Raw genomic sequence first — 45368 nt, forward strand, 5'->3', positions numbered from 1 at the left:
CCGGACCTGATCCGGGACCGCCGGCGGTGATCAACCCACCTGACGCCGAGGCGCCCGGCGCAATGGCGCAATGGCGCTTGCCTGAAGACGGCCACCGGTCCCGGATCAAGTCCGGGACGACGAAAAGCAGGTACGATTTTCTATAGACTAAATCGTCGGACGATTTAAACAGATCAGCGGGACAGGAACAGAAAGGCGAAGCGCGATGATTCGCATTCTCGCGGTCTATCCGAACGACGCTGGCAGCCGTTTCGACGGTGACTATTACCGGCACCATCACACGCCTTTCGCGCGCCGCCTGCTGGCGCCGTTCGGGCTGGAAAGCGTGCGCACCGTGCTGGGCGAAGCCGCACTCGACGGCACGTCTCCGGCTTACTGGGCCGTCTCGGAAATGCTGTTCGCCACACGCGCCGCCTTCGACGAGGCCATGGCGCAATGCGGCGCGGCGCTGTTCGCCGACCTTCCCAACTACACCACCGTCACCCCCGTCCTGCAGGTCGGCACGCTGGCGGAAGAAGACATCAAAGAGGGAGCCTGAAATGAATTCGACACTGCTGAACACGCCGGTGCGCTACGTGCGCAGTGCGATGGAAGACATCGGCATGATCACGGCGCTTGACGAGCATCTCAACCACCAGATCGTCGATACGTTCGCCTCCGTCAGCACCTCAGAACAGAGCTGGACCGAGAAGATCTGGACCGCGATCGTGCGCAAGGACGGCGCCATGGGCGTCGATTTCGGGCTCGGCCGCTACCACAACCGCGGCGTTCTCGACGGCTGGGCCGCGATCTCGCGCGGGAGCGAGCAGTGGACCGTGCGCGCCAACCGCGAGTTGCGCGACGACCCGCTCGTCACCGAGGCCGGGCCGCTTTCCTACGAGATCATCGAGCCGCTGCGCCAGGTCCGCTTTGCCTGCGCCGCCAACGACCAGCAGCCGATCGCCTACGACATCACCTTCACCTCGGAAATGCCCCCGTTCTTCGAGGACCGCCACAAGCAGCGCGAGAAGGACGGCTTCCGCATCGGCTCCGATGTGATCCGCTACCACCAGATCGGCACCCCCTCCGGCTGGATCGAGGTCGAGGGCGAGCGCATCGAGATCAACCCCGAGGAATGGACCCAGTACCGCGACCACTCCTGGGGCACCCGCCTCGACGTGGGCGCGCACAATGCCGACGTGCGCCCCACCTCCGACTTCGGCGACGTGAAGTTCGGCCAGGGCGAGTTCGTGCTGATCTGGAGCCCGTTCATGCTCGTCTCGCCCAGCGGCGAGAAAGTCGCCTATCACATGTACTTCCAGTCGAAGCAGGGGCGGATCTTCTACTCCTCGGGCTACCGCAACAACCCGGACGGCACGCAGGAGAAGATCGCCCGCGTGCGCCCCGAACTGCGTTTCGACGACCGCACCCGGCGCCTGCTCGGCGGCCGCCTCCACTTCGACATGCTGCAGGGCGGATCGCACACCATCGAGGTGGAAGTGGTGGGCACCTCGGGCGTCCACCTCGGCCCGGGCCTCTACCTCGGCTTCGACGGGCGCAAGCACGGTTCGTGGCACGGTCCGCTGACGGTCGAGGGCGAGAAGTTCGACGACACGCTGGACCGCAAGACGCTAGAGCGCATCCGTCAGTTGCGCGACTGCCCGATCAAGGTGACCGAGGGCGACTGGACCGGCTACGGCATCATGGAGACCATCATCCACGGCGCGCATCCCGAACTCGGGCTGACCGCCGAAAACTCGCTGGTCTGAGCCGCCATGGCGCGCGATACCGAAAAGCTGGCAGCCGGGCTTCGCGCCTGGCTGCCGCGCGGAAACCGGGTGACGGGGGTGAAGACCCTCTCCGCCGGCCACTCCAACGAGACTTATCTGGTCGAGGGAATCGACGAGATCCTGCGCATGCCCCCGTCCGAGGAGGGCCTGTTGCCGCCTTACGACATGGTGCGCCAGCACGCGGTGCTCAGCGCCGTGTCGAAGGCCGCGCCGGGGGTGCCCCTGCCCCCGGTGCTGGAACTGTGCGACGATCCGCAGGTGCTGGGCGACCCGTTCTTCCTGATGGGCCGCATCGAGGGCGAGGCGTTCGAATATGCCGTGCCCGACTGGCTCGCCGCCGACCCGGTCGAGGGCGCCGAAAGCGTCTGCCGCCAGTGGTTCGACGCGATCCTGGCGCTGCACCGGATGCCGGTATCGGCGATGCCGCCGGGTGGCCGCACCGTGCCGGAGGAAGCGCAGCACTGGCTGGACGTGGCGCGCGGGGCCGATTCCACGCCCGGTCTGGTCTCGGTGCTGGAGGATCTGGTGGCCCGCCCGCCGCGCACCTCCGGCACGCCCACGCCGGTCCACGGCGACCCCAAGCACGGCAACTGCATGTGGCACCGGGGGCGCATCACCGGCCTGCTCGACTGGGAGATGGCGCAAGTCTCAGAACCGCTGCTGGACCTTGGCTACGTGCTGATGTTCCACGATCAGGGCGAGGCGTCGCTGGCCAACGCCGGGTTCGAGCTGCCCGGCTGGTGGTCCGCCGGGCGCATGGTCGAGGAATGGGAGAAAGGCACCGGCCGCACCGCCGTCGACGTCGATCGTTATGCGGTGCTGGGTCAGGCCAAGGTGGCGGCGATCATCTCGGTCGGCGCGTTCCTGTTCGAGACGGGCCGCATCGCCGACCCGCGCTTCAAGGCCTTCGCGGCGCTGATCCCGTCCTACGTGGCGCTGCTGGAGAAACGGGCGATGGTTGCGGGCTGAGCCTTTTGATCAGACCTCGGCCCACTGCCGCAGCAGGTTGTGGTATACGCCGGTTAGTTGCACCAGCGCATCGGCATCGCCGCCGGTCTGGGTCAGGCGCTGGATCGCCACGTCCATGTCCAGCAGCATCTCGCGGCGCGCATCCTCGCGGACGATGCTCTGCACCCAGAAGAACGACGCCAGCCGCACCCCGCGCGTCACCGGCTCGACGCGGTGGATGCTGGTGCCGGGATAAAGCAGCAGCGAACCGGCGGGCAGCTTCACCGCATGGGTGCCGAACGCCCCGCGCACCACGAGTTCGCCGCCGTCGTAGCTGTCGGGATCGGCGAGGAAAAGCGTCGCGGACACATCGGTGCGGACCCGCTCGCGCGTTCCGTTGATCGGGCGGATGGCGTTGTCGACGTGATACCCGAAATCGTGGCCCGGCGCATAGCGGTTGAACAGTGGCGGATAGATCCGCTGCGGCAGCGCCGCCGACATGAAGACGGCGTTGCCCGCCAGCGCCTCGAGAATCCGCTGGCCGAAACGTTCGGCCAGCGGGTGGGTCTCGGATAGCTGCTCGTTGCGCTTGGCCTTGGCCGACTGGGCACCGGCGGTCACCTTGCCGTCGAGCCAGTCGGCCTGTTCCAGCGCGCGGCGCATGGTGCCGACTTCGTCCGGGGTCAGGACGTCTGGGATTTCAAGCAGCATCATGCACTCCGGCAGCAGGTATGATCAGAACGCGAAGTCCACGCTGCCCGTCACCGTGCGGCCGGCGCCGGGGATGCCGTAGAGCTGGAAGCCATCCAGCGAGGAACCGATGCGCGACCAGTAGAACCTGTTGGTCAGGTTCTGCACGTTGAGGTTGGCGGTGACGTTGTCGCTGACATGCCAGCGAACGGCCGCATTCTGGACGATGTAGGAAGGGGCACGTTCCTCGTCGAGCGTGTAGATCGCATAGACGCCCGAAGGACCCATCGCATAGCTGGCGCTGTTGTTGAGGCCGCCGACGTACTTGTTGTTGGAATAGCGCCGATGGCCGACGTACTGCGCGCCGTAGCTCAGTTCGACTGCTGAGCCCAGCTTGTAGGAGGTCCACAGGCTGCCGCTCCAGTCTGGCACGTTGGCAGCTTTCACGCCCTTGTTCACGCCCTTGGTGATCTCGCTCTTGAGGCGCGAGAAACTGGCGATGATAGACCAGCGCGGCGTGATCTCGCCATGCGCTTCCAGCTCGAAGCCGTCCACCCGCTTGGAAGGCAGCGCGCGCACCGGAGAAGTATCGTCGGCGTTGTATTCCCACGAATCCGACAGTTCAGTGCGGAACACCGCGCCGGTGAGGGACAAGGCGCCGCCCATCAGGTCCCACTTGCTGCCCGCTTCCCAGGTCCGCGACTTGGCGGGCTTGAGCGCAGAAGTGGCCGCCGCGCCATAGATGGTGTTGTTAGTGGTCAGGCCCACCGCCGAAGGCTGCGCCGCCTGGCTGTAGGACACGTAGATTGCGCCCGCCTCGACCGGCTTGTAGACGAGGCCGAGGCGGCCGCCGATCGCGGTGTCACTGCGACTGGCGGTGACCGATTGCGCCTTGAAACGGTCGGCCCGGATCGCGGCCTGGACTTCCCAGCGATCGGCCAGGGTGATCGTGTCGTTGATGTAGATTCCGGCGCTTTCCACCTTGGCGCGCGCGTTGCCCGCGCCCTTTGTCACCGTGGTGGTGGCGAAGACCGTCTGCGGGTTGGCGAGGTCGAAGAACATGTCGCCTGCCGGTGCGAGCATGGTGCGCTCGTGGTCGCCGTAGTATTCGCGGAACAGTTCGATACCCGCCGTCAGGTCATGCTTGATGCCGCCGGTGTGGAAATGGGTCTTGATGTCGGTCTGGCTGTCGTAGATCTCGTAGCGCTTGGACGTACCGAAATCGTTGCCGCGCAGGTAGCCGTAAGCGCCGGTGTCGATCGTGGTGTAATCGGTGTAGGAACTGACGCCCGCAACCGAAGTCAGCCCGCCGAGCCCCGCATAACCCAGCGTCGCGCAGCGGGTGCCGGTGCAGGTCTTGTTGCCGTTGGCATCAGCCGCGGTGAAGCGGGCGGGCGAATAGACGCCCCAGTTGTCCGAGCGTTCGTAGCGCGCCTGGGTGCGGATCGTGGTCGCATCGGAGAAATCGTGCTCGAGCTTGCCGGTCAGGCTGTCGACCTGGGTATGCTGCGCGTAGGAATTCGACGCGCCGTACCAAGCATCCTTGGGCACGCCCGGCATCCGCTGGCCGCCGGTGCCGCGCTGGATCGGCAGGCCGCCATCGGGGGTGTTGTCGTCACGCTGGTGTAGGCCGTCGAGGTACAGGCGAGTGGACGTGCCGAGGCCAGTCGCCAGCGACACGGCGGCGCCGTAGCGCTCGTAGTCCACCTCGTTGCGACGCGCGACCTGGTTGTAATGCGACATGAGGTTGACCCGCACCGCCGTCGTATCGGTCAGCTTCTGGTTCACGTCCACCGTGGCGCGGCGATAGTTCTGGCTGCCGAGGCCGAACGATCCGCGATAGAAATCCTCCGCCTGTGCTTCCTTGCTCACCAGGTTGACGCTGCCGCCGACCGCCGAGACCCCGGATTCGACCGAGCCGGTGCCCTTGAAGACTTCGGCCTGCTGCATGTTGAAGATGTCGGTACGGCTCGACATGCCCCCGTCGCGCACGCCGTCCACCGTCACGCTCTGCTCGGAGGAGAAGCCCCGGATCGTGAAGAAGTCGCCCCAGCCCAGATTGCCCTCGCCCGAGGTAAAGGTGATGCCGGCGACGTTCTTGAGCACGTCCTGCAGGCTGAGCGCGTTTTGCTCCTTCATGGTCTCGCCGGTGATGACGCTCACGCTCTGCGGCGTATCGCGCAGCGGCTGCGTCATCTTGGGAGACTGCACCTTCTCCGGCTTGCGCCCGTTGACGATCATCGGCGCTTCCACCCGCACCGAGCCCAGCGAAACCGGCTCTTCCGCAGTCTGCGCCTCGGCCGGAACACTCAACATGCCGAGCATGCCTAGCGATGCGATGTGCGTGGTGGAAATCCGGCGGACGGTGCCGGACGAAACTTTCTTCATGGCTCACCCCTGATATAATGCGATGCATTCGCAATCGACAGCGCCCCTATCAGGTGGCAACAGCAGGTATACTGGGGAACGGGTATATTTTTGTATTATTTCATAACGTTATGTCATGGAATGTAATCAATGAAGGCCTATTTCATTTCGTTACATAATTGCAGGACGTGGATATCGGCGAGCGCCGGCCCGGTGGATCGGGCAGACAGCCGATGAGCGACAGAATCCTCGTAGTCGATGACGATCCCGGCATTCGCGAGTTGCTGTGCGAGTATCTCAACGGCGCGGGCATGGTGGCCCATGCGGCGCAGGACGGTGCAGCGATGTGGCATTGGCTTGAGCACAACCGCGCCGACCTGATCGTCCTCGACCTGATGATGCCGGGCGTGGACGGGCTGGCCCTATGCAGGATGATCGGCGACCGCGCCCGCGTGCCCGTCATCATGCTGACCGCGCGCGGCGCGCTGATCGACCGGATCATCGGGCTGGAGATGGGCGCGGACGATTACATGCCCAAGCCCTTCGACCCGCGCGAACTGCTGGCGCGTATCAAGGTCGTGCTGCGCCGCACCCGCCAGTTCCCGCCGGACAACCAGGTGGACGAAGTCGGCCTACTGCAGTTCGCCGGATGGCGGCTCGATACCCGGCGCAACCGGCTGACCGCACCCGACGGCGATGCCGTGCAGCTGGGTGGAGCGGATTACCTGATGCTTCGCCTGCTGCTCAGCCACCCACATCGAACCCTGAGCCGCGATTATCTGGCGGCGCAGGTCTACGGCAAGGAGCGCGATCCGCTGGACCGCTCGGTCGACGTGTGCATCAGCCGCCTGCGCCAGATGCTGGGAGAGGACGTGCGCAGCCCCCGCATCATCCGGACCGTGCGCAACGGTGGTTATGCACTGGCGGTCGATGTGGTCGTCGAGGGGTGATGCGCTGGGCTCCATGGCGCTGGCCGCACTCGCTGTCGGGCCGCATGGCCTGCATCCTGATCGCCGGACTGTTGGCGGCGCAGGCGCTGACCAGCACGATCTGGTTCGATCGGCGGCACAGCGAACTGATCGACCTACCCTTGCGGGTCCTCGGCGTACAAGTGGCGGATACGATGAAGCTGTTCGAGGCGCAGCCCGAGGCGGAGCGCGTGAGGACGGCCGCGCGCATCGCCGGTCCCGCTTTCCAGCCCACGGTGCTGACCGCGCCGCCCGCCGACTTGCCCCCGCCGCACCAGCGTTCCCAGACCGAGCGCCTGATCCAAAACGTCGCGCAGGCCCGTTACGGTCGTCCCCTCTACGTCTGGGTGCAGGAAATGGAACTGCTCGGCGATGAGGGGCAGACCGCGGGGACATGGTCGATGCTCGATGCGCGGGCGCCATCGGTGCGCTACAGCATAGTCGTTCACGTCCCCGGCAGGCCGGTGTGGCTGCAAGTACGCGGCGTCGAAGGAGAAAACGGCGCCGACACGCATCGCCTCGGCACGATCGCGGACTATTTCCTGCGCATCTACCTGGTGCGTATCCTGATCGTCGTACTGATCGCGCTGTTCGCGGTGCGCATCGCGATGCAGCCCCTCGCCCGCATGACGCTCGCCGCCGAAGCTCTGGGCAAGAACATCAACAGCCCGCCGCTCGACACGCAGGGACCGGTCGAGGTGCGCCGCGCGGCAGAAGCGTTCAACCGGATGCAGTCCCGGCTCGTGGAGATGCTGGCGGAACGCTCGCGCTTTCTGGCGGCGGTGTCCCATGACCTGCGCTCGCCGATAACGCGCCTGCGCCTGCGCACGGAGATGCTGGCAGACGAATCTCAACGCGAGAAATTCCGCTCCGAACTGGCAGACATGGAAGCCATGATCGACGACACGCTGACGTTCATGCAAAGCGGTGAACCCGAAGGGATCAGATCGACGGTCGACGTGAACAGCCTCGTGATGGTTCTGGCCCAGAACATGCGGGAGACCGGCGCCACCGTCACCGTTACCGGCAAGGCGGCCGCGCCGCTGTCCTGCTTCCGGTTGAGCCTTCAGCGCTGCATCCAGAACATAGTCGAGAATGCGGTACGTTACGGCGGGCGGGCCGATATCGCGATTTCGGATTCCGACAAGGCCCTGGAGATCATCGTGACCGACGATGGGCCTGGCATCCCGGAAGCCGAAATTGCCCAGGTGTTCGAACCATTCTATCGGCTCGAACACTCCCGCAGTTCGGTCACCGGAGGCTTCGGGCTGGGCCTGAGCATCGCCAACGCCATCGCTGCTGCGCACGGCGGCTTCGTGCAGATTACCAACCGGAACGAGGGCGGCATCAAGGCACGCATCTTTATCCCGCGATAGCGTCGTGCACGATCGCCAGGGTATCGCGCAACTGGGCGACCTTGACCTGACCCGGCGCCGAGGGATCACCAAGCGCCCCGAAGCTGAGCGCGGAACCAAAGGCTTCGCCCGCCAGACGGGACACCGCGCCGATGCCGCCCATCGCCATCGTCACCAGCGGACGGTCGCCATGATCGCGGCGCATGATCCAGGTCGCTTCCAGCAGGCGAAGCAGGTCGCCGGTATCGTGCGGCATCACTGCGAGCTTGCAGATATCCGCGCCCAGCGCCTGCTGTTGGCGCAGGAGCCCGACCATCAACTCCACCGAGGGGGTCACCGCGAAATCGTGGTGGGAGAGGATCACTTTTCGCCCCGCCGCCTGCACGCTCGTCCTGAGCGCGGCGACGGCCGGATCGGATAGCAGCGCCGCTTCGATATCGAACAGATCGCCCGCGCCGGTCTGCAGGATCGCCTGATAGACCGCCGCGTATTGCGCGGGCGCGATGGCCTTCTGGCCGCCTTCCGCCTTGGTCCGGAACGTCACTACCAGCGGCTTGCCCTTGATAGCGTCGGCCACGGGTCGCATGGTCGCGGCGACCACCTGCGGGTCGAGCGCCCGATCCAGGAAGTCGATACGGTATTCGACGACATCGACTTCGCCCATGCTGCCCAGCAGGCGCGCGCGGGAGAGCACCGCATCCGGCGTCATCTCGATCAGCGACACGATCGTCTTCGTCCGCCCCGCGCCGATCTCGACATCGCGAATCACGATGGGACGGGTGCGAACCGGCACCTTCGTCCCGGAAGTGGAGGCGGGCGTGGCGGCCACAGCACTGGCACCGATAGTCGGCAGGATACCCGCCACGGCCCCGAGGGCGAGAGCCTGTCGGCGCTGCATCAAAGGCATATTCATTCTCCGCGAGTGTTTCGGCCCGATCTTGTGGTCGGGATAGCTGTGTACTAAATGGTACACGTTCATAATGGAAGTCTCCCGGCCATCGTTTTTTTGTGTGGCCGGGCAGGCCGCGAGGAGTGCTTTGCCCATGAACCTGACCTGCCCCGGCGCGCGGCAAGATCGCTTGTCGCCTCGTCCTGCGATCGGCTAGGCTGGCGCATGTTGACGATCCGGCAGATCGAGATATTTCACGCCGTCATGATCACCAAGACGGTGAGCGGCGCGGCGCGCATGCTGGGCACGTCGCAGCCCGGCCTCAGCCGCATGATCGGGCACATGGAAGACAAGCTGCGCTTTCGCCTGTTCGACCGCACGCGCGGCCGCCTTCTGCCGACGCCCGAGGCGCAGGCTCTGTTTCAGGAAGTGGAACACGTTTTCAAGGGCTTCAGCGATCTCGAATACGTGGTGCAGCGACTGGCCAAGGGCGTCGATCGCACGTTCCGGGTCGGCGCATCGCCGTCGCTGGGCCATTCGGTGGTGCCCCAGATGCTCTCGCGGCTGACCGGGAATTATCCCGAAGTCACCATCCAGTTCGATATCCTTTCGGTGGAGCAGGCGGTGGACTGGCTGGCCCTGCAGCGCGGCGACTATGCACTGACGGTGTTTCCGATCGATCATCCCAACGTGCTGTCGAGCCGGATCGGCACCGGCCGCATGGTCTGCGCGGTGCCCGCCGGGCACCACCTCGCGGACCGCCCCCGCATCACCCTCGCCGATATCCAGGGAGAGCGAATCCAGTCCTTCCGCAAGGAAACGCCGCACGGGCAGATCATCGCCCGCATGTACGAGGAAGCGGGCGAGGAACTGGACGTCGCGACTTACGTGCGCTTTGCGGAGACCGCGGTGGCCTTCGTCGCCAACGGCATGGGCGTCGCGCTGGTGGACAGCTTCACGGCGATGCAGGCCCATGCCGATTCCGTGCGCTTCCTGGAATTCGAGCAACCGGGCACCCTGCCCGTCTACGTCAGCCGCAACCTAGAAATCGCGCGAACGCTGGTAGGGGAGACGTTCGAGGAGATCGCGCGCAACATTCTCATAGCCCTTCCGCGATCGGCAGCGCATTCTCATCCATAACATAACGGCATGCCGAACATCATTGCGTGCACTGCGAGAATTGCGCCGTTGCCGTTACGACATGATCCGTTAAGGACCGCCAGGCCGATGCCGTTCGACAGCCGGACGTATTCCAAGACCGGGCGGGCACAGGCGCAAAGCAAGCGCCGCGAAGAGGATGGAGAAGGGCGTTACCATGGCCAGTTATTCCGCCGCAGGATCGGTGTCCGTGCGTCCCTACGTCACCGTGAACGGCCAGCCCGCCGACGCCAAGGTAACGCATGGGGAAGACAACTGGTCGGCCCGTCAGGTGCTGATCGTGGCGATCTGCTTCCTGCTGAATATGCTCGACGGGATGGACGTGCTGATCCTGTCCTACATCGCCCCGGCACTGTCGGCGGACTGGCGCATCAGCCCGGAAAACCTCGGCGTCGTCTTCAGTGCCAGCCTTGCGGGAATGGCCGCCGGCGGCCTGCTGGTCGCCCCGCTTGCCGACAGGTTCGGACGCCGCAAGCTGATCCTCGCCTCGCTGATCATGATGGCGACGGCGATGTTCGGCTCTGGCCTCGCGACATCGGTGACCGAACTGCTCGTCACCCGCTTCATCGTCGGCATCGGCATCGGCACCGTCCTTGCCAGCATGGCGGCGCTGACCGCCGAGTATGCACCCGCGCGCCATCGCACCTTCGCGGTCGGCTTCCTGCAGGCAGGCTACCCGGTCGGCGCGACCCTGACGGGGTTCCTCGTCGCGCAGCACATCGAGGCGCACGGTTGGCAGGCGATGCTGCTGGGCGCGGCGACGCTGTGCCTGATCTCGATCCCGCTGGTCTTCGCCTTCCTGCCCGAATCGGTGGACTTCCTGCTCACCCGCCAGCCGGCCAACGCGCTGCAGCGGGCCAATCGCCTGCTCGTCGCCATCGGCCGCGCCCCGCTCGAGCGCCTTCCCGAGCGAGCCGATGCCCAGGCCGAGCGTGTCGGCCTGCGCGGCCTGCTCGGCGAGGGCCGCGCCGCCAGCACGATGCTGCTGTGGCTGGCGATCACCTTCAGCTTCATGACGCTTTACTTCGTCATCAGCTGGATTCCCAAGCTCGCCGTCGAAGCCGGCCTTCCGGCCAAGGATGCCATCTATGCCGGGGCGATCTACAACATCGGCGCCTTCATCGGCATCTCCTCGCTCAGCTATGTCGCCATGCGCGTCGATCTGCGCCGCCTGATCCTGGGCTACATGGTGCTGGCGGCAGGTGCGCTGGTGGTATTCGGTTCCGTCGCCATGCCGCTGGCGGCAACGCTTCTGACCGCCTTCCTCATCGGCGTCTTCGTGCAGGGCGGCTTCAATGGCTGCTACCCGCTGGCGACCAGCCTCTACCCTGCCGAAGCGCGCAGCACCGGGCTCGGCTGGGCGATGGGCGTGGGTCGCATCGGCGCGGTGATCGGCCCGATGCTGGGCGGCTTCCTGCTGGCCGAGAAGGTTTCGCTGCCCGTCATCTTCGCGATCTTCGCGGTGCCGGTGGTGCTGGCGGGCCTGTGCGTCTCGCTGATCCGCATGCCCCGGGCAAACTGACGCCCGCGACTCAAACGAAAAAAGCAAAACCCCGGGGCAGCCTGACGCTGCCCCGGGGTTTTGCTTTGTCAGCCCGTCGGGACCGGCGGGCGAAGGCTCACTCCGCCCCGACCGTCGCCCCGCGATAGCGGTTCTGCGCGGCCAGCCGCACCCCCGCATTCGCAGCGCCGTAGCCGACATAGGCCGCTGCCCGCTCCACGAACTCGAAGAAGAACAGCTTGTCGAACGCGCGGCTGTAAAGCTGCCGGTAGGAATTGCCCTCGAAATCCTCGTCGTAAAGCATATGCGCCTCCACCATCGCCGCGACCACATCGTCCGCCAGCCCGAAGCGGGCGGCAAGATCGTCGTAGTAGTTGGCGGGCACCTCGAGCATCGCCGCGCCGCGCGCCTGCAGCGCCTGCGCCGTGGCGACCATGTCCTCGCTGGTCAGCGCGACATGCTGGAAACCGCCCCCCAGCCCCTGCGCAAGGAACCGCGAGGACAGCGTTTCGCGCGCGTCCGATGCGTTGAGCGTCAGACGGAAGGCACCGTCGGGGGACTGCAGCGCCTGACTGTGCACGAGGCCCGCCGGGTCGATCACGTCCTGCGCGTCGCGCCCCTCCAGTCCGAACAACGCGCGCCAGTAGAGCTGCCACGACAGGAACTCGTCATTGTGGACGACGGCGGCGAGATGGTCGATGCCGCGCACTCCCGCATCGCCGGACACCTCGGTGTTTTCGACCGGCTCGAACTCGCGCGCCCACAGCGCTTCAGCGCCGGCATCCTCGACGAGATAGACCAGGCTACCGCCGACGCCGCGCAGTGCGGGCATCGCCATGCGACCAGGACGACCCTCGGGCCGATAGGCGCGAATGCCGAGCGCGGCGGCGCGGTCCATCACCGCCTGCGCATCGTTCACCCGCACCCCGATCGCGCAGATCGAAGTACCGTGAACGATCCGGTACGACTGCGCGAAACCGCGCGGCTCCGCATTGACCACCAGGTTGACTTCGCCCTGCCGCCAGCGCGTCACCTTCTTGGTGCGATGCGTGGCGGTCCGCGCGAAGCCGAGCGTCTCGAGCGTATCGCCCAGCCGCGCCACGTCGTTCGTACCTGCGGTGAACTCGACGAACTCCGCACGCAGCGGCGCCTGCGGGGCGGGCATCGCGGTCGGCTCGCCCAGCACGCGCAGCGCGGCGTCGCGGACGTATTCGAGCGAGCGATGCCCGTCCTCGGCGATCAGTTTCGTGGAGATCGAACGGAAGCGGTCGTTGAAGATCTCCAGCGACAGCGGGCCGTCGTAGCCGGTGCGCAGGATCTCGGCCACGTAGCGCGCCAGATCGAAGCCGCCCTGTCCGGGCAGGTTGCGGAAATGGCGGCTCCAGTACAGCAGGTCCATATCCAGCAGCGGCGCATCGGCAAGCTGGACGTAGACGATCTTGTCGCCCGCGATCTCACGGATGCTTTCGCTGGGAATCCCGCGCGACAGCGAGTGGAAGCTGTCGAGGATGATGCCGATCGCCGGGTGGTCCACCGCCTTCACGATCGACCAGACGTCGCGGTGATCGTTGACGTGCCGCCCCCAGGCCAGCGCCTCGTAGCCGACGCGGATGCCGCGCTTCGCGGCGCGCTCGCCAAGGTCACGGAAGTCGTCGACGATGCGCTGGCGGTCGCCCAGCGATGCGGGCGAACAGTTCGAGCATACCAGGATGCGGTCCGTGCCCAGCGCTTCCATCACGTCGAACTTGCGCTCCGCCCGGTCGAGCGCGCGCTGCCGCAAGTCGCCGGGCATGCCTTCGAAATCGCGGAACGGCTGGTAGAGCGAGCAGGACAGCCCCGCGTCCTCCATCAGCCTGCGCACTTGCTGCGGTCGCAGCGCCGAACCGATCAGGTCGTTCTCGAATATCTCGACGCTCTGGAAACCGGCCTGCGCGGCGGCGGCCAGCTTTTCCTCGAGAGTGCCGCGCAGCGACACGGTGGCAATGGCGTTATGCATCGAAGGCTCCGCTGGATAGGGTCCATCCCATATCTGCGCACGGGAGGGCGACTTTAAGCGCCTGCGGAGCCGTCTTTCATAGCATTTGGTTATGGGCACAGGCTTTTCGATATATTCGAACGTTCCGTGCTATATTTTTCGTCTGAATAGAATTTCCCGATCAGGGTATCTGAAGTGGAAAGGGCAGCCCCCCGCCCCCCAAACCGCGATCAAGGACCAACCCCATGACGATTCAGACTTCACTCGGCCCGGAACTCGATATCGAAGGCGTCGAGCAAGTCATCCTGCCGCCGGTGCGCGACCTGGGTGACGGTTTCCGGGTCCGTCGTGCACTGCCAAGCGCGCAGCGCCGGATGGTCGGCCCGTTCATCTTCTTCGACCAGATGGGCGAGGCGGTGTTCCGCAGCGGTGAGGGTCTGGATGTCCGTCCGCACCCGCACATCGGTCTTTCGACCGTGACGTACCTGATCGAAGGCGAAATCCTTCATCGCGACTCGGTCGGCTCGCTGCAGGCGATCCGCCCCGGCGAGGTGAACTGGATGACCGCAGGCAGCGGTATCGTTCACTCCGAGCGCACGTCCGCCGAAAACCGCGCCAGCGGCGGCAAGCTGTTCGGCCTGCAGACCTGGGTGGCCCTGCCGAAGGAAGCGGAGGAGACGGCTCCCGCCTTCTCGCACCACAAGGCGCACGAAATCCCGTTCACGGAAGATGCGGGAACCCGCCTGACCCTGATCGCGGGCAGTTCGGACGGTATGACCTCGCCGTTGAAGACCTGGTCCGACATGGTCTATGCCGACATCGCCATGCAGGACGGAGCACGCTACCGCGTCAAGGCCGAGCATATCGAGCGCGCGATCTACGTCGTTTCAGGCGCGGTCGAAGTCGAAGGCCAGACCGGCACTTTCGCGGCGGGCCAATTGGTCGTGTTCAAGCCCGATGCCGAACTCGTGCTGCGCGCCAGCGGCCCTGCCCGACTGATGCTGCTGGGCGGCGAGCCCCTTCCCGAAAAGCGCCATATCTTCTGGAATTTCGTCTCGTCCTCCGCCGATCGCATCGAGCAGGCCAAGGAGGACTGGCGCGAACAGCGGTTTGCCCCGGTGCCCGGCGAGCACGAATTCATCCCGCTTCCGGCTTGAGGAGAACAACGATGGCACATGGAACCGCACATATCGGCGATACCCACTGGCGCACCGAGATCGTCGTCGGCGGCCACGCGATCACGGCGGACGAGCCTGAGGCTCTGGGCGGACAAGGCGCAGGCCCGGCCCCCTACGACCTGCTGCTTGCCAGTCTGGGCGCGTGCACCGCGATCACGCTAAAGATGTACGCGGCGCGCAAGGGCTGGCCACTGCAGTCGCTCGACGTCGAACTGCATCTGGGAGGCGGCAAGGACGGCATGCATATCGAGCGCCGGCTGGCGATCATCGGGCTGGACGAGGACCAGAAAGCCCGTCTCGCCGACATCGCCGAGCGTACGCCGGTAACGCTCACCCTCAAGGGCGGATCGCCGATCGAGACGACGCTCGCCTGAAACCATTGCCGTGCCTGTGGACGGGATACCGGGCCGCGCGACAAACAATTGCGAATGATTCGCAATCGTGTTAGCGACTCTCTTTCCGTCAACTTCACCCGAGACCCTGCCTGGACGACCTGATCCGCCACCGCGCTGCTCTCGTGAGCTATGCGCGGCCGATCGTGCGCGATCGGTTCGAGGCGGAGGATGTTGTGCAGGAGGCATTTCTCAGGCTTGCGGCGGCCGACGGCAATGCCGCTCGGCAGAATATCCGCAGCCCGCTGTCCTATCTCTACCGCATCGTACGCAACATCGCGCTCGACAAGGTGCGGCGCGAGAAGATCGAACGGCGCGAAGAGGAAGTTCCACAGTGGTGGATGCTGCCCACGGAAACCGCCAGTCCCGAAGACGAGGCGGCCAGAGGACAACTGATCGACAGGATCGAGAAGGTCCTTCGGGACATGGAACCGCGCATGCGCCTCGCTCTCGAGATGAACAGGTTCGAAGGATACACGCTTCAGGAGATCGCCGACAGATTATCGGTCTCGGTCGCGACCGTGCATCGCCTCGTCAGGGAGGCACTCAGCCGGATAGCCATGGCGATCGGGGAGGACGAGGCGTGAGCCATGCTCCTTCATGCCGAAAAAAATGCGGCACGCGTGAAAAATGCGTGAGCCTCGACCGTCATGCAGGTTGCCGGAGCATCGGCGCAGCAGCAAGGCAGACACCATGAACCCCGCCCCGCTTTCGAAGGAGACGATGGACGCTGCCGTCGGCTATCTCCTCGACGCGCAAGCCGCGCCGGAAGACACGGCGCTGCGCGAGCGCATCGAGGCGTGGCTGGATGAAACGCCCGAGCATCGGCAGGCATGGACGCAGGCGCGCAAGGCCTGGGCCGTGCTTGGCGATGTGGAGCGGGCGCAGCGGGCGCCGTCTTCTACGGCGACGGTACTGCCCTTTACCCCGCGGGCGCGATCGCAACCGACTTATCGCCGGGTCATGGCCTCGCTCGGCGCACTGGCGGCCTCGGTCGCACTGGCGCTTGCGATCTCGCCGTCGCTGCTGCTCAGGCTGAGCGCCGACTATGCCACCGGCACCGGCCAACTGCGCGACGTGCAATTGCCGGACGGGACGCGGGTGACGCTTGGCGCACGCAGCGCGATAGACGTGGACCTGACCGGCAATGAGCGGCGTGTCCGACTGGTCGCGGGCGAGGCATGGTTCGATGTGGCGCGCGATCCCGCCCATCCCTTCGTCGTCGCCAGCGGACGCACCGAAACACGTGTGCTGGGCACGGCATTCGAGGTCCGCTCCAGCCGGGAGCAAACGCAGGTCTGTGTCGCCAGAGGGCATGTGCGCGTCAGCGCGAGCGGCAACAGTGAGGACCTGCTTCCCGGCGACCGCGTCCTTGTCGACAATGCAAGCGGCGCGATGCGCGAGGACAAGGTGCCGGTCGCTTCGCTCGCGGGATGGCGCGATGGCTATCTCTTCGCCGAAAATGCGACGGTCGGAGAGGTCGTCGAGGAAATGCGGCGCTATGACAAAGGCTGGATCGTCCTTGCCGACAAGGCGTTGGCCGCCCGCCGCATCACGGGTCTGTATGATGCTCGCAGACCGGCAGCAGCGCTTGCCGCGATCGTCGAGCCTGCCGGTGGTTCGATCACCCGCGTCACCCCCTACCTGACGATCGTTCGGGCGCGCTGACTGCGCCTTTTCGCATGATGTGCGAGAAAATTATCGAGTTGCGTGAAAAATTCCGGAGCGCTTTCCGTCTACCTCGCGATTGCAACGCAATTGCAAGTTCGGATCAATCTGGGGGTCACAAATGACAATCAATTCGCGTGGCGGGCTGCGTCCCCGCCGTGATGGCCTGCGCCTTGCGCTGTTGGCGGCTGCGTGGACTAGCATGATCGCGCTCGCCGCGCCGGTGCAGGCACAGGACGCGTCGCAGTCGGCAGGCACGCGCTTCGATATTCCCGCGCAGCCGCTGGCGAGCGCGATCAACATGTTCGGGCGGCAATCGGGGCTGCAGGTCACGGCGGACGCCACGCTCGTAAACGGCGTGCGCAGCCAGGCGATCCAGAGCGAGATGCCCGCGCTCACGGCGCTCAGCCACATGCTGTCCGGCACCGGTATCACCTGGCGCATGGCGGGCAATGCCGTCGTGCTCATCGCGGCGCCGAGGAGCGCGGACGGCGCCGTCCAACTGGGATCGGTGCGGGTCGAGGCCGCCTCCATGGACGGCGCAGGTACTTACGCGGGATCACCTGATCTTCCCCCAGCCTATGCAGGCGGCCAAGTCGCAACGGGCGGACAGCTTGGCCTGCTGGGCAATGTCAGCGTGATGGACACGCCGTTCAACGTCACCAACTACACCAGCCAACTGATCGAGAACCAGAACAGCCGCAGCCTGCTCGACGTGCTCGACAACGATCCCTCGATCCGCGCGAGCGGCGCGCGCGACGGCGAGACCACCACCGTCATCATGCGCGGTTTCGAACTTACGGGGCGCGAAGTGCTCGTCAACGGCATGTTCGGCGCTTCCGACACGCGCGGGACGATGATCGAGGCGGTCGAGCGGGTCGAAGTCCACAAGGGGCCGAGCGCGATGCTCAACGGCGTCAGCCCCTGGGGCTCGTCCTATGGCGGCTCGATCAACTACGTACTCAAGCGGGCCGGTGATGCGCCGCTCAACCGCGTGACGGCGACATATGCCTCGGAAAGCCAATTCGGCGCCAATCTCGACGTGTCGCGTCGGTTCGGCGTGAACAAGGGCTTCGGCGTGCGCGTCAACGCGGTCTACCGCGACGGTGCCACCGACGTCGACTACACGAACAACCGCTCGGCCATGCTCGCCGCCGGGCTCGACTACCGCAGCGACGACTTGCGCGTGACGATCGACCTCGGCCATCAGGACCGCCTGCTCAAAGGCGGCTGGAGCAGCACCCGTATCGGCTCGCGCGTGGCCGTGCCCAAGGCGCCCGATGCGCGGACCAACTCCAAGCAGAAGTGGGAGTTCTGGGACGGCCAGAACGACTACGCCATCGGCCGCATCGAATACGACTTCGCGCCCGGCTGGACGGCCGCTGCTGCCTATAGCCGCAACCAGTCGGATGAACTCTACATCCAGGTGATCGACAGCATCACCAACGTGGACGGCACCAAGAGCGGCTTTCCCTACTGGATCCCGGCGCGCAGCCGAAACGAGAGCTATGAGGGCTCGATCAAGGGCAAGTTCGATACCGGGCCCGTCTCGCACAGCCTTTCGGTGATCGCCTCGGCCAACAATGCAAAGCGCGGCCAGCTGAACTACTACATCGCGAACTGCACGACCGGCTGCGCGGCCTCGAACATCTATACGCCGATCTATTACCCGGCACCCGATACCAGCGCGCTGAGCAAAGATGCCGGGCGCCTGACGTCCCAGTACGACTATGAAGGACAAGCCATCGCCGACATCATGAGCATGGCCGACGACCGCGTCGTGCTTATGGTCGGCGCGCGGCGGCAAAAGGTGGGGCAGAAGACCTTCTCCGCCACCGGTGACCTGACCCGCCGCTACAACCGCAACCGGGTGTCGCCCTCGGTCGGGCTGGTGGTGAAGCCGGTGGAGAACCTCTCGGTCTACGCCAGCTACATCGAATCGCTCAACCCGGGCGGCATCGCCAGCAGCTACTACGCCAATGCCGGGGACATCTTCATGCCCTTCGTCACCGACCAGTACGAAGCCGGTGTGAAGTATGATCTCGGCACCTTAACCGTGACGGCCGACGTGTTCCAGATCGCGGTGCCCAGCGCCGTCGAAGTGGCCAGCACCACCGGCGGTTCGCCGACGCTCGAATACGACGGCCTGCAGCGCAATCGCGGCATCGAGCTGAACCTGTTCGGCCAGCCCTTCGACCACCTGCGGCTGCTCGGCGGCGTGATGTACCTCGACGCGGAGATGACGAAGACCGAGGGCGGGCTCAACGACGGACGCCGCGCACGCGGTTCGCCGGAGTTCAACGCCAACCTCGGCGCCGAATGGGACGTGGCGATGGTGCCGGGCCTGACCGTAACCGGCCGCGTCGTCTACACCAGCCGCGAGTACATCGACCTCACGACCACCAACGCGCGCAGCATCCCGGCCTGGACCCGCGTAGATGCCGGTATCCGCTATGCCTTCGAGGCGGCAGGTCGCCCGATGCAGTTCCGCCTGACCGCCGACAACCTGTTCGACCGCAACTACTGGGCGGCGGCATCGCGCGGGGTGCTGACGATGGGTGCGCCGCGCTCGATCCGCGCGTCGCTCGCCATCGATTTCTGATCGGGGCGATGGCCTATCGCCAATCCCCGGCTGACCGCCTGCGCGGCCTGTCGATCACGCTCCTCCTGCACGTTTGTGCGGGGGGAGCGTTGCTCGTCGGCTGGTCTTTCGCGGCGGCCCCGCCGCCGCTGCGTGCTCCGCTGACGGTGATCGATCTTGCCGCGCCTGCATCCCCGCCCCAGCCCGAGCAGGAAACGCCCAAGGATGCCCCGGAGCCGGTGGAGCAGCAGGACCCGGTGCTGCCCGTGCCCCAGCGGATCGAGGTGCCGCAGGCGGCGATCGCCCTGGCGCCATCCTCGCCAGCGGCGCGCCCCGTGGATGCACCGCAACCCCGCCCCGAACAGGCGGAGGCTGCAGCGCCCAAGGCGATCGAGGCGCCGCCCGCCGTCACCGTATCCTCCAACGCACCCGACAGCTGGGAGGGCCGCGTCCTCGCCCGGCTTGCCAGCCGCAAGCGCTACCCGGCGACAGCCCGCGCGCGGCGCGAGCAGGGCGTTGCGTGGGTGCGCATCACCATGGACCGCCGGGGCCGTGTGCTTGCGGTGGCATTGGCACAAGTATCGGGCAGTTCGGCGCTCGACCGCGAGGCCCTTGCGCTGCCGCACCGTGCGGACCCGCTGCCCGAACCGCCGAAGGAGCGCGGCGGAGAGACCCTGGACCTCGTGGTCCCCGTCGAATTCATGCTGCCGCGTTGAAGCTTACAGCGCCTGCAGGAATGCGACCAGCGCCTCACGCTCCTCGCGCGTAAGATCGCGGGGTTTGAGCAGGGGGTCGGCCTGTGGCGGCGGCGCGGCCTCGCCGGGCGCCTGCACCGCGTCGTTGGGACCGCCGCCGCCGGAATAGAACATCACGACCGGCTCGAGAAACGGGAAGAAGCCGTTGTGCATGTAAGGCCGGGTATGGATCAGTCCGCGCAGCGTCGGCGTGCGGAACGCGCCGACGTCCTCGGGACGCCCTGTGACATTCCAGCGCCCCAGGTCCTGGCGCTCGGTGCCGTAGAAGCTCAGCCCCAGATTATGGAACCGGTTGTCCGTCAGCAGCGGGCCGCTGTGGCAGTTCGCGCACCCCGCCTTGGTCCGAAACAGATGGAGCCCGCGCACCTGCTGGTCGCTGAGCGCCGAAACCCCTTGCGTGAACACGCGGTCCCAGCGATTGCGCGGCGGGGTCAGGCTGCGTTCGTAGGCGGCGATCATTCCGGCAATGTCGTTGAACCCGATCCGGCGAGTCCCGATCAGTGCGGCAAAGGCGCTGCGATAGCTTGCCTCGCGATTGATCCATCGCTCGATCCGCTTGCGGCTTCCAGCCATTTCGAGAGGATCGGAGAGCGGTCCCAAGACCTGGCCTTCAAGGGTCGCCTCCCTCCCGTCCCAGAACAGTCCATGAGTCCATGCGGCGGCAATGAGCGATGGTGCGTTTCTCCGCCCGCGCTTGCGATCATGCCCGAAGGAGGTGCGCAGGCCATCGGTGAAACCCAGCTCTGCATTGTGGCAGGATGCGCAGGCGATCTGCCGCGATCCGGAAAGTCTCGGCTCTTCGAACAGTCTCTGCCCAAGCGCTATTTCTTCGGGGACCTGAGGCGTAGGCAGGGATGGGACCGGACCGAACTCGGCGAAATGCGCTCCCGGCTCAAGCCAGGGCCGCGGCCAGCTATCAGGCTGCCCGGCATAGAGCGCCCGCAATGTTGCCACTTCGCCATCGCCCGGGTCGGCCCGCGATCCGGGCGATGGCGAAGCAAGGGCCAGGGCAATCGCTGACATCGCAAGCATCAAGGAACCAATTGGGGAAGTCACGGAGCACTCTCGCGATGAACGGTTCATCGAAGACGAATGGGCGCCCCGGTTTTTTCATGTCGGCTGAGACTTCAAAAAGCGACGCGCAGTCGCTATCGAGCGCGCAGCGCAGGCAGTCGAAAGCAACAATGCAGGAATCGCCGTGACGGCGATCGCGGTCAGCAGACGTCCACCAAGCAGCAGGTCCGACAACGCGCCCGCAGCCAGGGGACCGATCGCGCAGAACACCGATACCACGAAGCTCCAGATGGCAAAGCTGCGCGCGCGTAGCGTGGCCGGGGTCAGATCCTGCAACATGGTCGGAACCAGGGCGTTCGCGGTGCAGGTGACGAAAAGGAACAACGCCACCACCCACAGCGCCGCGTCCACGCTGTCTATCACGATCAACAAAGCGGAGCACGGCACCGCGCACAAGGCACCCGCGCCCATGATCAACGGACGCGCCGCCAGACCGAAACGGCTCCGCAGCGTCCGGTCGAGCAGACCCGCCACCGGCAGGCAACCGATCGAGGTCACGAGCGTGACCACCCCCATGGCATGGCCGACCTTGCCGAGGTCCGCATCGAAGCGTCGCTCCAGCGCCAGCGCAATCAGCGGATTGAGCGCTTGCACCGCGATCATCAGGCTTCCCGCAACGCCGACGAACAAACCCACGGCCTGCCACCGCTCACGCAGAAAGGGTCCGAGCGCGGCCGACCTCCCTCCTGGGTCCGACGGCGCGATCTGGCGTGCCGGGTCGTGAGTCAGAAGGCCGAGGGCAAAGAGCGGGGCACCGGCGAAAGACAACAGCAGCAGCGCCTTGCGCCACGACTCCATCGCGAAGGGTAGCGCCTTCTGGGCCGTCTGGACGATCACCTCGCCGAAATAGAATCCCGCGCTCGCCCCAGCAGCCATCAGCGCAGCGAAGCACAGATTGGCCGTCACGCGATGCCGATCCGGCGCGATGTCGGGGATCATCGAGTACACGATCGGTATCATCGCGAACTCGGTTACGCCCGAAGCCGCGCGGCCTACGAAGAACAGCGGAAAATCGGGCGCCAGTGCGCTCAGGGCCATCAGGCAAGTCCAGCCCGCGATCAGGCCGAGCAGCACTTTCTTGCGTGACAGGCGATCCGCCAGCCTGGCCAGCGGTACGGCGATCGCGCTCCCGACAAGGACACCAGCAAGGCCCTGAAGCGCCCCGATCGTCGCATCCCCGACCCGGAAACTTTCCTGGATGGCCGAGAGCAGGATCGACTGAAGGCCCCGGTCGCTCATCTGGACACCCGCCGTCACGCCGAGAAAGGCGACGGTGAACAAGCCGCCGGAAGTCCATGTCGCCGGTCCATCGGCGCTATCGGCCTCGTACTCCGGCAGTGCCAGCGCCATTCCGTCTCGCCCCACGATATCGAGCACACGTCGCTGCGGACGCGGCGATCGGACAAGCAGTCGCATCTGGAAGGCGGTGCTGCAAGTGATTCTCACTAGCCATTTTCAGGCGATGCCCGGTCAGTACGAGGTCCTTGTCCGGATTTGCATATCCTATCGTCAATGGTGCTGTGGCCGGTCATGGCATCAGGATCGAACAAGCATTCCGCCAAATTATTGCATTTGCGAATCATTATATATAACGGTTTGCATGCGCGGTTATCCGCGCGATCTCAGCCCTTGCGAGCCTACGCGCCGGCACGCCGTCGGCCATCCCGCTCGAACCGGAAAGAAATGACCCGCCATGAGCTCTCTCGACGAAACCATGAAGCAATTCCTTGCCGTCCAGCTGCCGATCCAGTCCACGGTGAGCAAGGAAGGCCTCCCTGACATCGGCCCCAAGCGCTCGCTTCGCGTTTATGACGACAAGACGCTTATCTATAACGAAAACACCGGTGGCCAGACGCTGCAGAACATCCTCGACGGATCGAAGATGGCCGTCGCGGTGATCGATCGCGATGCGCTCGACGGCTATCGTTTCATCGGACGGCCGGAAGTCTTTTCCGAGGGCGATGCCTTCGATAACGCCGTCGCTTTCGCCGACACGGCCGGGATGAAGACGCCGAAATTCGCCGTGCTCATCCATATCGAGGACATCTTCACGCTCCGCTCCGGCCCGACCGCGGGAACCAGACTGGCGGCCTGATACGGCTGGATACCGATCCGGCGCCCAGGCATCGGATCGGTATCGGTCCATTGAAGCGACCGTGCCTTCACCCCGTTCTCAATACCGGGGAGGTGACGGGTCCATGGCGCGAAGCGCAGCGCTGCGCACCTCCATCACCTGAGCGACAACTGCATCGCTCGACCAACCGGCGCGTGGCAATACGGACGTCAGGCTCCGTACTGCGCCTTTCAGGTGAACAAGGCACTGTCGGCGGAAATCCGGCGGACTTTCCATGTCGTCGACCACTTCCACGAGTCGCCGCGACAGCCCGGCGATCGCTTTGCCCGCATCCTCGCACCGGCCCAGGACGATCCAGTTTTCGGCAGCATTGGTGGTCGCGACTACCAGCATCGGCGCCGGATCGCAGCGCATCACACCGCCCGCCTGCGCAATCTCGAACAGCCGGTTCGCTTCGTAAAGTGCAGCGCCGTACAGGCGATCCGCTTCATCCCATCGACGTTTGGCGAATGCCATGTTGGCAAAGCGGTTCAGCCGCTTCCAATGCCGGTCGTCCAGGGGCCGATCGCCGGGCTGATACACAGGGCTTCCTTTTTCACTTGCATATGCGACTGCTTCGCATTAGCTTTTATTTCGCGGCTTGCCTCTCTCGTCAAGCCTCAAGCCCGGAGGAATGCTTGTCATGGGGCATTCCTCTCATCCTGTGACCCTTGGCCGGAGCGGCTCCTTGCCTTGCTCGCTCCGGCCACCTTTTTGTCACGGACATGAAAATCCACCCGGCACCGCAGAAAACGGCGCCCGGTGGTGAATTATGCGATCTTTCGATGCAGCCCTCAGGCGGCCGCGATCTCCACCAGATCGGCGCCATATTCGACGAGGTCGTTGGCCGCCGCGTGCACCGCGCTGACCACGCCGGCGGCAGTGCTGACCACCTCGGTCTTGCGTCCCAGCACGTCGAGGCGGGCGAGCACGTCGCCGACCTGCACCGCGTCTCCGGCCGCGCAGCACGGCTCGAACAGGCCGAGGTGCGGTGCCTGCGCGACGCCCGCGATCGTGGCCGCAGTGACGGCCTCCGCCGCGCCGGCCTCCAGCGCCAGCAGCGGGTTCGCGCCGCCCTCCGGCCGGGCGAGGAACAGCGACCAGTCGGCCGAGCGGAAGTACAAGTCCTTCAGCGGCGAGCGCTCGAACTGCAGCAGCATAGCGCGGATATCGTGAATGGGCGAGGTCATCGGCTCAATCCTCCAGCGCGACCAGAAGGGCCGGCAGCACCGGCTCGGTTATCATGCGCGTAATCCCCGCCCGCCGGGCGATGCGCGCGATCTCGGCATTGGCGAGGCCGCTGCCGCGCGCCGCGGCGTGGCCCGCCAGCGCGCTCGCCAACTGTTCGTGGGTGCCTTCGGCCAGCAGCAGATCGACGTCCACCGCATCGGCGGAGGCGGCGTCCTCAGGGCGCAGCACTTCGATCGGGCAACGCTCGCGCGCCCAGCCGATCAGGCGGGAGAGGCGCTCGTCCTCGTCCTCGCGCGGCACCTGCGTTGCGAGTGCGCCTGCGAAGACCTTGCCGCTGGCGCCGTCCACGGTGACCACCTGCCCCGCCAGCACCAGGGCGCCGCTGCCGGTGCCGACCACGCAAGGGCGCCCCAGCGCCCGGCTGACGACGGCGGCGTGCGAGGTGGAGCCGCCCTGCTCGGTCACGACGGCGCGTGCGGCGATCATGCCGTGGACGTCGTCGGGACTGGTGGTGGCGCGCACCAGGATCACCGCTTCCCCAGCGGCGGCACGGCGCTCGGCTTCGTCGGAATCGGCCACCAGCACGCCGGTGGCGACGCCGGGGCAGGCGCCCTCGCCTTGCGCCACCACCTGTGCGCCCTCGGCGGCGTTGGGGGCGAGACGCGGCAGCAGTAGTGTCGAGACCTGCTCGGCGCTGACGCGGGAGAGCGCGGTGGCGGCGTCGATCCGCCCCTCGCCCACCATGTCCACCGCGATCCGCACCGCAGCCTCCGGGGCGCGCTTGGCCGAGCGGGATTGCAGCAGGTACAGCCTGCCCGACTGCACGGTGAACTCGATATCCTGCACGTCGCCGTTCTCGCGCTCCAGCATGTCGCTGGCGGCTAGGAGCGCGGCGTGCGCGTCGGGCACATGCGCCTGCATGGCCCCCAGCGAGAGCGGGGTGAATTTGCCCGAAACCACGTCCTCGCCCTGCGCGCGCGGCAGGTATTCGCCATAAGGCGCAGGGTCGCCCTGCAGCGGATTGCGGCTGAACAGGACGCCGGTGCCGCTCAGATCGTCGAGGTTGCCGAAGACCATCGCCTGCACCGTCACCGCCGTACCCATGTCGTGCGGGATGTTGTTATGTTCGCGGTAACGCCGCGCGCGGCGGGTGTTCCAGCTGTCGAACACCGCCCGCACCGCGCCGAGAAGCTGGTCGTGCACCGCGCCCGGAACCTCGCCGATCGCCGCGCGCCACTGCGCCGGGCTTTCGTCCGCTTCCAGCTCGACCGCCTGCTTGAGCACGATCGAACTGTAGAGTTCGAGGAACCGCCGATGCGTATCGCGGGCGAAGGCGGGCAGGCCCGTCTCGGCCGCCAGTGCCGCCTCGCCGTCATCGTCGATGCCGAGGTTGAGCACGGTGTCCATCATGCCGGGCATCGAGATCGCCGCGCCCGATCGGATCGAGAGCAGCAGCCGCTTGTCGCCCGCGCCGAAGCTGCGGCCGGTGCGGCGCTGCAGCCAATCGAGCCCGGCGGCGATCTCCGGCTCCAGCCCCTCGGGCATTTCGCCGCGCTCCAGATAGGCGAGGCAGGCCTTGGTGGTGATGACGAAGGCGGGCGGCACGTCGAGGCCGAGCGCGGCCATGCGCGCCACCGACCATGCCTTGCCGCCGATCAGCGCGCGGTCGGGCAGGTCGGCACCGTCCAGCAGGAGAGTCCAGTCGGCCATCGTCATTCCTCCCGCTCGCGGCCCATGGTCCGCAGCAGTTCCTCGTGCAGTTCGAACCAGACGGTATGGTAGCTGTCGCGCCGGATATCACTGACCCATTCGGGGTCGCCGTCCTCGGCCGCTTCCAGCGCGGCGAGCAGCTTGTCGGCGTAGTATTGCAGGCGCGGCAAGCGGCCCGCCAGCTTGGCAAGAATCGGCTCGGCCTGTTCGTGCAGCGCGCCGAGGCGGTCGATCACCGCGTCGTCGTGGGCCTTGTCGCTATGGTCGTTGGCCACCTTGGCGCCGCCGATATCCAACGTCTGCCAGTCGGTGATGATCTGCTTGAGGGTGCGATTGATCCGCTCGAAACCTTCGTAGGCGCCGACGAAGGCAGCATCCTCACGCACACTTGCGAAGTGGCGCGCATAGCGTGCGGTGAGCGCCACGCCCGCCAGCGGCGTCAGCGCATAGGCGCCGCGCGCCTCGATCACGCGGCCGGTGGCGACGGCCTGGTCGATCACCGCCTGTGCCGTGGCTTCGGGAAGCCCCGCAAGGTGCGCGATGGCGGGGAGCGGCGCATGGCGCTTGATCGCCGTGGCATGGAGCACAAGGTCGCGCTCGGTCATGGTCGTCGCCATCACGCCGCCTCCCCGATCACCCAGACGCGCGCGACGCGCTCGACGCCCTTTTGGTAGTCCTCGGTCGTCTTGGCCGGGGCGGAGACTTCCACCGAGATGCGATCGCCTTCGCGGATGCCGGCCACCTTGGCGTTCATCAGGCAGGGGATGTTGTACTCGCGCGTCAGGATGCCGAGGTGCGAGCGGACCGAGCCCCCGGCGCAGACCACGCCCGCGAACTGGTCGATGATCGGCGCGGTCAGGGTGCCGCCCGAATCGTCGATGATGGCGATGGCACCGGTGGGGACGCCGCTCGACAGCAGTTCCATGACCCGCTCGTTCGAACGCACGTAAAGCGCCTGGCCGACGATGTCGCTGGGATAGCGCACGACGTTGTCGCCAAGCCCCCGCAGGGCCTTGCCGTCATCGTCCGCGTCGCCGCTGGGCGCCTCTGGATGCGCGAAGCCGGTACTGGCTTCCGAAGCGGTGCCATCGGGCTTGTGCGCGTCGGGCCGCTCGGTGACGGAAACGCGCGCCGACCAGTCGAAGCGGTGGCCGCTGGCGAGGATGCGGGCCTCGACAGTCTCGATGTCCTCGCGCGTCACGAGGTCGTCGGCGGCGGTGAGCGCGAAGGCGTCCCAGTCCAGTCCCGATTCGCCGAAACGTGCGCGGATGCGTTCGCGCACAAGGTCCAGCACGGCTTCCACCAGCGGCGTCGCCGGCGGACCTGCGTGCAGCACGTCGTCGATAGGCAATTTAACGGAGCCCACGGTCCCTCCCAATCCTCTTTGTTGCGCACAGGGATGCCGCATGCCAATCACCCTGTCAACATGATTGGATGAAATCGTCGGACGATCTTGACCGCGCGTGCAGGCTGTCGTAGCCCTCGCTCGGGAATGATCGGGAGGATATGATGACTGGAACCCCACCGCGCGTATTGCTCGTCAACGACGACGGCATCGACGCGCCCGGCCTTGTACTGCTGGAAAAGATCGTGCGCCGGTTCACCGACGACGTGTGGGTCGTGGCGCCGGACGACGAACGTTCCGGCGCGGGGCACTCGTTCTCCACCACGCTGCCGATTCGCGTGAAGCAGCGCAACGAGCGGCACTTTGCAGTGAAAGGCACGCCGACCGACTGCGCGCTTCTGGCGATCTACGAACTGATCGAGGGTAAGCGGCCCGACATCCTGATCTCGGGCATCAATCGCGGCCCGAATCTGGCCGAAGACATCACTTATTCCGGCACGGCGGCGGCGGCGATGGAGGGGGCTTTGCTGGGTATCCCAGCGATCGCGCTCAGCCAGTGCTTCCGCCCGCCGAACGCGGTGCCCTGGGACAATGCCGAGCGTTTCGCCGGGGACGTGATCGAGAAGCTGCTGCGCTTCGACTGGAAGCCGGGGCTGTTCGTGAACGTCAACTTCCCGGAATGCCCGGCCGACGAAGTGACCGGCATGCGCGTGACCACGCAAGGGCAGCGGCCGCCGGGCGCGTTCATCCCGGAGCGGCGCGTCGATGCGCGGCACTTCCCGTACTACTGGGTGAAAATCGCCCTTCCGGCGGGCGGCCATGCTCCGGGCAACGACCTGCAGGCGATGCTGGACCGGGAAATCTCGATCACGCCGATGCAGCTCGACATGACGGCGCATGGGGCGAAATCGGGGCTTGAGGTGTTGTTTGGGTGATGTGTAACGCGGCGGTCCGGAGGCAGCGTTACGCCGCCCTGGATTGCCGCGGCCCTAAGGGCCTCGCAATGACGAAATGAGGGGAACGTTTAGTCCCGCGCGAGGATCGTCACCGCCGACATGCCGTCCTCGACACCGTAGAACCCGCCGGAGTTCTCCGCCACGGCCACGCGCGCACCTTCAACTTGTCGCTTGCCGGCCTGCCCGCGCAGCTGCGTGACGAGTTCGTGGATCTGCCCCAGCCCGGTCGCCGCCAGCGGATGCCCCTTCGACACCAGCCCACCCGAGACGTTCACCGGAACCCGGCCGCCCAATGCCGTCTCCCCGCGCTCGGCGGCGAGCCCGGCCTCTCCCGGTGCGCACAGGCCGAGCGCTTCGGTCTGGATCATCTCGCCGATCGAACTGGCGTCATGGACTTCGGCGAGGTCCACGTCCTGCGGGCCGACCCCAGCGCGCTCGTAAGCCAGCGCCGCGACCTTGCGGGTGACGTGGTCCGCATAGTCGTGCGGCGCGCGATCGCTGCCGGTGCGGTTTTCCGCCGCAAGAACGCGGATCGGCGTACCCGGGAAGCGCTTCGCGAAATCCGCCGAGCACACGATCGCGGCCGCCGCGCCGTCGCTGATCGGGGCGCACATCGGGTTGGTCAGCGGCCAGGCGACTTGCGGCGCGGCGAGGATTTCCTCGACGCTCATCGCCTCACGGTACTGCGCCAGCGGGTTGAACTGCGAATGCCGATGATCCTTGGCCGCCACCGCCGCGATCTGGGCCTGCGTCGAACCATAGGTGCCCATGTGCAGGCGCGCCTGCGCCGCATAGGCTTCCATCAGCACATTGGGGCTGGCCGCGCGCTTATCCGCCGGGACGGGGGCGAGGAGATCGCGGGTGCGCTCGATATAGGCCGCAGCCTCCACCATGTCGCGCGGCTGCTGGAACACGGCGAAGCGCTTGGTGCGATCGTCGCTGTAGAGCTTCTCGACGCCGACGACGAGCGCCACTTCGGCAAGGCCCGCCTTCACGTAATCCACTGCAAGGTGCAGGCTCACCGTGGAACTGGCGCAGGCCTGCTCGACATGGAACCCGCGCACGCCGGAGATGCCGAGGGGGCGCAGCGCGTACTCGCCCGGGATCGACATCTCGCCCGCGAAGAAGCCCTGGATGACGTTGGCATAGACAGCCATGTCGATCGCCGCGCCATCAAGCCCGGCATCCTCCAGCGCCAGACGCACCGCGGCTTGCGTCAGCTGTTCGTGGCTCTTGTCCAGATGACGGCCGAAAGGCGTCATGCCGACGCCGAGGATCACCACGTCGCGCATCAGATCGTCCTTCCCACCGGCTGCCAGTGGCGCTTGCGCAGTTCGGCGCGCAGCACCTTGCCCGCGTTGGAGCGCGGCAGCGCGGCCATCACTTCCACCCGCTTGGGCGTCTTGACTGGGCCGAGCCGCTCGCGTGCTTCCGCCAGCAGCCTCTCAAGATCGATGGTGCAGCCGCCGCGCGGTTCGACGATGGCGACGACGGCCTCGCCCCACTTGTCGTCGGGGACGCCGATCACGGCGCAGTCCTGCACTTGCGGATCGGCCATCAGCGCCTGCTCCACTTCGGCGGGGTAGACGTTGAAGCCGCCCGAGATGATCATGTCCTTCTTGCGGTCCACCACGTAGAACCAGCCCTGCTCGTCACGCACACCAATGTCTCCGGTATGGTGCCAGCCATGGGCGGAGACTTCGGCGGTCGCCTGAGGGTTCTTGTAGTAGCCCTGCATCACCAGCGGCCCGCGCACGACGATCTCGCCACGCTCTTCGGGGCCGAGGATGCGACCGTCGTCATCCATGATTTCGACGATGGAGAGCAGGTTCGCGCGTCCGCAGGAACCGGGGTGTGCGAGGTTGCCGGCATCGTCCAGATGTTCATGCGGCGGCATCGCGGTGACGCACATCGGCGCTTCCGTCTGCCCGAAGCTGGCGTTCATCACCGGGCCGAAAAGCGCGATGGCCTCCTTCAGCCGGTCGAGCGACATCGGCGCCCCGGCGTAGGAGATGTATTCGAGGCTGGAGAAATCGGCGGTCTGCGCGGACGGCTCCGCCAGCAGCATATAGATCGCGGTGGGGGGCAGGAACATGTAGGTGACGCGGTGGCGCGCGATAGCCGCCACCACTTCGGCCGCATCGAAGCGCGGCAGCACCACCACCGTCCCGCCCAGCGCCATGCTGGCCAGCGCCAGCGGCCCCGCCGCATGCGTCATCGGCGCGGCAACGAGGTTCACCGGCGGACGCTTCATCGGCATCGAAGCGACGAGGCTGGACACCAGCGCCTGCCAGTTGCCGTTCGACAGCATCACCCCCTTGGAGCGCCCGGTGGTGCCGCCGGTATTGGCGAGGAAGCCAAGCTCCTCCGCCGCGCCCGAACGGCGCTGGGGCACGGGTTCGTCGCTCTCTACCAGCATGTCGCCAAGGAAGCGGTCGGCCTCCGCAAACGCGCGATTGAGCGCGATGAAGCGGCGGATGTTGGGGCAGGCCTCGCGGAAATGCGCGACCCGGTCCGCCACTTCGGAATGGACGAAAAGCGTGTCCACATCGAGCAGGTCGAGCAGATAGGCGTTCTCGACCAGCGAGGCGCGGTTGTTGGCCATCACCCAGACGCCGTCGGCGCGCAGGATGCCCAGGATCGCCTCGAAAGCGCGGACGCTGTTGCCGCTCAGCACCGCCGCGTGGCCGCCCGCCGGAAAGCCGTCGGCGATCAGAGCGCGGGCGATGGCATCGCTGCGCGCCTTGACCTCGCCATACGTGCTGACGCGCTCGCCCTCGATCATGCAGGCTTGGTCGGCGCCCATGCGCGCGCCGCGGTCGAAGAAGTCGATCATCCGCATCCGCGCGAAAAGTCCCCGCCAAAGCGTTTTCTAATCAGGTCAAATGGCCTGATGACTCGGAAAACGCGTAAAACAAAAACGTAGAGCAGTTTGGCCGACGCAGTCGGCTCGACTGCTCTACTGCCGCATCGAGAGTTCGAGCTGGCTGGAGCGCAGCTGCACCAGCGGCAGGTTCGCCACCTTCATCAGCCGGGCCACCTGATCCAGTTCGGGCGAGGACAGCGTCGGATAGTCCCGGCGCGGCGCTCCCGAAAGGCGCATGCGGTCGATGTCGGCGGACGGCACTAGCGCGCGCAGAAGCAGTTCGTCGTCATCCCCGCCGGTGCCGTGGCGGCGATGCAGTTCCTCGCGGTCGGGCTGTTCGGGCGGGCTGGCGAGGATTTCCTTGGCGCGCGGTTTCGACAGGATGCGGTCCAGCACATCGGCGTCGATCGGCGCGACGGGCTCGCCATAGAAACCGGCTGCGTACTGGATCACTTCGTCCGGCACCACCGAGTAGCGCTTGCCCGTCACGATGTTGAGCACCGCCAGCGTGCCGACCAGCTGCGCGAACGGCGTCGCCATGCCGGGATAGCCCAGTTCGCGGCGCACGCGCGCGACTTCCTCCAGCACGTCGGGCAGGCGATCCAGCATGTTCTGCTGTACCAGCTGTGCGCGCAGGGTGCCCATCATGCCGCCCGGGATCTGGTGCTTGAGCGAAGTGACGTCGTACTCGAAATGCTGGTTCACCAGGAACCCGGCCGCTTTGCCGACCTTCTCGAAGTGATCGGCCACCGGCTTGAACAGCGACGTGTCGAGGTTGTGGGTGTGGCCCAGCATCTCGACATTGCGGGCCATGATCTCGACCGAGGGGATCGAGGGACCGTTGGCCATCGGGCGCACGGCGGTGTGGATCGTCGTCACCCCGAACTCGATCGCGTCGATATAGGACTTGGCCGACTGGCCGAGCATGTTGTTGGCATGCATCTCGATCGGCTTGCCGCGCGCCTTGGCCTTGATCGCAGGGACCAGCGTGGAAATCCGGTCTCGATCGAGCACGCCGCCGGTGTCGTAGAGCAGCAGGCTGTCCACCTCGTCCAGCGCCGAAAGCTTGTCCGCCTTGTCCGCGTAATAGGCATCGTCGTGGACCGGGGAGAGCGTGAACAACATCGTGCCCGCCACCTGGCACTGGTGCCGCTTGGCGATGCGGGCGAGACGGTGCATCTTGTCGATGTTGAACAACACATCGTAGAGCCAGAAGCTGCGGATGCCGTGGGCGCAGAGGCGATCCACCCAAATGTCCATCAGCGCATCGGGCGTGAAGCCGAAAGTCACCGACCCGTTGGAGCGGCACCCGGCGCGCAGGGGCGTGTCCGGCATCGCCTTCACCAGCAGGTCGAGGCCCGCCCAGGGGTCTTCCTGGCAATGCCGGATCAGCACTTCGAACAGCGAGGAACCGGCCAGGCTGATGATCTGATAGCCGGTCCTGTCGATCAGCGGCGCCACCGGCAGGGCCATGCCCGCCTGCATGCGCATGCCCCACAGGCTCTGCTGGCCGTCGCGCAGGGTTTCGTCGAGGAACTGGATATGCGCCATGGGGATTACTCCGCTGCCATGCGCTGCGCGGTGAACAGGTCCTGTTCCAGCCAGCGGGTGTGAATGGTGTTCGACCGGAAGTGCTCGTCGCGAAGAATCTCGCGGTGGAGCGGGATGGTCGTGGGCACGCCTTCGACCTCGAAGGCGTCGAGCGCGCCGATCATGCGGTCGATCGCGGCGTCGCGGGTGTCGGCGTGGACGATCAGCTTGCCGATCATGCTGTCGTAGAATGGCGGGATGCTTGCGCCTTCACGCATGTGGCTGTCGAGGCGGATGCCCTCGCCCTCGGGCGGGCGCCAGCGGGTGACGGTGCCGGGCACCGGCACGAAATCGCGCGCGGTGTCCTCGGCATTGATGCGGCATTCGATGGCGTGGCCGGTGAGCACGACATCCTGCTGGCGCACCGAAAGGCCCTTGCCCGCCGCAACGCGCAACTGTTCCTGCACCAGATCGCGACCCGTCACCATCTCGCTGACCGGGTGCTCCACCTGGATGCGGGCGTTGACCTCGATGAAGTAGATCTCCTCGCGCATCACGTCGTAGAGGAACTCGCACGTCCCCGCGTTGCGGTAGTTGACGCTTTTCGCAAGGTTCACCGCCGCCTCGTGCAGCTGCGCGCGCAAAGCGTCCGGCATCGCTACACAGGGCGCTTCCTCGACCACCTTCTGATAGCGGCGCTGGACCGAGCAGTCGCGCTCGCCGAAGTGGATCACTTCGCCCTGCCCGTCGCCCATGAGCTGGACTTCGACGTGGCGCGCCTCGGGCACGAAACGCTCCATGAACAGGGTGCCGTCGTTGAAAGCGGCCAGCGCCTCCGCGCTCGCGCGGTGGTATCCGGCTTCGACTTCGGACGGGCCGTTGACGATGACCATGCCGCGCCCGCCGCCGCCCGCCGCCGCTTTCAGCAGCACGGGATAGCCGATGTCGCCTGCGATCCGGCGGGCATCGGCTGCCGAGGCGATCTCGCCGCTGCCGGGCACCAGCGGTACGCCTGCGGCAGCGGCCATCTCTCGCGCGCGCAATTTGTCGCCCAGCGCTTCGATCATGTCCGCTTCGGGGCCGACGAAAGTGATGCCGTGCTCCTTGCAGAGCCGTGCCAGTTCGGCGCGTTCGGACAGGAAGCCGTATCCGGGATGGAGCGCGTCACACCCGCTGGCCTTGGCGGCCTGCACCACCAGTTTCGCGTCGAGATAGCTTTTCGCCGCAGGTCCGGGGCCGAGCACCAGCGCTCGGTCGGCCAGCCTTGCGGTCACGCTGTCACGGTCGGCATCGGAGACGCCGATCACGGTTTCCAGGTTCAGCCCTTGCGCGGCGCGAAGCACGCGAAGGGCGATTTCCCCCCGGTTGGCGATGAAGAGGCGGGACAGGGCCATGGCGCTATTCCGGCCGGATCACGAAAAGCGGCTGCCCGGCCGAAACCAGATCGCCATCGCTGGCGAGCACTTCCAGAACGGTGCCAGCGGCCCCTGCGCGCACGGCGGTGAACAGCTTCATCACCTCCACCAGACAGACCTCGGTTTCGGCGGAAACACGCCCGCCCACCTCGACATAGTTAGGCGCACCGGGCTTGGGCGCGCGGTAGAAGGTGCCAAGGTAAGGCGCCGTCACGACGACCGCGCCGTCCGGCACCGCAGGCGCTCCCGCCGGTGCCGCCACGGCAGCTGCAGGCGCGGCCTTGGAGGCAGGTGCAGCGCTGGCAACCGGCGCAGCGACCGAGACACGCGGGGCATCAAGCCCGGAGGCATCCGCATCCTGCGACAGATAGACCTCCAGTTCGCCGCAGCGGGCGTGCAGTTCGCGCAGGCCCGACTGCTTGAACTCGGCGATCAGCAGTTCCAGTTCGGGCAGCGAGGTTTCGTCAGGGTCTTTGCCGCTCATGCGCGCGCACTCCGAATGGCTTCGACATCGTCACGGCTGAGGCCCACGCCCCGGCCCGCCAGCGGCGAGCCTTCCTGTTCAAGCCGGTAGAGCGCCTGAACCTGTGCATCGTCGGGGTGGAATTTGGCCGTGGTGTCGCAGATGAAACGATACTCGGGCGCCATCTGCGCGGGTTGCAGCGCCCTTGCCCGGGCGTTGTACTCGGCCAGCGGCAGGCGTCCGGCGGTGGTGGTGTAAAGGTCCTGCTTGGGCGGCAGGTGCGAGACGCCCGGCCCGATCGGTGCCAGCTTGCCGCCCGTACCTTCTCGCTGCAGCACCGAATAGGGGATCTGCGAGATGTAGCGCACCGGGTTGTTGTTATGCTGCATCATCGCATAGCGATTGAGCTGCTGGCTCGGCAGCGAGACGAGGCCCACCATCTCGCCCAGGAAATCGCGGCCGAACTCGTCGTTGAACAGGCTGCGGAACCGGTCCGCGCGCGGGTCGATCGTCATCCAGTCGTTCACGTCGTAAACGCCCGCGATATGCGCGATCTCCTTGATGAGCGAGAAGTAGACGAGCGCGCCCGCATCCATCATCTCGTCGCGCGACCAGGTGGCCGTGCGCTTCCACAGTTCGACGGTGGCCTTGCGGATGCGGTCAGTCAGATCCTCGAAAGTGGCGGCCAGTTCCTCGGCCGAACCCATGCCGACCGGGATGTAGCCGCCCGACAGCGCATCGGATGTATAGAGGCCCACGCCGGTCAGCTTGTCGGCGGTGAATTCGGGGCGGGATTCGAAGCTGCCCCAGTCGTCCATCAGGTAGAATTGGCAGCCTGTGGCCTCCATCGTCACCGTCAGGTTGCTGAAGGGGATGTCGCCCGCCACGCCGTCGAGCCAGGGATAGTCGCCCTCTGCCAGATCGGAGAAGTCGCGGATGATCATCTCGCGGTCTTCGGCAAGGCGATAGGGCCCGGAATTGTTGAGCGCACAGCGGCTCTCGCACGAGACGAGGAAGCCGTACTGCGACACCGTGGCGAGGAACGCCTGCGCCGCATGACCGAGCCGGTCGCCGGGCTTGCAAGGCAGCAGTTCGGAGTGGAAGCGCTGCACCCGGCGTTCGGGCAAGTGCTGCACGCGCTGGCCGAATTCGCGGGCGTTGAGGTGCCCGTCCTCGCGCTGCTGCGCCAGCTTGAAGCGGCGCCAGAAGTCCATGACATAGGCCACGTCCTCCGCCGCATCCTCGGGCGCGAGCATACCGAAGTTGATGAGGATCTCGCGGCCCAGCAGGTAGAAGGTGGGGAGCGCCCAGCCCGGCAGGTTGCCCAGCTTGCCGCCGATCAGGCGCGAGCGGTCGCCCACTTCCTCGGCCGGCATCACCGCCTCCACCTTCCGCAGCAATTCCGGGTAACGGTAGAAGCAGCAGAGGTACGAAAGCAGCATGTACGACGGCACGGGAAACAGCTTCGATTCCTGCACGGTGCGCGTCACACAGAGCCAATAGGTATCATCACCTATGGTCTGGATAGCGTTGTTGGCCTCCAGCAAGCGAACGTAGTCGGTCATCATCCCCTGCCCTTGTCTTTGTTGCGAACCTTGTGGACTACAGCTTCGTGGTCTGTCAATATCGTCCGACGATTTTGATCGATAGAATTTGCCGTTGACGGCCGGACACATCGGGAGAGTACCAGAAATGCCGCAGGGATCGCCGTTCTCCACCACCCCTCGTACTGACTGGACCCGCGAGGAAATCGCGGCGCTATTCGACCTGCCGTTCACCGAACTGGTCTTCCGCGCCGCCGAAGTTCACCGCGCCAGCCACAAGGCGGACGAAGTGCAGCTTTCCACGCTGCTCTCGATCAAGACCGGCGGCTGCGTGGAGGATTGCGGCTATTGCTCGCAGTCGGTGTCCGCCAACAGCGGCGTCAAGGCGACCAAGCTGATGGAGGTGCAGGCCGTGCTCCAGCGCGCGGCGCAGGCGGCGGATCAGGGCTCCACCCGCTTCTGCATGGGCGCGGCCTGGCGCAACCCCAAGGACCGTGACATGCCCGCCATCATCGAGATGGTGAAGGGCGTGCGCGCGATGGGCATGGAAACCTGCATGACGCTGGGCATGCTGACGCCCGATCAGGCCGACATGCTGAGCGACGCGGGCCTCGACTACTACAACCACAACATCGACACGAGCCCTGAACGCTACGATCAGGTCATCACCACGCGCACGATGGAAGACCGCCTCGATACGCTGTCGAACGTGCGCATGGCGGGGATCAACGTGTGCTCGGGCGGCATCGTCGGCATGGGCGAGACCCGCGCCGATCGCGTGGGCTTCGTCCACACGCTCGCCACCTTGCCGGAGCACCCGCAGTCGGTGCCGGTGAACGCGCTGGTGCCGGTGAAGGGCACCGTGCTGGGTGACATGCTGGCCGACACACCGCTCGCCAATATCGACGACGTGGAGTTCGTGCGCACCGTGGCGGTCGCGCGCATCACCATGCCGGGCTCGATGGTTCGCCTCTCTGCCGGCCGCGAATCGATGTCGGAGATGACGCAGGCGATGTGCTTCATGGCCGGCGCGAACTCGATCTTCACCGGCGACAAGCTGCTGACCGCGCCCAACGCGGGCGACGACAACGATCTGGCGATGTTTGCACGGCTCGGCCTCAAGCCGATGGCGATCGAACTGACGCCCGCGCAAGTTGAAGCCCAGCGCATGCCGAAGGGCTGCGCGAAGCTGGAGGCTGCGGAGTAGTCCCGCCTGCGCTTCTGGCATAGCGCAAGGCCCACCCCGCTGCGACTAAGGCCTGCGGCCTAAGTCTCGCTCCCCCTCCCGCTCGCGGGAGGGGGGCGCCGCATCAGCCCTCCCGCTTGCGGGAGGGCTGGAAGGCTTGGGAGCGCAGCGAACTAGCTGAACGGGGTGGGCCTTACACCGCGGCGGATTGACACCACCGTTAAAGGGGATCAGCGCCCCTTCCACTCCGGCCCGCGCTTCTCGGCGAAGGCGCGCGGGCCTTCGACGTAGTCCTCGGAGGCCAGCATCGCCTGCATCGCAGGGTAGCTCCACTGCTCGGCGAAAGCCTGGTCGTACGGCGTGGACAGGCCGCGCCCGACCGCTTCTTTGGTGGCGCGCACCGCCATCGGACTGCCGCCAAGGATCAGCTCCGCCCAGCGCCGCGCAGCCTCAAGCACGTCGCCTTCGGTCACTTCGTTGATGAAGCCCAGCGCATGCCCCTCCTGCGCCGAGACGCGCCGTCCGGTCAGCAGCATGCCCATCGCGTGCTTGGCGCCGACCACTTGCGGCAAGATCTGGATACCCCCGCCCAACGCCGCCAGTCCGACGCGGACCTCTGGCAGCGCGAAAGCCGCATGGGCCGCCGCCACCACGATGTCGCAGGCCAGCGCCAGTTCGAAGCCGCCGCCCATCGCCACGCCGTTGACGGCGGCGATCACCGGCTTGGTCAGCCCTTTGCGCCCGGTCAGGCCGCCGAAGCCGTTGGGCGGTGACACCAGTTCCCCGCCAGCCGCCTGCTGCTTGAGGTCATGCCCGGCACAGAACGCCTTCGGCCCCGCACCGGTGACGATGGCGACCCACTGCTCGTCGTCCGCCGCGAAGGCACCGAAGGCCGCGTCCATCGCGACTTGCGCGTCGGCGTTCAGGGCGTTGCTCGCCTCAGGCCGGTTGATGGTGATGATCGTCAGCGGCCCTTCGCGCGTGACGGTGACGAGTTCGCTCATGCCGTCACCTTCTCCGCGACCATGCCCGCCAGCCGCGAGACGATGATCTCTTGCGCATCGCGCACGATCCGGCCGACCAGTTCGGCGCATGTCGGAATGTCGTGGATCAGCCCCTGCACTTGCCCGGCCCAGACGAGCCCGGCGTCGATGTCGCCCGTCTCCAGCGCCGTGCGGCCCTTCGCGCCTGAGACCAGCGGGCGGATATCCTCGAACACCGCACCGTCGCGGGCGGAAATCTCCACCACCCGGTCGGACACGCTGTTCTTCGCGACGCGGCCGGTATTGTGGAACTTGCGGAAGATCAGGTTGGTGCCGCGCTCGTCGTTGTCGACGATGAACCGCTTCACCCGCTCGTGGATCGGCGCTTCCACCGTGGCGCAGAAGCGGGTGCCCATGTTGATACCGTCCGCACCCAGCGCCAGCGCGGCGGCGAGGCCGCGCCCGTCACCGAAGCCTCCGCTCGCGATCATCGGGATCGTCAGCGTGTCCGCCGCCGCCGGGATCAGGATGAGGCCTGGGATATCGTCCTCGCCCGGATGGCCCGCGCACTCGAAGCCGTCGATCGAGATCGCGTCCACGCCCATCCGCTCGGCCGACAGGGCGTGGCGGACGGCCGTGCACTTGTGGATCACGGTAATCCCGTGGGCCTTGAAGTCCTCGACATGCTCCTGCGGGCGGTGGCCTGCGGTTTCGACGATGGTGACGCCGCTGTCGATGATGGCCTTACGGTATTCGGCATAAGGCGGCGGCGAAACCGAGGGCAGGATCGTCAGGTTCACGCCGAAGGGCTTGTCGGTCAGGGCCCGGCAGCGGTCGATCTCGCGGCGCAGGTCATCAGGCGTGGGCTGGGTCAGCGCAGTGAGGATGCCGAGGCCGCCCGCGTTGGAGACCGCCGCCGCCAGTTCGGCGCGGCCCACCCACATCATCCCGCCCTGAACGATCGGATGCTCGATGCCGACGAGGTCGGTGAAGCGCGTGCGCAAGGTCATTACAGCGCCTCCAGGATGGTGACGTTGGCGATGCCGCCGCCTTCGCACATGGTCTGCAGGCCATAGCGCTTGCCGCGCGCCTTCAGGGCATGGACGAGCGTGGCCATCAGCTTGGTGCCGCTGGCGCCCAGCGGATGGCCGAGCGCGATGGCGCCGCCGTTGACGTTGAGCTTGTCAGGATCGCCGCCCAGCGCCTTGAGCCAGGCCAGCGGCACCGGTGCGAAAGCCTCGTTCACTTCGTAGAGGTCGATATCCTCGATCCGCAGTCCGGCGCGCTTGAGCGCCTTTTGCGTCGCCGGGATCGGTTCCTCCAGCATGATGACCGGATCGCCCGCCGTCACCACCATGTCCACGATCCGCGCGATCGGGGTAAGGCCGTAGTCCTTGAGCGCCCGCTCCGACACCACCAGCGCGCCCGAGGCGCCGTCGCAGATCTGGCTGGCGTTGGCGGCGGAGATCACCCCGCCCTCCTGCAGCAGCCTGACCGAACCGATGCTGTCCAGCGTCGCGTCGTAGCGGATGCCCTCGTCCGTGACGTGGGGCACGCCGTCCACATCGAGCGGCACGATCTCGCGCTCGAACGCGCCTGCCTTGGTGGCGGCGGCGGCGCGGCGGTGGCTTTCCAGCGCGAAGCGGTCGAGCGTCTCGCGGTCGAAGCCGTACTTGGCGGCGATCATCTCCGCCCCGCCGAACTGGCTGAAGCTCTCCACGCCGAAGCGCTGCTGGATACGCGGGCTGAACGGGCCGACGCCGACGCCTTCCTTCGCGTGGTAGGCGGTGTTGGAGAACATCGGCACGCGCGTCATACTCTCCGCCCCCGCCGCGATCACCACGTCCTGCATGCCGGACATCACCGCCTGCGCAGCGAACTGCACCGACTGCTGGGAGGAGCCGCATTGCCGGTCGATGGTGACAGCGGGCACGCTGACCGGCAGCTTCGAGGCCAGCACCGCATTGCGCGCGAAGGCGAAGGCCTGTTCGCCCGCCTGGGTCACGCAGCCGAGGATGACGTCCTCGACCACCGCCGGGTCCAGCCCGGCGCGGTCCACCAGCGCGTTCAGCACTTCGCCCGCCATGTCGGCAGGGTGCCATCCCGCGAGCTTGCCGTTACGGCGCCCGCCTGCGGTGCGGACGGCTTCGACGATGTAGGCTTCGGCCATGTGTCAGATTCCCTTGAAGTTCGGCGTGCGCTTTTCGAAGTAGGCGGCAAGGCCCTCACGGCATTCGGGTGCGGCGCCCGACCGGGTAATCGCCGCGACTTCGCGTTCCAGTTGTGCGTCGAGGCTGGTCTCAAGGCTCTGGCGCAGCAGTCCCCGCGCCGCGCCGAGCGCACCCACGGCGGCATCGGCAAGGCGGGCGGCCAGCGCGTCGCCCTCGGCGGCCAGCGCCTCGTCATCGACGGTGCGGGTGACCAGGCCGATCGCCTCGGCCTCGTCGGCCTTGATGCGGCGGTTGGTGAGGATGATCTCCTGCGCTTTGCGGAGGCCCACGAGGCGCGGCAGCCACCAGCTCATCCCGCCGTCGGGCGTCAGGCCGAGCGTACCGTAAGCGGCTGTGAAGTGCGCCGACCGTGCGCAGAGCACCACGTCGCCGCCGATCGCGAGGCTGAGGCCCGCACCCGCAGCCGGTCCGTTGACCAGCACCAAGAGCGGCTTGGCCATGCGCGCGAAGCGGGTGAGCGCCATGTGCAGCGTGCCCGCCAGTTCGCTCAGCAGCGCATCGACATGATCGCCCGAGGACTTGAACAGCCCCACGTCGCCGCCCGCGCAGAACAGCCGCCCCGCGCCGGTGAGGACGACGCAGCGGATCGCGGTGTCGGTCTCACAGCGGATGGCGATCTCGGCCAGCGCGCGCGCCATCGCAAGGTCGATGGCATTGCCCGCCTCGGGCCGGTTGAGGGTGACGCGGGCGATGCCGTCCGCAAGGTCGAACAGTACAGGTGTGTCGCTCACAGGCAGGCCTCCATGCTTTCCACTGCCAGCGCGACGATGCGCGGCAGGCTGGCGGCACGCTCGCGGGCGTGTTCGGACGCGGCCGTGCCCCGGATCACGCGCCCCTTGATGCCGTGGAAGATCGCTGCCAGCCGGAAGTAGTTGAACGCGATGCAGAACGCATAGTCCTGCTCCGAAATCGGCGGGCGCCCGACGTTGCGGCAATAAGCGGCGAGGTATTCGGCCTCCGACGGGATACCCAGCGCCGCGATGTCCGCGCCGCCCAGCCCCGCCACGATGTCGGGCGGCATGCGAAACATCATCGCGTGATAGGCGAAGTCCGCCAGGGGATGCCCCAGCGTCGAAAGTTCCCAGTCCAGCACCGCCAGCACGCGCGGCTGCGTGGGATGAAAGATCATGTTGTCGCAGCGGAAGTCGCCGTGGACGATGCGCGTCTCGTCGCCCGCCGGGATCGCCGTGGGGAGCCATTCGATCAGCCGGTCCATGCCCGGATCGCGGCCCGCCTCGGTGTCCTCCAGATACTGGCGCGACCAGCGGGCGATCTGGCGCTCGAAGTAATTGCCCGGCTTGCCGTAGTCGCCCAGCCCCACCGCGTCCGGCTCGATCCGGTGCAGCGCGGCGATCGTTGCGTTCATCGCGGCGAAGTAGGCGGCGCGCTCCCCGTGCGGAACGTCGGGGAACGTCGCATCCCAGAAGATGCGGCCCTCGACCATCTCCATCACGTAGAACCAGCTGCCGATGACGCTTTCGTCCAGACACAGGCCATGGACATGCGCCACCGGGAAACCCGTCGCCCCTAGCGCCGACAGCACCCGCGCCTCGCGCTCGACCGCGTGGGCGCCTTTCAGCACCTGCCCCGGCGGCTTGCGCCGCAGCACATAGGCGCGCCCCGGCGTGACCAGCTTGTAGGTCGGGTTGGACTGCCCGCCCTTGAACTGCTCGACCGTGAGCGGCCCGGCGAAGCCCTCGACATGCGCGTCCATCCACGCCGCCAGCCGCGCCTCGTCGAAGCGATAGCCCTCGCGCACGGCGCCGGTGCCGGCATTGGCGGCGGCGTCAGTGCTGCTCATGTGACGTCTTCCAGTCGCGCTTGATCTTCTTGGCGAGGCTCCACTTGTGGACTTCGGTGGGACCGTCGTAGATGCGGAAGGCGCGGATCTCGCGGAACACCTGCTCGACGATGGTGTTGGCGGTCACGCCCTGCCCGCCCATCACCTGCACGCAGCGATCCGCCACCCGCATCAGCGCCTCGGACACCGCGACCTTGGCCATCGAGCTTTCGGTGCCGCCCGCTTCGCCCACGTCGAGAACGTCCGCGCACCAGTCGATGATGAGTTCGCTCTGCTTCAGGTCGATCAGGTTGTCGGCCAGCATGAAGCCGACGCCTTCGTGGTCGATCAGCGGCTTGCCGAAGGCCATGCGGCGATTGGCGTAGTCGGTGGCAATCTCGTTGGCGCGGATGCAGGCGCCCAGCCAGCGCATGCAGTGCGACAGCCGCGCGGGCGCGAGGCGCACTTGCGCATAGCGGAACCCCTCGCCCGATTGCCCAAGCATCTGGTCGGCCGGCACGCGCAGGTTCTCGATGGCGACCACGGCATGGCCGCCGGGCATCGAGGAATCGATGGTGTTGGGCACATGCTCGATGCGGATCGCCGGATCGGGCAGGTCGACCAGAAACATGCAGGCGCCGTCCGTGGACTTCGCCATGACGATGCCAACCTGCGCGCCTTCCGCGCCGGTGATGAACGCCTTGCGCCCGTTGATGACCCAGTGATTGCCGTCGAGGTGGCAGGTCGTCCGCATCATCGAAGGGTCGGACCCGGCGCCGTTCTCGTCCGCCGGTTCGGTCATGAAGAAGGCCGAGCGCGCGCGCCCTTCCACCAGCGGCTTCAGGAACCGTTCCTTGATCGCCGCGCTGCCCACCTTGCCGAGCAGGTACATGTTGCCCTCGTCCGGCGCAGCGGTGTTGAGCGCCAGCGGGCCGAGCGGCGAGAGGCCCGAGGCACGCAGCACCACCGCCGTCTCACGCTGGGTCAGGTGGCGGCCGTCCGGCAGGATATGCGGCGTCAGCACCCCGGCGGCGCGCGCCTTGGCCTTCAGTTCGGCGACCAGTTCCTCGCTCGGGCAATCGTGGTGATCGCGGCGCGGGTCCTTCTCGTAAGGCGCGACGACTTCGCGCACGAAGGCTTCGACTTTTGCGGCGATCTGCGCGGTCAATTCGGGACCGGCACCGGGTACGCCGCTCACTTCGGCGCCATCCGGATCGCGCCGTCGAGGCGGATCGTCTCGCCGTTGAGCATCGGGTTGGTGACGATGCTTTCGACCAGCTGCGCGTATTCGTCCGGCTGGCCCAGACGGCTGGGGAACGGCACCTGCTTGCCGAGCGAATCCTGCGCCTCCTGCGGCAGCGTCGCCAGCAGCGGGGTCCAGAAGATGCCCGGCGCGATCGTCATCACGCGGATGCCGTAGCGGGCGAATTCACGCGCCACCGGCAACGTCAGGCCGACGATGCCGCCCTTCGACGCCGCGTAGGCCGCCTGCCCGATCTGCCCGTCATAGGCCGCGACCGAGGCGGTGTTGACGATCACCCCGCGCTCCTCGCCGATCGGGTCTGCATCGTGGAGCCGCGCGGCGAACTTCGACAGGACGTTGAAGCTGCCGATCAGGTTGATCGTCACGATCTTGGAGAAATCCGCCAGCGGGATCGCCTTGCCGTCGCGCCCGATCACCTTGGCGGGCGGGCCGATCCCGGCGCAGTTGACGAGGATGCGGGCCTTGCCGTTCAGCGCCTCGGCCTCTTCCAGCGCGGCCTCGACGGCGCCCTCGTCGGTCACGTTGACCGATACGAAGTGCCCGCCGATCTCGCGCGCGGTCGCAGCACCCAGTTCGGCGTTGAGGTCGAACAGGGTCACTTTCGCCCCCGCCGCCGCCAGCCGCCGCGCGGTGCCCGCGCCAAGGCCGGATGCGCCACCGGTCACGATTGCCGCCACGCCTTCGATCTTCATCAGGAATCCCTTTCCGCAACTGCCCCCGGTCCAGCGCGAATCGCGTCTCCGGGAGGCTCATGAAACTCATTGGTTTCTTACGTACTCTTGAGTACGTTGCATAACGACGCGTTTCTTGTCAATGTCGCCAGACAAGGAAAAGCCGTGACGACACCTGAGCCAGACTTCATCGATTCCCCGTTCCGTTCGCCCGAGGACCGCCTTCGCGAGAAGGACCAGAAGCGCGAGGCCGTGCTGCTTGCCGCGGTGCGCGCCTTCAACGCGCGCGGCTTCCAGGCCGCCTCGCTGGACGAGGTCGCGGCCAGCCTGCGCATCAGCAAGCCGACGATCTACCGCTACCTCGGCAACAAGGAGCAAGTGCTGCTGGAGTGCATCAGCCGCGGCCTCAACCTCTTGCGCGAGGCGGCGGCCGAGGCGGAGCGCGAACCGGGCAACGGGCTGACGCGCCTGACGCATTTCTTGCGCCGCTATGCCGAGATCAACATGGACGATTTCGGCCGCTGCGTGGTGCGCACCGACGACAACGTGCTGTCCGAAGAAGGCCGCGCGCATTTCCGGGCGCTCAAGCGGCGGATCGACCAGGCGATGCGCGATCTGGTGGCGGCTGGCGTCGAGGACGGCTCGATCGCGACGCTCGACGTGCGGATGACTGCCTTCACGCTGGCGGGCGCGCTCAACTGGCCCGGGCAGTGGTACGCGGCGCAAGGCGAACAGAGCGCCGAGGCGCTGGCCGCCACGATGGTCGATGTGCTGGTGCGGGGCCTCGCACCGCGAGGGTGATGCGGTGAGCATCACCCCACCCTCGTCATTGCGAGCGTAGCGAAGCAATCC

At 66.6% G+C, this 45368-nt stretch carries 41 protein-coding genes; 17 read left to right on the plus strand and 24 right to left on the minus strand.

What is annotated here, in order from left to right:
- Positions 1-205: 205 nt before the first annotated feature.
- The 3 genes from ACYPYD_RS10230 to ACYPYD_RS10240 are packed head-to-tail and all read left to right on the plus strand — an operon-like array spanning position 206 to position 2738.
- Positions 206-538, plus strand: coding sequence for an EthD family reductase (locus tag ACYPYD_RS10230; protein ID WP_211150888.1), 333 nt, complete (start codon positions 206-208; stop codon positions 536-538).
- Between the two features lies 1 nt (position 539).
- On the plus strand, positions 540-1748 hold the full coding sequence (locus ACYPYD_RS10235; RefSeq protein WP_211150889.1) for a hypothetical protein: 1209 nt from the start codon (positions 540-542) through the stop codon (positions 1746-1748).
- A 6-nt stretch (positions 1749-1754) separates the two neighbouring features.
- Positions 1755-2738 (plus strand): phosphotransferase family protein, encoded by a 984-nt coding sequence (locus tag ACYPYD_RS10240; RefSeq protein WP_211150890.1) that lies wholly within the window; start codon positions 1755-1757, stop codon positions 2736-2738.
- A gap of 9 nt (positions 2739-2747) precedes the next feature.
- Here ACYPYD_RS10240 and ACYPYD_RS10245 read toward each other — a convergent pair whose 3' ends face one another.
- The gene (locus tag ACYPYD_RS10245; protein WP_459663016.1) at positions 2748-3428 is read right to left on the minus strand and encodes a Fe2+-dependent dioxygenase; all 681 of its coding nucleotides are present in this window, start codon (positions 3426-3428) and stop codon (positions 2748-2750) included.
- A 24-nt stretch (positions 3429-3452) separates the two neighbouring features.
- Positions 3453-5795: a TonB-dependent receptor gene (locus tag ACYPYD_RS10250; RefSeq protein WP_459663017.1), complete on the minus strand. Its 2343-nt coding sequence runs from the start codon at positions 5793-5795 to the stop codon at positions 3453-3455.
- A gap of 212 nt (positions 5796-6007) precedes the next feature.
- On the opposite strand from ACYPYD_RS10250, the gene ACYPYD_RS10255 reads away from it, so the two are divergent.
- Complete coding sequence (locus ACYPYD_RS10255; protein ID WP_459663018.1) at positions 6008-6724, plus strand: response regulator; 717 nt, start codon at positions 6008-6010, stop codon at positions 6722-6724.
- Positions 6724-8118 carry an ATP-binding protein gene (locus ACYPYD_RS10260; protein ID WP_036530167.1) on the plus strand — a complete coding sequence of 465 codons (1395 nt, stop codon included), beginning with the start codon at positions 6724-6726 and terminating at the stop codon, positions 8116-8118. Before ACYPYD_RS10255 ends, ACYPYD_RS10260 begins: the two co-directional genes overlap by 1 nt.
- On the opposite strand, the gene aroD is transcribed toward ACYPYD_RS10260, so the two are convergent.
- Positions 8105-9142 carry a type I 3-dehydroquinate dehydratase gene (gene aroD, locus ACYPYD_RS10265; RefSeq protein ID WP_081799232.1) on the minus strand — a complete coding sequence of 346 codons (1038 nt, stop codon included), beginning with the start codon at positions 9140-9142 and terminating at the stop codon, positions 8105-8107. The two genes, ACYPYD_RS10260 and aroD, sit on opposite strands and share 14 nt — an antisense overlap.
- A gap of 69 nt (positions 9143-9211) precedes the next feature.
- Here aroD and ACYPYD_RS10270 point away from each other — a divergent pair, with 69 nt between their 5' ends.
- Positions 9212-10126, plus strand: a complete 915-nt coding sequence (locus tag ACYPYD_RS10270; protein WP_008829184.1) for a LysR family transcriptional regulator — start codon at positions 9212-9214, stop codon at positions 10124-10126.
- A gap of 175 nt (positions 10127-10301) precedes the next feature.
- The gene (locus tag ACYPYD_RS10275) at positions 10302-11666 is read left to right on the plus strand and encodes an MFS transporter (RefSeq protein WP_459663020.1); all 1365 of its coding nucleotides are present in this window, start codon (positions 10302-10304) and stop codon (positions 11664-11666) included.
- Positions 11667-11763: 97 nt separating this feature from the next.
- On the opposite strand, the gene ACYPYD_RS10280 is transcribed toward ACYPYD_RS10275, so the two are convergent.
- Positions 11764-13641 carry a bifunctional sugar phosphate isomerase/epimerase/4-hydroxyphenylpyruvate dioxygenase family protein gene (locus tag ACYPYD_RS10280; RefSeq protein ID WP_211150893.1) on the minus strand — a complete coding sequence of 626 codons (1878 nt, stop codon included), beginning with the start codon at positions 13639-13641 and terminating at the stop codon, positions 11764-11766.
- 224 nt (positions 13642-13865) lie between these two features.
- On the opposite strand from ACYPYD_RS10280, the gene ACYPYD_RS10285 reads away from it, so the two are divergent.
- The 6 genes from ACYPYD_RS10285 (at position 13866) to ACYPYD_RS10310 (ending at position 20155) form a co-directional block, all read left to right on the plus strand.
- Positions 13866-14777, plus strand: coding sequence for a pirin family protein (locus ACYPYD_RS10285; protein ID WP_211150894.1), 912 nt, complete (start codon positions 13866-13868; stop codon positions 14775-14777).
- 11 nt (positions 14778-14788) lie between these two features.
- The gene (locus ACYPYD_RS10290; RefSeq protein ID WP_459663022.1) at positions 14789-15172 is read left to right on the plus strand and encodes an OsmC family protein; all 384 of its coding nucleotides are present in this window, start codon (positions 14789-14791) and stop codon (positions 15170-15172) included.
- Between the two features lie 122 nt (positions 15173-15294).
- On the plus strand, positions 15295-15777 hold the full coding sequence (locus ACYPYD_RS10295) for an RNA polymerase sigma factor (RefSeq protein WP_459663139.1): 483 nt from the start codon (positions 15295-15297) through the stop codon (positions 15775-15777).
- Between the two features lie 106 nt (positions 15778-15883).
- The gene (locus ACYPYD_RS10300) at positions 15884-16858 is read left to right on the plus strand and encodes a FecR family protein (protein WP_459663024.1); all 975 of its coding nucleotides are present in this window, start codon (positions 15884-15886) and stop codon (positions 16856-16858) included.
- A gap of 121 nt (positions 16859-16979) precedes the next feature.
- Entirely contained in the window at positions 16980-19460 is a 2481-nt protein-coding gene (locus ACYPYD_RS10305; protein ID WP_211150897.1) for a TonB-dependent receptor, read from the plus strand.
- Between the two features lie 8 nt (positions 19461-19468).
- Complete coding sequence (locus ACYPYD_RS10310) at positions 19469-20155, plus strand: energy transducer TonB (RefSeq protein ID WP_211150898.1); 687 nt, start codon at positions 19469-19471, stop codon at positions 20153-20155.
- Positions 20156-20158: 3 nt separating this feature from the next.
- Here ACYPYD_RS10310 and ACYPYD_RS10315 read toward each other — a convergent pair whose 3' ends face one another.
- Both ACYPYD_RS10315 and ACYPYD_RS10320 read right to left on the minus strand, forming a co-directional pair.
- Complete coding sequence (locus tag ACYPYD_RS10315; protein WP_459663025.1) at positions 20159-21277, minus strand: cytochrome-c peroxidase; 1119 nt, start codon at positions 21275-21277, stop codon at positions 20159-20161.
- Between the two features lie 27 nt (positions 21278-21304).
- Complete coding sequence (locus tag ACYPYD_RS10320; RefSeq protein WP_211150900.1) at positions 21305-22618, minus strand: MFS transporter; 1314 nt, start codon at positions 22616-22618, stop codon at positions 21305-21307.
- 343 nt (positions 22619-22961) lie between these two features.
- Between ACYPYD_RS10320 and ACYPYD_RS10325 the strand changes: the two genes are divergently transcribed.
- Positions 22962-23363 carry a pyridoxamine 5'-phosphate oxidase family protein gene (locus tag ACYPYD_RS10325; protein WP_008828886.1) on the plus strand — a complete coding sequence of 134 codons (402 nt, stop codon included), beginning with the start codon at positions 22962-22964 and terminating at the stop codon, positions 23361-23363.
- 78 nt (positions 23364-23441) lie between these two features.
- On the opposite strand, the gene ACYPYD_RS10330 is transcribed toward ACYPYD_RS10325, so the two are convergent.
- The 5 genes from ACYPYD_RS10330 to ACYPYD_RS10350 form a co-directional block, all read right to left on the minus strand.
- Complete coding sequence (locus ACYPYD_RS10330; RefSeq protein WP_211150901.1) at positions 23442-23924, minus strand: hypothetical protein; 483 nt, start codon at positions 23922-23924, stop codon at positions 23442-23444.
- Positions 23925-24175: 251 nt separating this feature from the next.
- Positions 24176-24571: an acyl-CoA carboxylase biotin carboxyl carrier protein subunit gene (locus tag ACYPYD_RS10335; protein ID WP_008828884.1), complete on the minus strand. Its 396-nt coding sequence runs from the start codon at positions 24569-24571 to the stop codon at positions 24176-24178.
- A 4-nt stretch (positions 24572-24575) separates the two neighbouring features.
- Positions 24576-26282 carry a pyruvate, phosphate dikinase gene (locus ACYPYD_RS10340; protein ID WP_248006093.1) on the minus strand — a complete coding sequence of 569 codons (1707 nt, stop codon included), beginning with the start codon at positions 26280-26282 and terminating at the stop codon, positions 24576-24578.
- A gap of 2 nt (positions 26283-26284) precedes the next feature.
- A complete protein-coding gene (locus ACYPYD_RS10345) occupies positions 26285-26899 on the minus strand; it encodes a hypothetical protein (protein ID WP_211150903.1) in 615 nt (204 codons plus the stop codon).
- Positions 26899-27633 (minus strand): PEP-utilizing enzyme, encoded by a 735-nt coding sequence (locus tag ACYPYD_RS10350; RefSeq protein ID WP_211150923.1) that lies wholly within the window; start codon positions 27631-27633, stop codon positions 26899-26901. Before ACYPYD_RS10350 ends, ACYPYD_RS10345 begins: the two co-directional genes overlap by 1 nt.
- A 158-nt stretch (positions 27634-27791) precedes the next feature.
- Here ACYPYD_RS10350 and surE point away from each other — a divergent pair, with 158 nt between their 5' ends.
- The gene (gene surE, locus ACYPYD_RS10355; protein ID WP_211150904.1) at positions 27792-28562 is read left to right on the plus strand and encodes a 5'/3'-nucleotidase SurE; all 771 of its coding nucleotides are present in this window, start codon (positions 27792-27794) and stop codon (positions 28560-28562) included.
- 89 nt (positions 28563-28651) lie between these two features.
- Here the strand turns inward: surE and ACYPYD_RS10360 are convergent, their stop codons facing one another.
- From ACYPYD_RS10360 to ACYPYD_RS10385, 6 genes are all read right to left on the minus strand, one after another.
- On the minus strand, positions 28652-29875 hold the full coding sequence (locus tag ACYPYD_RS10360; RefSeq protein WP_211150905.1) for a thiolase family protein: 1224 nt from the start codon (positions 29873-29875) through the stop codon (positions 28652-28654).
- Positions 29875-31419 (minus strand): class I adenylate-forming enzyme family protein, encoded by a 1545-nt coding sequence (locus tag ACYPYD_RS10365; RefSeq protein ID WP_459663027.1) that lies wholly within the window; start codon positions 31417-31419, stop codon positions 29875-29877. The genes ACYPYD_RS10360 and ACYPYD_RS10365 overlap by 1 nt, the downstream gene beginning before the upstream one ends.
- A 123-nt stretch (positions 31420-31542) precedes the next feature.
- On the minus strand, positions 31543-33000 hold the full coding sequence (locus ACYPYD_RS10370; protein WP_036530123.1) for a pyruvate carboxylase: 1458 nt from the start codon (positions 32998-33000) through the stop codon (positions 31543-31545).
- Between the two features lie 5 nt (positions 33001-33005).
- On the minus strand, positions 33006-34373 hold the full coding sequence (locus ACYPYD_RS10375) for an acetyl-CoA carboxylase biotin carboxylase subunit (protein ID WP_036530120.1): 1368 nt from the start codon (positions 34371-34373) through the stop codon (positions 33006-33008).
- A 4-nt stretch (positions 34374-34377) separates the two neighbouring features.
- Positions 34378-34878, minus strand: coding sequence for an acetyl-CoA carboxylase biotin carboxyl carrier protein (locus tag ACYPYD_RS10380; RefSeq protein ID WP_036530117.1), 501 nt, complete (start codon positions 34876-34878; stop codon positions 34378-34380).
- The gene (locus ACYPYD_RS10385; protein ID WP_202902899.1) at positions 34875-36422 is read right to left on the minus strand and encodes a hypothetical protein; all 1548 of its coding nucleotides are present in this window, start codon (positions 36420-36422) and stop codon (positions 34875-34877) included. Before ACYPYD_RS10385 ends, ACYPYD_RS10380 begins: the two co-directional genes overlap by 4 nt.
- 127 nt (positions 36423-36549) lie before the next feature.
- Between ACYPYD_RS10385 and bioB the strand changes: the two genes are divergently transcribed.
- Entirely contained in the window at positions 36550-37608 is a 1059-nt protein-coding gene (gene bioB, locus ACYPYD_RS10390; protein WP_036530109.1) for a biotin synthase BioB, read from the plus strand.
- A gap of 209 nt (positions 37609-37817) precedes the next feature.
- On the opposite strand, the gene ACYPYD_RS10395 is transcribed toward bioB, so the two are convergent.
- Genes ACYPYD_RS10395 through ACYPYD_RS10425 form a run of 7 tightly spaced genes read right to left on the minus strand, consistent with a single transcriptional unit; the run spans position 37818 to position 44537 of the window.
- On the minus strand, positions 37818-38591 hold the full coding sequence (locus ACYPYD_RS10395; protein WP_459663029.1) for an enoyl-CoA hydratase-related protein: 774 nt from the start codon (positions 38589-38591) through the stop codon (positions 37818-37820).
- A complete protein-coding gene (locus tag ACYPYD_RS10400; protein WP_036528334.1) occupies positions 38588-39580 on the minus strand; it encodes an NAD(P)H-dependent flavin oxidoreductase in 993 nt (330 codons plus the stop codon). The genes ACYPYD_RS10395 and ACYPYD_RS10400 overlap by 4 nt, the downstream gene beginning before the upstream one ends.
- Positions 39580-40740 (minus strand): acetyl-CoA C-acetyltransferase, encoded by a 1161-nt coding sequence (locus ACYPYD_RS10405; RefSeq protein ID WP_036528336.1) that lies wholly within the window; start codon positions 40738-40740, stop codon positions 39580-39582. Before ACYPYD_RS10405 ends, ACYPYD_RS10400 begins: the two co-directional genes overlap by 1 nt.
- A 3-nt stretch (positions 40741-40743) precedes the next feature.
- Positions 40744-41532 carry an enoyl-CoA hydratase/isomerase family protein gene (locus tag ACYPYD_RS10410; protein WP_051587051.1) on the minus strand — a complete coding sequence of 263 codons (789 nt, stop codon included), beginning with the start codon at positions 41530-41532 and terminating at the stop codon, positions 40744-40746.
- Positions 41529-42602 (minus strand): phosphotransferase, encoded by a 1074-nt coding sequence (locus tag ACYPYD_RS10415; protein WP_036528338.1) that lies wholly within the window; start codon positions 42600-42602, stop codon positions 41529-41531. Before ACYPYD_RS10415 ends, ACYPYD_RS10410 begins: the two co-directional genes overlap by 4 nt.
- Positions 42589-43779, minus strand: a complete 1191-nt coding sequence (locus ACYPYD_RS10420) for an acyl-CoA dehydrogenase family protein (RefSeq protein WP_197524496.1) — start codon at positions 43777-43779, stop codon at positions 42589-42591. Before ACYPYD_RS10420 ends, ACYPYD_RS10415 begins: the two co-directional genes overlap by 14 nt.
- Entirely contained in the window at positions 43776-44537 is a 762-nt protein-coding gene (locus ACYPYD_RS10425) for an SDR family NAD(P)-dependent oxidoreductase (protein WP_036528340.1), read from the minus strand. Before ACYPYD_RS10425 ends, ACYPYD_RS10420 begins: the two co-directional genes overlap by 4 nt.
- A 144-nt stretch (positions 44538-44681) precedes the next feature.
- Between ACYPYD_RS10425 and ACYPYD_RS10430 the strand changes: the two genes are divergently transcribed.
- Positions 44682-45317, plus strand: a complete 636-nt coding sequence (locus ACYPYD_RS10430) for a TetR/AcrR family transcriptional regulator (protein WP_211150909.1) — start codon at positions 44682-44684, stop codon at positions 45315-45317.
- Positions 45318-45368 lie beyond the last annotated feature (51 nt).

It is taken from the genome of Novosphingobium sp. 11B, assembly GCF_054589055.1.

Bases quoted from the DNA above. Each gene is read 5' to 3' on its own strand.
- ACYPYD_RS10230 (WP_211150888.1), top strand. From the start codon at position 206: ATGATTCGCATTCTCGCGGTCTATCCGAACGACGCTGGCAGCCGTTTC.
- ACYPYD_RS10235 (WP_211150889.1), top strand. From the start codon at position 540: ATGAATTCGACACTGCTGAACACGCCGGTGCGCTACGTGCGCAGTGCG.
- ACYPYD_RS10240 (WP_211150890.1), top strand. From the start codon at position 1,755: ATGGCGCGCGATACCGAAAAGCTGGCAGCCGGGCTTCGCGCCTGGCTG.
- ACYPYD_RS10245 (WP_459663016.1), bottom strand. From the start codon at position 3,428: ATGCTGCTTGAAATCCCAGACGTCCTGACCCCGGACGAAGTCGGCACC.
- ACYPYD_RS10250 (WP_459663017.1), bottom strand. From the start codon at position 5,795: ATGAAGAAAGTTTCGTCCGGCACCGTCCGCCGGATTTCCACCACGCAC.
- ACYPYD_RS10255 (WP_459663018.1), top strand. From the start codon at position 6,008: ATGAGCGACAGAATCCTCGTAGTCGATGACGATCCCGGCATTCGCGAG.
- ACYPYD_RS10260 (WP_036530167.1), top strand. From the start codon at position 6,724: ATGCGCTGGGCTCCATGGCGCTGGCCGCACTCGCTGTCGGGCCGCATG.
- aroD (WP_081799232.1), bottom strand. From the start codon at position 9,142: ATGGGCAAAGCACTCCTCGCGGCCTGCCCGGCCACACAAAAAAACGAT.
- ACYPYD_RS10270 (WP_008829184.1), top strand. From the start codon at position 9,212: ATGTTGACGATCCGGCAGATCGAGATATTTCACGCCGTCATGATCACC.
- ACYPYD_RS10275 (WP_459663020.1), top strand. From the start codon at position 10,302: ATGGCCAGTTATTCCGCCGCAGGATCGGTGTCCGTGCGTCCCTACGTC.
- ACYPYD_RS10280 (WP_211150893.1), bottom strand. From the start codon at position 13,641: ATGCATAACGCCATTGCCACCGTGTCGCTGCGCGGCACTCTCGAGGAA.
- ACYPYD_RS10285 (WP_211150894.1), top strand. From the start codon at position 13,866: ATGACGATTCAGACTTCACTCGGCCCGGAACTCGATATCGAAGGCGTC.
- ACYPYD_RS10290 (WP_459663022.1), top strand. From the start codon at position 14,789: ATGGCACATGGAACCGCACATATCGGCGATACCCACTGGCGCACCGAG.
- ACYPYD_RS10300 (WP_459663024.1), top strand. From the start codon at position 15,884: ATGAACCCCGCCCCGCTTTCGAAGGAGACGATGGACGCTGCCGTCGGC.
- ACYPYD_RS10305 (WP_211150897.1), top strand. From the start codon at position 16,980: ATGACAATCAATTCGCGTGGCGGGCTGCGTCCCCGCCGTGATGGCCTG.
- ACYPYD_RS10310 (WP_211150898.1), top strand. From the start codon at position 19,469: ATGGCCTATCGCCAATCCCCGGCTGACCGCCTGCGCGGCCTGTCGATC.
- ACYPYD_RS10315 (WP_459663025.1), bottom strand. From the start codon at position 21,277: ATGAACCGTTCATCGCGAGAGTGCTCCGTGACTTCCCCAATTGGTTCC.
- ACYPYD_RS10320 (WP_211150900.1), bottom strand. From the start codon at position 22,618: ATGGCGCTGGCACTGCCGGAGTACGAGGCCGATAGCGCCGATGGACCG.
- ACYPYD_RS10325 (WP_008828886.1), top strand. From the start codon at position 22,962: ATGAGCTCTCTCGACGAAACCATGAAGCAATTCCTTGCCGTCCAGCTG.
- ACYPYD_RS10335 (WP_008828884.1), bottom strand. From the start codon at position 24,571: ATGACCTCGCCCATTCACGATATCCGCGCTATGCTGCTGCAGTTCGAG.
- ACYPYD_RS10340 (WP_248006093.1), bottom strand. From the start codon at position 26,282: ATGGCCGACTGGACTCTCCTGCTGGACGGTGCCGACCTGCCCGACCGC.
- ACYPYD_RS10345 (WP_211150903.1), bottom strand. From the start codon at position 26,899: ATGGCGACGACCATGACCGAGCGCGACCTTGTGCTCCATGCCACGGCG.
- surE (WP_211150904.1), top strand. From the start codon at position 27,792: ATGACTGGAACCCCACCGCGCGTATTGCTCGTCAACGACGACGGCATC.
- ACYPYD_RS10360 (WP_211150905.1), bottom strand. From the start codon at position 29,875: ATGCGCGACGTGGTGATCCTCGGCGTCGGCATGACGCCTTTCGGCCGT.
- ACYPYD_RS10365 (WP_459663027.1), bottom strand. From the start codon at position 31,419: ATGATCGACTTCTTCGACCGCGGCGCGCGCATGGGCGCCGACCAAGCC.
- ACYPYD_RS10370 (WP_036530123.1), bottom strand. From the start codon at position 33,000: ATGGCGCATATCCAGTTCCTCGACGAAACCCTGCGCGACGGCCAGCAG.
- ACYPYD_RS10375 (WP_036530120.1), bottom strand. From the start codon at position 34,373: ATGGCCCTGTCCCGCCTCTTCATCGCCAACCGGGGGGAAATCGCCCTT.
- ACYPYD_RS10380 (WP_036530117.1), bottom strand. From the start codon at position 34,878: ATGAGCGGCAAAGACCCTGACGAAACCTCGCTGCCCGAACTGGAACTG.
- ACYPYD_RS10385 (WP_202902899.1), bottom strand. From the start codon at position 36,422: ATGACCGACTACGTTCGCTTGCTGGAGGCCAACAACGCTATCCAGACC.
- bioB (WP_036530109.1), top strand. From the start codon at position 36,550: ATGCCGCAGGGATCGCCGTTCTCCACCACCCCTCGTACTGACTGGACC.
- ACYPYD_RS10395 (WP_459663029.1), bottom strand. From the start codon at position 38,591: ATGAGCGAACTCGTCACCGTCACGCGCGAAGGGCCGCTGACGATCATC.
- ACYPYD_RS10400 (WP_036528334.1), bottom strand. From the start codon at position 39,580: ATGACCTTGCGCACGCGCTTCACCGACCTCGTCGGCATCGAGCATCCG.
- ACYPYD_RS10405 (WP_036528336.1), bottom strand. From the start codon at position 40,740: ATGGCCGAAGCCTACATCGTCGAAGCCGTCCGCACCGCAGGCGGGCGC.
- ACYPYD_RS10415 (WP_036528338.1), bottom strand. From the start codon at position 42,602: ATGAGCAGCACTGACGCCGCCGCCAATGCCGGCACCGGCGCCGTGCGC.
- ACYPYD_RS10425 (WP_036528340.1), bottom strand. From the start codon at position 44,537: ATGAAGATCGAAGGCGTGGCGGCAATCGTGACCGGTGGCGCATCCGGC.